Raw genomic sequence first — 57,671 nt, 5'->3', positions numbered from 1 at the left:
TTGGTTTCTCCAGTCGAGCGATGAGCGAGTGAAGATGATTAATGTTTTCACTCTGCAACTTTTTTTGCCAATGATCTTCAATGTCCAGAGTATGCTGTCGGGCAGAGGGATTCATTTGAAATACGAGTTTCCAGCCATTTTCGGGTTTATCTTCCACGTATAACTCGTCTTTTGTAAACGGTACAACCCAAGGTCTGCTGCTACAGGCCGGAAGCCTGCCAAGTGACGTTAGATCTATGGTTGTTCTTCCTAAGACATTATCCATATGATCCAGGAGGAGGAGTTTCGTTTCACCAAGATCAATCGCTTTGTTCATACTTTGCCTAAAGAATACCGTAGCATCAAGACCACCGCCTTCTTTCTCGTCAATTGTAATGCTAGCGATTGATAGTTGGTTAGGCTCTAAATTCTCGCACTCCAGTTGTAAAAATTGGAGTGAATATTGATCCTCTTTTGAGATCTCCCATTGAGGATGAATCGATAATGATGTTTCTACCATCGGACCCTCTTCAATATCCTGGAGTTTATCCGTAAACACTTCGGAGGTCATCGATGTTTCGGATCCCTCTAAACGAATGTTATTATCCTTTTTTGCGAAAAAGCTACGCATGATTCTTTACTCCTTTTGATTGACTGGTGAGAGGTTTCAATATTCTTGTCAGATAGATGGAAGCATCTCTTTCAATCTGTGCATATGTACTAGAGAATAGATTGAATCCTTCCTTATTGTACGCCCGTAAAGGATCCTCTTGTCCATAAGTGCGGAGGTTTATTCCCTCTTTTAATCTCGACATATCCTCAAGGTGTTTTAACCAATATGCATCAATCACATTTAAGAGTACTTTCCGTGCCTGGTTTTGCACGCCGCGCTTTTCTATAAGAGGTTGTAAATGATGAATATAATGGTCTAAGGACATTTGTACTTGATCTTTAATCTCATTAGCTTCCTCTATATTTGAAAAATCGAGTTGAACAGCTGGAGGAACCATTAATGTCAGGGTTTCCTTAAATTGGTTCAGGTGCCAGTCCTCAGGGACGTCTCGAACAGGGGTGTGCTCCTTAATCAGATCGGAAACGGTGTTTTGCAGGGAATCGACCCATAAGGTCAAGGGGTCTTTAGTGTTTAATGCCTTGTTTCTCCAATCATATATAACTTGACGCTGATCATAAATGACGTTATCCAGTTTTAAATTGTATTCCCGAATGGAAAAGTTGCTGTTCTCACTCATTTCCTGTGTTTTATCGAGTAAAATACGGGCTTCCTTGTTTTCTACAACTCCCTGTTGATCCTTTTTTAAAACAGGAGCTATTTCGTCAATGTCTTCGCGGCCAAAACGCTTTACGATATCGTCCTCTAGAGAGAGGTAGAGTTGGGTTTCACCAGGGTCGCCCTGTCTTCCGGATCTTCCTCTTAACTGATTATCAATACGACGACTTTCATGTCGCTCGGTTCCGAGTATAAAAAGTCCGCCGAGCTCTTTAACACCTTCATCTAGCATAATATCGGTACCACGACCTGCCATATTTGTGGCGATAGTCACTTGCCCTTTCTGGCCAGCAATGGAAATAAGTTGTACCTCGTGTTCGATACTTTTGGCATTGAGCAATTCATATTCAAGTTCCATTTCATCTAGATAGGAAGCGACGGTTTCGGATTGAGTGATTGAAGTAGTACCAACAATAACTGGTTGTCCTTTTTTGGATAAAATTTTTACTTTTTTGGCAACTGCTGAATATTTTTCATGAGTCGTTTCAAAAATTACGTCTTCGTAATCTTTTCGAATGTTCGTTTTATGGGGAGGGACTTGAATAACGTCCATTCCATATAGGGTTTGAAATTCTTCCTCTTCGGTTTTAGCCGTTCCTGTCATTCCTGATAAGGCAGGATACATACGAAAATAGTTTTGAATAGTGATTGTTGCCTGGGTTTTGTTTTCTTGAGTAATTTCTAAATCTTCTTTAGCTTCGATTGCTTGGTGTAAGCCATCGCCCAGCGTTCGCCCCTCCATTATACGTCCAGTAAACATATCGACGAGTTTAAGATCTCCATCATCGATGATGTAATCAACATCTCTATGATATATAACGTGTGCCCGTAAGGCCTGTAGGACAAAGTGATAAAGCATATGATGTTCAAGATCATAGAGGTTATGAATTCCAAATGCCCGTTCGACCTTAGAGATCCCCTGATCATTGAGGTTTACAGAACGAGCAATGCGATCATAAGTATAGTCTTCTTCCTCTTTGAACGAGCGTGCCATTTTTGCACAAATATAGTAAAGGTTTGGTTGTACGGGAGACTTCCCGGCAATGACAAGCGGCGTTTTCGCTTCATCGATTAAAACGCTGTCAATCTCATCGATGATTGCGTAATGGAAAGGGCGCTGAACCATGTTTTTTATATCGGTTGTCATATGGTCACGTAAGTAATCAAAACCAAATTCGCTGCCAACACCGTAAGTAATATCTGCCTGATAAGCTTCTTGTTTACCTTCCGTACTAAGTTTGGATTCATTTAAGCCTACCTTAAGCCCAAGGAACTCGTGTATCTGTCCAATCATTTCATAGTCACGCTTCGCTAGATATTCGTTAACGGTTACCACATGAACCCCTTTACCCTCTAGAGCATGCACGTAACTAGGTAGAGTAGCGACTAACGTTTTTCCTTCCCCAGTGCCCATTTCTGCAACATTTCCACGACTGATTGTCAGCCCCCCTATGAGCTGCACATCGAAGGCACGAAGGCCCAGAACCCGCTTTGTAGCTTCTCTCACAACGGCAAAGGCCTCTGGTGTAATGGTATTTAATGTCTCCCCTGCTTTAAGACGCTCCTTAAACTGTGCCGTCTTCGCTTTTAATCCTTCATCAGTGACCGTTATCATTTCATTTTCGTATTGATTAATCTCTTGGACGATTTTTTCATATTTACGTAAGTGCTTTTGTTGGTGACCTCTCACTATTTTTTTCATAGAACTGATCATAGGCGATGCCCCCTTCTAAAGGCTGTGTGCTCTGTCATTTTATCATGACGTATGCAAGTCCATGGTCCCATAGGGAGACTATGGAGACTATGGTTAATCGGTGCCCTCAATAACATTCAGGAAAAAGTCATAGGAAGAGTCCCCATAGGCTCCAATCAGTTCTTGAGAAGGTTCAAAGGCTTCTTCCAATGTGTGTTGGGCAGCTTCTGTTTGCCCGGCTTCTTGATACACTTGGCTTTGTAAGTAGTAAATCATGGGTTCATCAGGGTTGTTCGCAGCTAAATGATTGTAAACATTGATGCTTTCTTCATATTCTTCAAGATGATAGTGAGCTTGGGCAATGGCCAACAAGCCGGAGTTATCTACTTCCCCTTCCTCCAATTCATCTTTCCATTCAAGGATCAAATTTGCCCCTTCCTCAACATCGTGTCCGGACTCCATCAATACTTGTGCATAGCGGATAAGATGTTCATCATTCTCAGGGTTTGAATTGTACTGCTCTTCGAGTACATCTAACGCGTCTGCAACTAATGGTTCTGAATTCTCTTCAGGGCTTTTAACATGGGCTACTAAAGCATCATAGTATTTATTAAAAAATGGTGTGACGTTCTCTGGGTCATTATCGAGCTGATCATGAAAAAACACGATAAACTCATTGTAAAGGCCGTTGTTAATTTCATCATCGATAACGCTATTAATATTCGTTGTGCTCAGCTCCTCTAAGCGAATTTTATCCGCAAGTTGATCGAGTGCTTCAGCGTCAACGTGGAAGGAATCATCGTCATAGCCGTACGTTTCTATATTAATCGTTTCTTCTTCAGCAATGTGTTGCTCCATATTATAGGTCGAGCATGCGCTCAACAATAGTACTGACAACAGTACAAACGGTAAACGCTTCATGTTAGTCTCCTTTACCTTCCTTCGGGAGGTTTATTTCTTATATTCTATCCGAATATTTTTTTAAAAAAAAGAGGGTGTGGAAGTACTCTTTAAAAAATGTAAAACAATGTGTGAAAATTGTAATCAAAATGTTATATTACGACAGGATTTTCCATGATATCCTAAGTATTGGTTCAATAAGACTAGATCATAAGGAGGAATGTTTTTAGGAATGAATAAAGAGGTTTTTATTGGAGTTCGTCAAAAAATGCTTGCCTTATTCTTAATGATGGTTGTGGTTTTTGCGACATCGTGGGGTAATCTTAATGATGGGGTCGTTGGTGAAGCTTCTATCGTAGAGGCAGAAGAAGTGGGTGATGTACCATTCGCTGGTACTGTTACAGCGTCTATAGCACTAAATGTAAGGACAGGCCCGGCTAATACGTATGACCGAATTGGTCAATTACCACCAAAAGAGGTCGTAGAAGTTATCGAGGTTCATGGTAATTGGTACGAGATTGATTATGCTTCGGAAATCGGTTATGTACATCGCTCATATATCGAGGAACATCCAACCAATAATCCAGAGCAGCCGGAAAATGAGTTACCATCAGACAATCAGGAAGTAATAGCAACCGGGGTTGTCGAACACCCTCAGTTAATCGTTCGGAAAGAAGCCGGTGGATCAGCTCCGAGCCTGGGTTTTCTAGATAACGGGGATAGCATTGATATTTATAGCTATGTAGATGGAGGCCCTTGGGTACAGATTGAGTACGAAGGGAACGTAGCGTATACACATAGTGATTATCTAACGGTTACTGCGTTGGACGAAGAGGAGCCCGCAGACAATCAGGAAGTGATAGCAACAGGAGTTGTTGAACACCCCCAGTTAATTGTTCGTGAAGAAGCCGGTGGATCAGCTCCGAGCCTGGGTTTTCTAGATAACGGGGATAGCGTTGATATTTATAGCTATGTAGATGGAGGCCCTTGGGTACAGATTGAGTATGAAGGGAACGTAGCGTATACACATAGTGGTTATCTAACGGTTACTGCGTTGGACGAAGAGGAGCCCGCAGACAATCAGGAAGTGATAGCAACAGGAGTTGTTGAACACCCCCAGTTAATCGTTCGTGAAGAAGCCGGTGGATCAGCTCCGAGTCTGGGTTTTCTAGACAACGGGGATAGCATTGATATTTATAGTTATGTAGATGGAGGCCCTTGGGTACAGGTTGAGTATGAAGGGAACGTAGCGTATACACATAGTGATTATCTAACGGTAGTTACCGACGCTCTATTCGAAGGTACTGTAACAGCATCTATAGCACTAAATGTAAGGGCAGGTCCGGCTAACACTTATGATCGGATTGGTCAATTGCCATCCCAGGAGATCGTAGAAGTCATAGAGGTTCATGGTGATTGGTACGAGATTGATTACTCTTCAGAAATCGGTTATGTGCATAGCTCCTATATCGAAGAACATCATACCCATGACCCTAATCAGCCTGAAGACGAGGCTGAAGAAAATCAAGAAGTGATAGCCACCGGGGTTGTAGAGCACCCCCAGCTAATTGTTAGGGAAGGGCCAAGTAACACTGAAGAAGGTATAGGCTTTTTATCAAAAGGAGATCATATTGAGATTTATAATTATGCCGATGGTAGCTCATGGGTACAAATCATCTATAATGGTGACATCGCATATACGCATATGAATTACTTGGATATTACAGAAAAAGGCGATGTTATTGAAACTGCTAATGTTACTGCCAGCAGTCTGAACGTTCGAACCGGTCCGGGTGCATCGTATGATTCGATTGGTACGCTGCCATCAGGGACATTGGTAGAGATTATTGAATTTCAAAATGGAAGCCCTTGGGTTCAGATTGCATATGATGGTGGGTATGCTTATACTCATAGCGGTTACCTTCGCGTAACAGGTTCAGGTAAACTTGCCGGCCAAACCATCGTTGTAGACGCTGGTCATGGCGGTCATGACCCAGGAGCCCAAGGAAATGGGCTTATTGAGAAAAATTTGGTTCTAGACGTCTCAAGAGAATTTGCATCACGGTTGGAAGAAGCGGGCGCAAATGTGATTATGACGCGTGATGGAGATTATTTTGTAACATTAGGTGATCGATCAAGAATTGCGAACAATGCGAATGCTGATTTATTTATCAGTGTTCATGCGAATGCATTCAGTCCATCAGCACACGGGGCAGAGACATTCTATAATAACACTTATTCTGGAAGACAAAGCCAACAGATTGCAACGGATTTGCAAAACAGAATTGTACAAGATACAGGCATGAGAGACCGGCGTGTGGATCCAGCAAATTTTGCTGTCATTCGTAATGCTACGATGCCCTCAACATTGGTCGAATTAGGTTTTTTAACGAACGCTAGTGATGCAGCCATCATGAGACAATCCAATTACCCGGGTAGAGCAGGTGAAGCGCTCTATCAGGGAGTTCTTGATTATTATAATCGTTAATTGAATAAAGCCCCCGTATCATTGAGTTGATACAGGGGTTTTTTGATCAGGTAGGAAAGAAATAAGCTCGAGTAACTTCAAAAATTTGAATCTCACACAGCATCTCACGTTATATATTTCCCGGCTGCCAGGAGTCGTTTGACGCGGTGATCTGCACCGACCAAACACTCACGACTGCAGTTTGTGCGTTGCAGAAAAAAGGGTTTGGCTTAAAGAAGGGGTCTTTGCTTATTAGATTTAAACAAATTATTTTAAAAAGATACCCGTTTCATTTAAATTTTGGTAGTATAGTAGATAAAGAAATGCAAAAATTCAAGGATTTTTAAAGAGGGGGATTCATTTGAAGAGATACGGTATAGCTAGTATTGCTGTAGGTGCGTTAGTCCTATTCGTATGTCAAGAACAGGGAAACGCTGAAACTTTTCAGGATGTGAGTGCAGATCATTGGGCCAGTAGTGAGATTGAATACATACAGGAACAAGAAATTATCACGGGCTATTCGGATGGGACCTTCCGGCCGGAGGAGTTCATTTCTAGGGGGCAGGCCGCCACAATACTGGCTAGAAGCCTGGAGCTTGAGGTCGAGACAGCCTCAGGGATTAACTATGAAGATGTACCAGAAAAACACCCCTATTTTTCTGAGATCAACGCGGTGTCAGAAGCGGAAATTATGAATGGGAGTATGGAGGAGTTTAGGCCCGAAGCTCCTTTAACACGTGCTCAATTGAGTGCGATTTTACAAAGGGCTTTTGATTTAGAAGCATCTCAGGATATTGATTTTCATGATGTTAATACATCCCATTGGGCATACGAACATATTGCCGCCGTGGTTTCCGAACGTATAGCCACAGGTAGAGATGATGGATGGTATTATCCCAATGAAGAAGTATCCCGTGAGTATTTAGCGGTGTTTATGTCTCGGGCACTAAACGAAGATTTTCGACCTGATGATGCTTACGAAGGAGATGATGGTGATGAGCAGCCGTGGGCATTTCGGGGCTTTGAACTTGGGGATTCATTAAAGGATATCGAAGAGGACTTAGGTTCGCCGGAAGAAACCATGCCAAGCCGCTATGGGTTCCAGTGGCACATTTATCACGATAATTATGAACGTTACATTCAGTATGGCGTTTCCGATGACGGTACGATTGTGGGGGCGATAACACCGCAAGATGTTTGGCAGGGTAATGGTGGAATTGATAATCATGCCACTAGGTCCGATGTGCAGGAGGAATACGGGGAACCATTAAGCTCTATGAGTAAGGGGGATGTGAATTATAGTCTCGAAGGGAAACAAAAGGATGCATATCTCATCGATAACATGTATATAACATTCTATTATGATGGCCAGAACCATGACGAAGTATCGAATATAATGGTTATTGACGCCGATGTCGAAGATGCTTTTGACCAGTATTTCGCAGAACCTACAAGTGAGATGCGAGCATCTTATAAATCTCAAGTCCATCATATTAGTAATGCTGTTCGTACCGATCGGGGGAAAGGAAGTACAACGCCCGATGATGATGCGTTGGGGACAGCTCGAAAGCATAGTCAAGATATGGCACGGAGCCAGTATTTTGACCATGTGAACCTTGATGGTGACGGCCCATTTGATCGCATGGAAGCAGAGGGTATAGCCTTTCATTCTGCCGCTGAAAACCTAGCCCGCGGCTACCCCAGCCCTGTCGATGCTGTAGAAGGCTGGCTCAATTCTACGAATGGACATCGAGAAGCATTATTAGGGAATTATGATTATTCGGCAGTAGGGGTCGCTTTTGATGAAAGGAATCATCGTCCTTATTATACACAACTACTCTATACGAAACCGTAATTATGACAAAACCGCTGATGGCTGTCCATTCAGCGGTTTTGTCATATTATTCATCCTGTGTGTCTTCGCCGGCAGTTATCGTTTCCCCTGATTCTTCGGGATCTGCCCCCTCATCCAACTCAAGATGATTTTTCAATGTTGCCCGGGTATTCGCGAGGGAAGTATCAGTGACTTGGAAATAGTCAATGCCATTTTTGTTGATGGAGTCACCTTCAAGTTGATATAGTTCAATATCATTGACCGACCCTGCATATGAATGCAAGGAGGTAATTTCGTTGAATGAAATATTCATGTTCATGTTTTCCTGAAGTCGATTAAACACTTCATTGTAGCTTGTTATTGACGAGAGAGATGTGGCTTCGTCAATCAATGATTCGAATACTTCTTGCTGCCGTTCTCCGCGTCCAAGGTCACCCATAGGGTCCTGTTTTCGCATACGGACGTAAGCTAGGGCTTCTTCGCCGTTTAACGTTTGTTCTCCTTCGTTAATGAAAATCGAATCAGGGTTCCCCTCGGAGTCTTGTTCATAAAATGCAAAAGGGGAGTTTACATCTACGCCCCCAAATGCATCGGTAACCTCCATAAAGGCATCAAAATTCAAGGTGACATAATAATCTACTGGAATGTCAAGGAAGTCTTCAACGGTTTCTACTGCTAAATCAGCACCCCCAATGGCATGGGCATGGTTAATTTTATCTTCTGACTGCCGCCCGGGGATTTGTACATAAGAATCACGAGGGATGCTTACAACCTTTACTGAATCTTCCTGACGATTGAAGGTAGCTAAAAGGATCGCATCCGATAATCCGTTTAAATCTCCTTCCCGGTCATCTGTTCCAAGAAATAGAACAGAAATATTATCTTCAGAAGGGTCAACGGCGACATCACGCCTCTCTGAAAACTCACCGCGATCAAGCGGATCTTGGGTTTCTTCCACAAGATTGTTAGCTTGGGATATAAAAAAGAACAACAAAGCACCCGCTGCTGCAATTATAAAAACGCCGAGGGCGCCTAATGTATAAAAAATTCTTTTCCTTCGTCTTTTGTGTCGCTGAAGCCGTATTGACCTTGTAGGTTCTTTCCTTGACATTTCAGTAACTCCTTCCGGGAGTTGTTCAATGATACCTTGTATATAATTAAGTACATTTTACATGAAAATAGACGGAAAAGTAAATATGGATGTTGACATCGTTCGCGTGAAGTGGATATTTCTACATTTATTTCCCGGGAAATTTGTCGTTAGAAAGTTATTGCTAGACATCTTCTTCCATATAAGTCGTTCCTGTCTTAGAAATAATTACACGATTATTGGACAGGTCAATCAGCCATTGTTCAAATTCTTCTGTTTCTAAAAGATTGACGGTAACGGTAAAGGTTACGTCTTCACTGTAATCCATCGATGTTAATGTATATGTGGATTGCCTTAGCTCATTTTCTATTTTCCCTAAATGTTCGTAGGATGTTTTCACGGTGTACGTTTGCATGAGCTTACGTTTAATGATACCAGTGTGGTGGATTCCTTCTGTGACACTATTACTATAAGCACGAATAAGACCCCCTGCCCCAAGTTTAATCCCACCAAAATAGCGTGTGACGACAACGGCAATATCTTTCAATTCTTTTTTTAGTAAAACATTTAACATCGGAACACCTGCAGTACCTGAGGGCTCTCCATCATCATTTGCTTTTTGGATATGGTCTTGTTCTCCGATAACGTAGGCTGAGCAATTATGAGCGGCATTCCAATGCTCTTTTTTTATCTCGTCAATAAAATTCTTAGCATCATGTTCATCTGCTACTCGCCGTAGATTTGTGATGAACCTAGACTTTTGTATCGTGAGTTCGTGTATGCCATTACCTTTTATTGTATAGTGCGAATGGACCATATCAAAAATCTTCCTTCCTAATTATTGTAATTCCTTTATAATGTAATTGTAATAGATGATACGTGTTAAACATGGTAACGTCAGTGGTATAAGTTTCATACTACAACTTTGGAACAATGTGTGATTTCTTGAACTTTCTACAGATGAGCCGATTAGGCTCTTAAGAATGTGCTAAAATAATCATATCGAATTGACATGTAGTGTCAAACTTGTGATTTGACTAAGGCTGGTGGTTCAGCTTGAACGACAAACAAACACTTGAGCAAATCATTGAACAAATGAAAGAAACAGTGAGAGACAGCAAAGAACAAATCTTTGAAATCTCTGAAAAAACCCGTCAAGAGTACGAGGAGTTAGAAAATGAACTAAAAGAAGTACGAAGAAAAGTCAACGAAGTTATTCAAAAAACAGATGAAAAACAGCGTCAGGCACAAATGAGTCGTAACCATCTTGCGCAAGTAAGCCGGAAATTTCAACATTTAGATAGTGAAAAAGTCCAAAAAGCCTATGATTATGCAAACGAGAAAAGAGTTGAACTTGCGCTTTTGCAAAATGATGAAAAACAATTGAGAGAACGTCGAGACCATATTGAACGTCGCCTTATACAGTTGGAAGATACAATGAATCGTGCGGAAGTACTCGTTGGCCAAGTATCTGTTGTGCACAACTTTCTAGATGGCGACTTACGTGAAGTGGGTGAGATCGTTGAAGATGCGAAAGAGAAGCAAGCTTTCGGATTGAAGATCATTCAAGCTCAAGAGGAAGAGCGGAAACGTGTGGCCAGGGAGATTCACGATGGACCTGCCCAGCTATTGGCCAATGTTCTTTTGCGGTCAGAGCTGATTGAGCGCGTATATAACAATCAAGGAGTTGCAGCTGCTTTAAAAGAGGTCCAGGATGTACGTGGAGCGATCAAATCCAGTTTAGCAGAAGTAAGACGTATTATTTATGATCTTCGCCCGATGGCACTTGATGATCTAGGGCTGATCCCAACATTAAAAAAATATCTAGGTAATTTAGCTGATCAGACTCAAGATAAGACAGATATACGTTTTATTTTACTCGGGAATGACGCTAGAATGTCCCCTGGCCTTGAAGTAGCCACATTTAGGCTTGTTCAAGAAGCTGTACAGAATGCAGTTAACCATGCAAAAGCCAAACAAATTATTGTGAAGGCTGAAATGCGTCCTAGTCAGGTGACGTTAATGATTAATGACGATGGATGTGGATTTGATATCAATGAAGTTACAGAAAATAGCTTTGGTCTCATGGGGATGAGAGAACGTGTAAATATGCTCAAAGGAGATTTGCATATCGATTCAACGAAAGGGAGAGGAACGAAAATTACCATTGTCGTTCCTCTGCATGAGACAGAAATAAAAGACAAAAAATAAACGAAGTGAAAGGGTGAGCAGGATGTTGGAACAAGATAAAATTAAGCTTATACTCATCGATGATCATAAATTGTTTCGTGAAGGAGTAAAACGGATTCTCTCCATGGAAGATGAATTTGAAATTGTTGCAGAAGGGGATGATGGAGATGCAGCTACCCAACTTGTCTCCGATTATAAGCCTGATGTTGTGTTAATGGACATTAATATGCCAGGCGTGAACGGCGTCGAAGCCACCCGAAACCTTGCGGCACAATTCCCAGATATTAAAGTATTGATTCTTTCTATCCATGATGATGAATCGTACGTGACACATGTTCTCAAAACGGGAGCTGCCGGGTATCTCTTGAAAGAGATGGATGCCGACGCTTTGATCGAGGCGGTTAAAGTTGTGGGTTCTGGCGGTGCATATATTCACCCAAAAGTTACGCATAATTTAATCAAAGAATATCGGCGTCTCGCCACAGGAGAAAGAGGGGCGCCATCTACGAATGAACAGGAAATCGGTTATAAAGAAGTGGAATATCGTAAACCATTGCACATTCTCACCCGCCGCGAATGCGAAGTATTACAACTTATGACGGACGGATACAGCAACCGGATGGTAGGTGAAGATCTCTATATTAGTGAAAAAACGGTCAAAAACCATGTTAGTAATATTTTACAGAAGATGAATGTGAATGATCGCACGCAGGCAGTTGTCGAATCGATTAAAAAAGGTTGGGTAAAAGTGCGTTAAATGAAAGGTGGACGATTCTTGGTATTGAAAGCTTCCTTGCCTCTGTTGTGAAAACATTTTATGATAGAGACATATCGATTGATGAAGAGGGGAAAGTCATGTCGAACATTGCAATTGTAACGGACAGCACTGCATACCTGGAAAAGGAAACATTAGAAGAATATGGGATTACTGTTATTCCTCTTAGTGTCGTTTTCGGTCAGGAAACGATTCAGGAAACGGAACTTACACCGGAACAATTTTACGAAAAGATGCGTGAACATCAGGAATTACCCTCGACATCCCAGCCCTCTCCAGGTGAATTTATCGAATTGTATGAGGAACTAGAAAAGACGCATGAGTCAGTTATTTCTTTTCATCTTTCGAGTGGCATTAGCGGAACACATCAGACGGCGTTAAGTGCTTCGCGATCCGTTGAAAATACGTACGTCTATCCATTTGATAGCGAGATCAGCTGTGCAGCTCAAGGTTTTTATGCCGTAGAAGCGGCAAAGCTTGCCCGAAAAGGAAAATCTGTAGATGAGATCTTTGAACAGTTAACTGGGATCCGGGAAACGTTATCAGCGTATTTTATCGTTGACGATTTAAACCACCTTTACCGAGGAGGCAGGATGAGCGGTGCCCAAAAATTCCTTGGCAGTGCCTTGCAAATCAAACCGATTCTTTATTTTAAGGACAAGGTGATTGTACCTTTTGAAAAAGTACGCACCCATAAACGTGCCCTCCGACGCGTCGTTGAATTACTCGAACAAGATGCTTTAGATGGAAGCTCGATCCGTGCAACCGTCATTCACGCGAACATCCCCGACCAAGCTGAAGAAATTCGAGACACCCTCGCAGAAAAATTTAAAAACGTCGATATTGACATTGGTGTTTTCGGCCCTGTGATCGGCACACATCTTGGCGAAAAAGCTTTGGGAATTACCTGGTACAAACAATAAAATATACCGGGCTCTTCCCCAGGGCCTTCCCATCCCCTAAATAAAAGGAGCTGACTGATGAAAGTAGTCCTCGCAATCCCTCCCAACACCCATTCTCCTCTTATACTACCTGAAACCTGTTTAAATGATGACGACCACGTACTGGCGGGACCGGTACCGATCGCGGCTTTAAAAAATCTTCCATTACCACTTGAACCTCCTGATACTGCCCCCCCTTATCATTGGCAAGAAGTACAGGCTCTTCTCAACGGACGGGCATTGTTGCCGATTGAACTCCCTTTTGGTTTTCTGGAATTACGGTCTTTCATTCGCCAAGGGTATGTTCACATGTACCCAGGTATCACCATAAGGCGTAGAAAACATTATCACTGCAGGCGATGCGGCAATCAGCAAAAGCATTGGTTTTCCAGTTACAAGTGTTCCTGGTGTAACGACTTCTGTGTCTATTGTCGGTCGTGTATCATGATGGGGCGGGTAACAACATGTACACCGCTTTTTACATGGAATGGTCCAGTTCCATCTCTTTGTACTCAGCACGAAGTTTTAGCATGGCAAGGAACTTTATCCCCTTTACAGAAACATGCAGCTGATCGCATAACAGAAACAATCATAAGTTCGAAATCATCGGAATTATTAATTTGGGCGGTTTGTGGCGCTGGAAAAACAGAAATGTTGTTTCCCGGATTTGCACATGCACTTAAGGACGGAAAGCGGGTGTTACTAGCAACACCGCGGACTGATGTCGTCTTGGAACTTATGCCCCGCCTGAAACGGGCGTTCCCGACGATAGCGTTGGCGGGTTTATACGGTGGAAGCTCAGATCGTCTCTACAACGGACAACTGGTCGTAGCAACTACACATCAAACCCGGCGCTTTCAGGATGCCTTTGATGTTGTCATCATTGATGAAGTAGATGCCTTTCCCTATCGTTATGATAAAAGTTTAGCTTATGCAGTACAAAAAGCGGCCAAAACGGATGCGGTAACGATCTATTTAACCGCAACACCGGAAGAAAGGTTAAGAAAAAGGTGTGAAAAAAAGGAAGCGATCGTACAAGTGAACCGTCGCTTTCATGGCCACCCCTTACCTGTACCTTCATTTCAATGGGCAGGAGATTGGCGTAAAGCCCTCATGAGAGGAAGAATCATTCTTGCATTTTCCGCCTGGTTCGACCATCAGCTCGAAAGCGGGAGACGTGCAGTTATATTTGTCCCAAGTGTGCAAATCGCAAGTCTATTACGCGACTGCCTTCAGAAAAAAGAAAAAAGTATTGTCAGTGTTCATGCTAGTGACCCAGATCGCAAAGAAATTGTTCATGCATTTAGGAACGGGGAAATGCCAATGCTCGTGACGACAACCATCTTAGAAAGAGGGGTCACTTTTTACGGCATCGATGTAGCTGTGCTTGGTGCAGAGGACGATGTGTTTACGGAATCTGCACTTGTACAAATAGCGGGGCGTGCGGGGAGAAGCCCAGATGATCCCCATGGAAATGTTACTTTTTTTCATTATGGTAAAACAAAGGCTATGAATCGATGCAGGAAGCAAATCTTATCGATGAATAGGATGAAAACTTTATGAAGCAAAATTACTGCCTGCGGTGCTTAGAGCCTTTGGAGGGTGCCCAAGCAAGTTGGACAGCGCTGTTATCCTGTGAGAAGAAGAACTTATGTGAAAGTTGTAGCGATAAATTTCATCGATTAGCTCCGCCTTGGTGCCTGCATTGTGCTCGTCCGCTTTCATGTACCGAAAGTTGCGGTGATTGTGAACGATGGGCGAAAACTCGACATTGGTCAGGTTTGCTTACCCGTAACATCTCGCTCTTTTCCTATAATGATTTCCTTCAAGAACTGATAAGCACCTATAAATATCGCGGGGATATTGCACTTGCGGAAGTGTTCAAAGAGCCTTTGAGGAATTTTTATCAACAATATTTTACGGGAACGACCCCCGTCCCCGTTCCTCTGAGTAAGGAGCGTTTGCAAGAAAGGGGGTTTAATCAAGCTGAAGTAATTGCAGAGTTTCTACCTGTTTCTTATAAACCTTTGCTAGTTCGGGATATTCACGAAAAGAAACAAAGCAAAGGATCCCGCCAAGATCGTCTGAGGGGCCACGTTCGACCTTTTGTTTTTAACAATCATACCGGCCCATTAACTGGTCAACACATTCTCCTGATCGATGATATTTATACGACTGGCACCACGCTACGTAAAGCTGCCCTTCCCCTATTGGAAAACGGGGCAGGACGGGTATCTTCGCTAACGATCGCACGTAGTTAAGCTTTCTTCTGAGTGTTTAGTGATTGAACAATAGCAGCTCTGCTGTCACCAAGTATATTTGCGGAGGTCATATCAAGAATCCGATCCTCAAAAGGTGAAGAGCGCAATCCCCCGAGTGGCAAACCGACCCTAGTCAGGGTCATAGTGAGTATGATGAGTGACAGTGCCTGGGATGCCGGCGGTACCGATGGCAGCCTGATATCTATAAATGAAAGCTGGATGCCATAAAATTGATGCAGGGGCGAAGCGCTGCTGGCACTAGAAAAAGGCAAATAGAAACGCAATTGCCAAAACCTCTAGAAAATGCTTCCCCCTTTGGATTAAAAAAGCCGTTAAACATTCTTGTCAGGTAGTCGATATAAAAGGTATAACATTCACTTCGTCTGAAGGCGGAGTTACAAAATTTTTGGAATGCCTCGTTTTAATATGCAGGGATTGCAATGATGATTGCGAGAAGAGATTAAGAATGTTTACAATAACGGAGAAGATATACATAATACCTATCACAATGCGCAATTCAATTCGCGAAAACGAACGAATTAGGGGGTAGTATGAGCATGAAAATCCCATCCTTTGGTCAGGTTCATCATCCATATAAACTGGCCTCAGAACAAGCAAAACAAATACAACATTCGAAAGAAGTAAAAACAGATCAGGTGGAAATTTCACAGGATTCGAAGGATATGCAAATGACTGTGGATACATCCCGCCAAGCAAAAATTGAAGCGCTTCAAAAACAAATTGATGCCGGAGAATATCAGGTGGATGAACGAGCTGTTGCCCATCGTTTTTACCAATATTGGAACGAATAAATGGGGGGACAAGAAGTGAATGAAATCAAAGCTTTGAGGAATTTGATGAAACAGCTTCGTCAACATCATGAATACTTACTAACCCTCGCTGAGCAGAAAACAACTGCAATTCGAAATTCTCATCGTAAAGCGCTCAAAGATGTGATGCTTCTTGAACAGGAGGAAGTGCGGACGCTTCGACAAATGGAAAGGGAACGAGTGCGTGTGGTTGCTCGTGTAGTTGAACAATATTGTCCCCATCTTGAGTCAACTGAGACAATGATGGATTGGCTCCCATACTTGCCCGATGGAGAGCGGACAAAGGTAGAAGGTTTTCGAGAAGAGCTTCAAACGGTCATTCAACAATTAAAAGCCCAAAATGAACTGAATCAACAGCTGTTACAGGATGGTCTTGCCGTTGTACGTGCAACACTTAAAGCTTTTTATCCCAGCGAAGATTATATTGGATATACATCATCAGCTACCGTTAGGAAGCCGGCCGTTGACGAGCGTTTTTCGGCATTCGATTCAAGAGCGTAAGTTACGAAGGGGGAGCGGAAAATGACCTCGACATTTCATGGATTACAAACGGCTTATAGAGGGTTAATGGCCCAGCAATCAGCATTAAGAACAACCGGCCACAATATTGCCAATGCCAACACTGAAGGATATACTCGTCAACGTGTGAATTTTAACGCATCGCAGGCGTTTCCAGCTCAAGGGAGGAATGCTCCCTCCATATCAGGACAAGTGGGGACAGGAGTGGATGTGGACTCGGTCCAACGTGTTCGTGAGCATTTTATTGATGCCCAGTATCGTGGTGAAAGTACAAACGCGGGTTACTGGGAAAAAAAGCTCGAATCATTAGAGCGCATGGAAGATATTATGAACGAGCAATCAGCCTCAGGGTTGTTATCAGAAGCCATGGATGAATTTTGGGGGTCGCTACATGACTTGGCGGCAAATGCTAATGATGCTAGCACCAGAGAAGTCGTTGTCCAGCGAGCGAAAGCGTTAACTGATACATACAACCATATGATGGAATCTCTTGAAGAGGTGCAGCGCGGGATAAAGAATGAGATCGATATCTCGACGAATGTTATAAATGGGCTTATCGAGCAAGTTCATGTGTTAAATAAAGACATTATTCAAGTAGAAGCACAAGGTCAAGTCCCGAATGATCTTTATGATCAGCGTGATCGAGTGGTGGATGAACTGTCCGAGTACATAGGTATTGAAGTCGTCAATGAAGAACCTGTAGATCATGCACATCCTGCTGCTGAAGGTAACATATCGATCTATGCAATTGATAACGGCGGAAATCGATTCGGCTATGAAGCAGCGATTGTGGATGGTAAAGGAGAAAGCGACCCTTTTCTTTTACATGTAGAAACAAATGGTAATAATGGTTCGGTGTCAAGCATCAGTTTTGGTGAAGATTCCATAGATTTTTTAGGGAACCATAACGGTAAACTTGGAGCTCTTGTTGATGCTTATGGTTATAAAGAAGATGAGAAAGTTATGGGGGATTACCCAGAGATGCTCGGGAAGCTAGAGGATATGATGGGGAGGTTCATTGATGATTTTAATAAAGCTCATCACGAGGGAACTGATTTAAATGGAAATAAAGGGCTTGATTTCTTTATCTTCGCTGAGGAAGGTATACATATCAATGAGGACATTATGGATGATAGGAGCCTCATCGCCGCTTCCGAGAATAAAAACCCCGGTGATGGATCCAACGCATTGAACCTAGCCAACGTCAAAGGAAACTCCGGCATCGAATCCGAATACCAAAGCTTGATTGGTGAAGTGGCTGTCGGTGTAAATGAAGCACGCCGCATGTATGAGAATTCTGCAATCCGCCGAGATACGATGGAGGTGAATCGGCAATCGGTAAGTAGTGTTTCACTCGATGAAGAAATGATAAATATGATTCAATTTCAACATGCATATAACGCAGCATCCCGGAACATTACGGTGATTGATGAAATGCTCGATACGGTTATCAACAAAATGGGGATTGTCGGCCGCTAGATCTAGGTGAGAAAAGGGGAAACAACATGCGGATAACACAATCAATGATTTCAAATCAAACTCTAGGCAATATTCAAAATAACTATGGTGAGCTTTCCAAATTGCAAGAGCAAATTTCCACGGGAACGAAAATTAGCCGCCCCTCTGAAGATCCAGTTTTGGCCACAAATGCGATGCGTTATCGTACAGAATTACGGGAGATCGACCAATTCCAACGGAACACTTCTGTGGCGAATTTATGGATGCAAAGCTCAGATAACGCTCTTTATACAGTTAACCAAACCATACAACGAATCCGGGAAATTACAGTGCAAGCCTCGAACGATACGTATGACCAAGCTCAACGGCAAGATATGGCTGAAGAAGTAAAGCAGCTCATTTCACACATTGAAGACTTGGCTAACACAAAAGTGAACAATAACTACATATTCAATGGAACGGATGCGACAAACCCACCGGTAAATCTTGATACTCAGGAATTTCCTGATCACACAGACTTGTTGAACGTCGAACTGATGAACGGTGTGGAGGTACCGATCAATGTAAATGCTGATCAATTGTTTCGTGCAGAAATGTTTAGGGATTTACAAGAATTAGAAAGGAACCTCCGTGATCCGGAGACATCTGATAGAGAACTCGATGATTTTTTAAGAACAATTGATGGGCATTTGGATGAAGTATTGCGTACGGAAGCTCAACTCGGTGCTCGTATAAACCGGGTCGAAATGATTGAAGATCGTTTGTCTGAACAGAAAGAAATTGCTACGAAAGTAATGTCGGACAATGAAAATGTTGATATGGCGGCAGTTATTACCGATCTTATTACACAAGAAAGTGTACATCAAGCCGCACTTTCAGCGGGGGCACGCATCATACAGCCGAACCTGATTGACTTTTTACGTTAGTCTAGCATGGAGCAAACCATTCGGGTTTGCTTTATTTTTTAGGGAGGGAAAATATGATAAAGGTTTAGAGTTTTGAAACCAAAAAAGAAAAAATCCATTTGATGCTCATTTAGATGATGGCAAATGCAGGGTTACGAATGGAGTTTCCAAAGAAAAAGGGGTTAGGATTTACAATTCTCTCGGGGCATCACCCCTAACGGGGTTATTATGGAATTGGGATAATAATACTAATATTAGTTGCTTTATTTATTGGATTCTTTTTTGAACCTTTACCTTATTAATCGAATCGAAAGTCTTGTCTTTTCATGATTTTCTCATACGAAATGTTCTTCTTTTTCAAGGATCGTCTGCTGTGGAGGAGGATTAAAATCGTTAAAATCGTCACAATTCGTAGTCATTCTATATACATGTAATCATTTTTCTTTTTTGTAATGATTATTGTCCCTTGCCGGTCTATGCAATTATTGATAATCTTGTATATAATGGAAAAGGTTTCCGTATAAATATCAATGCTAAAGTCATGCTCATTTTTAATTCGTTTTATTAAATAAACGTTTGTTTAATCTGTACATTATGAAGGAGTGGACCAGTGATGACGAGCATGACACGAAATCGCACAGGGGGTAGTGCTTTGATCTTAAACCCGTTTCTATGGCTGCAATTAGGTGGAAAGAGAAATGATGAATTTCTACTAACTGCACTTAGTTCAAGTGGTTACAATACAGAATTTCATGAATATTTACCAGAAGAGAGACCTAAGAGTAGAAATGGGGTCGTTTTATTATCAAAGAATGAAAGTTTTCGTTTGTTGGAAAGCGACCTATTACATAATTTATCAACCTATTATCGTGTCTGTGCAGTAGTACCGGAACAGGCACCTGAACTACTTAAAAAAGTCGTTCAATCAGAAGTAACAACCTTATTCTCAATCAACCAATCATCCCGAAAGATTGCCCAACACCTTTCTGTTGCGAGCATGTATTCAACATATGTAGATCCCCTTTTACAGACGGAACTGGTAAAGGCGTTAAGAACCTATTATGATATGAAAACAGATAAGCCTTATTCCGTCGACGAAGAGAATGAAGATACGCTTTACTTGGATTATGCAAAAGCTTCAGTACGTTTAACGGCTTCAGAGTGCCGCGTTTTGGACGCGATTCTCAAAGGAAAAAGTAACCGCCAAATCGCAGAGGACGACTTTTTATCCGTCTCTACTGTCAATAATCACGTCAGCCAGTTAACGAGAAAAATCGAGGCGAATGACCGTACACATGCAGTAAAACGGGTCATTGAATTAGACTGGTTACACTATGGTTATTTAGCGACTGAGAAATAGCGAAATCACCCAGCCTGTACGTTGCAATTGTTTCTGCAATGAATACGGGCTTTTGTTTTACAATGATGCATTGCGGGTCGTGAGAGTAAAATTCGCTAAAACCCTTATTGAGCTTTGAAGCTTGGATTTTAGAGATACGATGATAAAAGACCCGGAAACACTCGAATGACGTAAACCAGATGTTGGGAGTGCGCATAAATTTGCAGACTATTGATGGGAAGTGGTACCTTTTTTGATATTTCCGTTTTGTAACGTACGGCTTGAACCCTTCCTTCAAAGGACCAACCCCCGTCTAAACAGGATCGGCGAATAATTTGTAATGTCTCTCATGATCGTTAAGTACCGCTTGTTTACGTTCATATATTAAAAGAACCTTCTCCTTTAGGTAAAATCGCCATCGTCTTTTCAGTCACTCGATCCCCCGTTATCCTCAATTTCATTTCAGCATGAGATATTTCTCCCTATTCCATTGTTTTTAATTCATTATAATAGATAAATAGTCTTATTAAAAGTGGTGCTATCAAAATAAAGGCCCAAATATTCCAGAGTAAACATACTAAAAGGTATTCATTCAGCAGCATAAAGAATTGATTAGTCATCGATGAAGGTTTTTTCTAATAGATTCGTTAAAGATTGGTATATAAAAACCGATATAATAAGAAAGAGACATACACGCTCAAGAGTTTATTCAGGATGATTTCGTCCGCCAACCTCCATTGGGGGAGTTAGCGGACGATGATTTCCCTAATACTATGTTTAAGAAGAACCATTTCTTCTCTTCATGTAAGGAATCGGGTAGCATCTAGCTTGTGTTCCGAGAGCTTAAGCCTTTTCAACCGACTCGGCTATTTTTTGATACGTACTTATTGACGAGGTGACAAAACATGAGAGTGATGGGTATGGTTTCAGGTATGGATATTGAGCAGATGGTTACTGATTTAATGCAAGCTGAGCGTGTCCCACGAGATAGGTATGAACAAGAGCAAACCTTTAAAGGTTGGCAGGTGGAAGCCTACCGGGAATTGAATACACAGGTAAGCTCGTTCGACGATAAAGTATTTGATAATCTTTTAACTCCGAGCAGTTTTCTTTCGCGTACAGGATCCTCGTCCAATAGTGATATGGTATCGGTGACTTCCTCTTCTGGCACCGGCCATTCGCAATATACAATTTCGGGGGTAGAGCAGTTGGCGCGTGCGGCCACGACTCACAGCACAGACGCTATTAGTGTTGAAAATAACGGTTTTGGTGCTTCGCAGTCATTAGGCGACATTGATAGCTTGGAGTGGAAAAAGGGGACCGTTCAGACGGATATCGTTCGTGGGGATGGCAAGACAACGTCTTTCTCATTCGGTGAAGGAGATGATATGAACCGTGAACACCCGATGATCGTACGTGTGGATGGAAAGACTTATGAAATCGTTATGGATGAAGATCCAAGCGAGGGGCAGGTTTACCTTGAACCTGATGAACAAGTGCTCACTTTCACTGAACCTGTTGCAAACGGTACTCGGGTTGAAGTTGAATATGTTGATAATGACACCGATGGGCGTTTCATGTTTGCTGGTATGAAAACCTATAGTAATGAGGGAGGGCCAGTTCGCCACGAAGACTTTATTACCGAAGAAGATAGCCTGCAAAATGCCCTCAATACCTTCAATAATAGTGAAATCGGTATTAATGCCTTTTATGATGAGTATACCGATCAAGTTTCTGTTTCCCGGACGGAAACGGGGATTTTTTATCAGGCCGGAGAGGGCAACAGTGAAATGACGTTCGAAGGCGATTTTTTTACCGACTTTCTCAAATTAGATAATAATCTAGATCAAGGGGCGCTAAATGCCGAGTTTACAGTGAACGGCATGAGAACAGAACGACAATCGAACACGTTTTCCATTGGAAATCTAACCGTGACGCTGGAAGATGAATTCGAACAGGAGGTTATGGTTTCCTCTTCGATTCATACAGATTTGATCGTAGAAAATATACAGGAATTTGTTGATACATATAACGAGTTGGTGGAGAAGGTTCATGGTCAACTGATGGAAACGAGAAACCGTGATTATCCACCGCTTACTGATCAACAACGCAATGAACTGTCTGAATATGAGGCAGAGCTTTGGGACGAACAGGCCCAGCGTGGACTGCTCAGTCAAGATCGTCAATTAGGGAATTTTATGAGTCAGATACGTTTGAACCTTTATGCAACAGTGGATGTGGAAGGTTCAGACATTAATCATTTAAGTGACTTGGGGATCACCACGTCCAATGATTTCCGGGAGAATGGCAAGTTGAACATTGATGAAGTAAAACTGCGTTCAGTTGTTGAAGGTGATCCTGAAGGAGCATTTAAACTTTTTTCCCAGGCAGAAGACGGTATTGCCCAGAATTTACGAGCAACCTTAAGTCATATGGGAGAAGCGATTTCCCAGCAAGCCGGAGGTTCCAATGGCCGCAGCCAGCCTCATCAATTTGTGATTGGACGTGAAATGAATCAACTAGAAGATCGTATGAAGGATTTTGATCGACGTCTAGATGAAAAAGAAAATCGTTATTATCGTCAATTTTCTCAAATGGAGCAGGCAATCGCCCGAGCAAATGAGCAAATGGGGATGCTGATGAACTTCATGAGCGGTGGAAATCATATGATGTGAAGGGGAGAAAATAGAGATGAAGTTTCCTAGTGTAGGGACAGCTCAACAGCAAAACGTGTATAAGCAAAATTCGTTTCAAACAGCATCACCTGGGGAATTGACTTTAATGCTGTATAATGGGTGTCTCAAATTCATTCGACTCGCCGAAGGGGCACTCGAAAGTCGTGATTATGAAGCTACAAACGTGAATATCACAAAAGCGCAAAAGATTATCCGAGAGCTCATGGTAACATTGCGAATAGAAGATGAGACAACACAGCAAATGCTTCAACTATATGATTTTGCATATGATGCGCTTGTACGTGCAAACGTACACAACGATGTTAAAGCCCTTAAAGAGGCAAAGAGTATCATCAATAGCTTTCGTGATACTTGGCTTGAGGTTATACAGATCGACCGTAAACATCGTTTTGCCTCGGGTGCGCACGTATAATGTCAACGCTTGATTCCATTTATAATGCAACACAGCAATTATCTGAACATCTAGAACATCCGCTCCCAAATAAGGATGATGCTAGGAGTGATTACCTTGATATCATTGATTTTTTATTAGAAAAACGCGCGTTGAAGCTCGCAACCCTAGTGATAAATGAAGGAGAGAAGAAACAGGCCCAGTTTTATGAAATTGCAGCAATGAATGAAGTAATCGAAAAAAAGATTAAGGGGGTAAAAGCGGAGATTGGTCGAGACTTGCAACAAACCCGCATGCAACAAAGCGCTGAAACGAAGTACATATATTCGTATAATGCACCCTCTGTGGAAGGTTTATATTTTGATAAGAAGAATTGAGAGTATCAAGAACATGGCGAAAACTTGTCATGTTCTTTTTGTGCAAAGGCTTGTAATAGAGGATGAAAAACATCGAATGTAACAATCGTTTTTCTTTCTTGACTCAACCCTCGATCCCTCTTGGTAATGCGTCTTGTATTTCTGGGGTTTTAATAAGATACGTGAGACCCCACGTCCGATAGGGGTTTAGATGTTCGTCTTAATGATCCTATCCATCTATTATCATGTCTGAGTACTTTGTTTCTGCTAAAATTATAGGGAAAGCAATTTTCGGCCTACTTCAGGGTTACTTTTTACGTTAAATAAACGTTTAATGAAACGAAGTGGGAGAATAAATCATAAAAGTGCGTGTTCAAAAAGGAGGATAACAAGAGCCGAGTAGCCGACAAGACGTAGCTTCGAGCATCCTGTTTGCACCACGAAAGCATTCACATCTCACCGAAGGACAAGTGGGTTTGTTTTTCGAGGATATGATCTTCATACGTGAGGAGCTTTAGAAGCAAGACGACGAAGAGATACGAAAGCTATTTTCCCGGACTTTTTGAACAACCTTTAAAAGGAGCAGCTGATATGGAATCATTAACAGCAAAACAATATCGCTTCATCCGCCGTTATTATGATTGGATGGAAACGGTTATTGAAGGTTTGCAGACGGTTATACAATTTTATCGGGATCAACATGAAGAGCAAGGAGACCGCTTATTAAGTGACATGCTCGCGGGTTTTGAAAGGTTTGGCGAAGATAATCTGACGATGCACGTTGTGTTTGGTCAGCAGGAAGATCGGGTGCGGGAATGGAATCAGTTTCAACAGGAAGTCTATGCTGCTCAGAACATTCCTGCTAATTCTGATCCTATGAATAAAATCGCTCAAATGACAAAAACGGTGTTGCCTGCTTTTCAACGTTGGCAAATGATCGTTCAATCCGCTCTTGACGACGTACAAAGCCAAAAGCCTGATGCTTAGGAGGCAGCAGGCTTTTTAGGAATGAGGCAATTCGACTTTTAGAGACCCTCAATCTGCGGGAAGTAGCTGTCAGCCAGCGGAAATCATATCAGCTAACAGGGCAACTTACTCTTCTTCTGCTCCCGCCCCGGGTTCTGGATCTAATTCTTGCTCGACATTAATTTCTTCAGCATCTTCTATAACTTCTTCAGGGACGGTGATCTCATTAATTTCATTGAATGACTCGTAAGTAGTGGAAATGATTTGCTGGGAGGTAACGCTTTCCCCTTCTTCTACCTCAATGTTCATGTCAACATTTGCATTGAACTCTTGATAATAGTGCGTCTCTTTATCGATAACAATTTCATAAATGACTTCATTCACATCAACAACCGACATAATGTCGTCGATAATCATCCCCATGCCGTTATCATGATTTTCCATTATTGACATGGCAACTTCCAACATTCCTTCATCATGGCCTCTTACTGTAATCGTATAGTGATCTTCATTTTCCTCAATCTCCAAGCTATCGGTATCTAACTGAGTTGTAAGCATTTCTAAATATTGTTCGGGGTTTTGTTGATACTCAGATAATCCCCTGATATCTGATTCTACATCTGCTGGGAATTTAACCCATTCATCAACGTGAGTGAAAAAACCTTCCTCAGTAAAATATGTTTCCATGTGTATCTCTTCATCATTGTCTTCATCAACCATTGTCGTATCTTCGTAATATGCGAATGGTTCCGTAGTTACTTCATTCTCTGACTCGGTTTTTGTTCTGAATCCTCCACCATTGAAATGAACTTCCTGTATGGTTTCCATACGGAGGGCGAAGCTATATACTTCGCTCATCGCTTCAACGGATCTTTCTAGAATTTCTTCTGCTCCTGGATCCCCTTCTGTTTCTGAATCGCCTATTTCCTCGTGTTGCTCGCCGTTATCGTTGTCAGCTGGAATATTACCCGCTTCTTCTTCGGGCTGCTGTTGACCATTACAGGCGCATAATAATAGCGTTACATATAGTAGTGGAAAGCAGTACTTAAACTTCATTCCATTCACTCCCAAAATATATCTATCTATATTTTATCATAGGATGTTTTATTCTGCCTTATGAAGTCTATGGAGGATCACGACCCGAAGAAAAAGGTAAAGAGGCTCAGGGAAATGTTAGAAGAAAATCCGGGAGAAGGTTTTGTTACGGGGGGTTGAGGGGGCGTGATCCTATCGTATGATTTAGTGAACCATACCCTCATCGTTTTGCCAAACGACTGTTTTTTAATAATCAACATCCATTCGACAAATATTGCTATTAAGGTATTGTAAATACGTGATCTAACATAAAAAACGGGTTTTCCATTATTTGATTTTTGCAAAATTTAGTGCAAGAAAAGTGCTTTATAAAGTCGGGAAAATAACTATGTGTACTGGGGGTCTCCGGCTACCGTGTCGTTGAATAACGAGGGGTTACTTATGTAGCGGTCAGCTTGTGTCAGAGGCTGAAACCTGCGTAGCGAGAATGAACTTGGGTATGTTTATGAATGTTAAAGGTGATTTTTGAGCAGGGTAAGAAAAGATGTGGTTCATTGTGAAAATTAGCAGCAAAGAAGGAGGGGTTTATAGAATCGCACTTCTAATTAAGAAACCGTTTCATAAAAATAATGATGCACCTTATATACAACTGCAATTGTAAACATAAAATTCAGTTTGTCAAAATTTTGTCGTTTTAGCAGGGATATAAAAGAGGAATATAGAAGGTATAGACACCTGAAAGGAGGAGTTTGGATGATGAATTACAATATCCGTGGCGAAAACATGGAGGTAACACCATCATTACGAGACTATGTGGAGAAAAAGATTGGCAAGGTAGAGAGGTATTTTGATACCCCGCCGGTTGCTGAAGTTCACGTCAAAATGCATTCTCAAAATACGCAAAATAGCATTGAGGTGACGATTCCCATGTCTCGACTTCTTCTACGTGCCGAAGAGGATCACCAGGATATGTATGCGGCCATTGATCTCGTCGTAGAGAAGCTAGAAAGACAAATCCGTAAGCATAAAACGAAAGTGAACCGTAAGTTCAGGCAAAGTGGTACGAAAGACGTTTTCAAAAACGAAATGGGTGTCACACAATTAGAAAACGGCTGGACAACGGATGAGAATGAATCAGAAGTGGATCTTGTACGAACGAAGCGTTTTAATCTCAAACCAATGGACGCAGAAGAAGCAGTTTTGCAAATGGATATGCTTGGCCACTCCTTTTTTGTTTTCTCAAACGCAGTTAATGGTGATACCAATGTGGTCTATCGAAGAAAAGATGGACGCTATGGTTTAATTGAACCCGAAGCATAAAAATGTACACACTATAAGGCCCCCATCAGCTCAGATGGGGAGCTTTTTTCATGAGCGGATTTTTCTTTTATTTATTACGTTTGGGCAGTTTCGTCGTTTGTAACAATGGGGACAAATTGATAAAATAGATTATACTGTAAAGAAATCACATGGAATGAAGAATCTCAAAAGCGTTAAGGTTTACCAACCATCAATGAAGCGTGAGAGGACGATGATTGTAGAATGATCGGTTTAATAAAAAAGGTCATTGGTGATACTGACCAACGCAAGACGAAAAAAATGCAAAAAACCGTAAATGAAATTGAAGGTTATGCTGATGAAATGAAGTTACTTTCAGATTCAGATTTGGCCGCGAAAACAAATCAATTCAAGTCCCGGTATGAGGACGACGAGGATTTGGAAAGCATCTTGCCTGAGGCTTATGCCGTGGTACGTGAGGCATCTACCCGCGTTTTGGGAATGACCCCTTATCCTGTACAGCTTATGGGGGCGATTGTGCTTCATCATGGTGACACAGCTGAAATGAAAACCGGGGAAGGGAAGACGCTTGTTGCCACAATGCCCATTTATCTAAATGCCTTGACTGGAAAAGGCGTTCACGTCGTCACGGTAAACGATTATCTGGCACGTCGTGACAGTGAGGATATGGGCCGACTTTACGAATTTCTCGGCTTAACCGTGGGCATCAACGAAAAAGGTATGTCAAAAGAGGAGAAGCGAGAAGCTTATGCCTGTGATGTCATATATGGAACGAATAATGAGTTCGGCTTTGATTATCTACGTGATAACATGGTGCTCTATAAGGAGCAAATGGTACAACGTGAGCTTCATTTCGCAGTCGTTGATGAAGTCGATTCGATTCTCGTTGACGAGGCGCGGACACCACTCATCATTTCTGGCTCCGTTGAACAATCGACAGATATGTACTTAAAAGCCGATAGTTTCGTGCGGCTGTTAGATGAAGATGAGGATTACACGTATGAAGAAAAATCCAAAAATGCGCGCCTAACCGAAAAAGGTGTGAACAAAGCTGAAAACTACTTTAAGATTAACAATCTGTTCGATCAAGGAAATGTGCAGCTCACTCATCTGATTAACCAATCGCTTAAAGCGCACCGTGCCATGAACCGTGATGACGATTACGTTGTCGAAGATGGTAATGTTGTTATTGTTGATCAGTTTACCGGTCGTCTTATGAAAGGCCGTCGCTACGGAGATGGCCTTCATCAAGCCATTGAAGCGAAAGAGGAGCTCCCGATTCAAAAAGAGAGTATGACCCTTGCTTCGATCACATTTCAAAACCTCTTTAGAATGTACCAAAAACTTTCTGGTATGACGGGGACGGCAAAAACAGAAGAAGAGGAATTCCGTAATATTTACAATATGAACGTGATTTCCATTCCAACGAATGAACCGATTATGAGAGAAGACAAAGCTGATCTTATATATAAAACCCAGGATGCTAAGTTCAAAGCAGTTGCCGATGATATTAAAGAACTTTATAAATCTGGACAGCCAGTTCTCGTCGGTACAGCCAGTGTTGACACGTCGGAACATGTTTCTGGATTGTTAAAGAAAAGGCGAGTCCCTCACCACGTCTTAAATGCGAAAAATCATGCGAATGAAGCAGAAATCATTAAAAATGCAGGGCAAAAGAATGCCGTGACGATTGCAACGAACATGGCCGGCCGCGGTACAGATATTAAATTAGGTGAGGGAGTTCCAGAGTTAGGCGGTCTCTTTGTCATAGGTACAGAGCGGCATGAAAGCCGACGGGTCGACAATCAGTTGCGCGGTCGTTCTGGCCGTCAAGGAGATCCGGGTGCGTCTCAATTTTATTTATCGATGGAAGACGTATTGATGCGCCGATTTGGCTCTGAAAACATGCAGGGAATGCTTGATAAATTAGGCATGGAAGAGGACAGTCCGTTGGAGAGCCGTCTCGTTAGCCGGGCTGTTGAACAAGCGCAAAAACGAGTAGAAGGTCATAACTTCGATTCACGGAAACAGATTCTTCAATATGATGATGTCATGCGGGAACAGCGGGATATTATCTATAAACAGCGCATGGACGTTTTGGAATCCGAGAATTTACAAGAGATTGTACTAGGAATGATGAAGAGCGTCGTAGAGCGGACGATCGCGCGCTTCACACCCGAAGAAGAGGTTCCTGAGGACTGGGACATTGGGGGTCTTATTGCTGAACTGAACTCAACCGTGCTTTTTAACGGTGACGTCACCCAGAATGATTTGTATGGGTTAGAGCCTGAGGAAATTCAGGAGTTAGTTTACGGACAAGTAGAGGCGAATTACAAAGCGAAGGAAGCAGAGATCGGCGAAGAGAAAATGCGCGAGTTTGAGAAAGTCATTATGCTGCGTGCGGTTGATCGCAAATGGATGAACCACATTGATCAGATGGATCAGCTTCGACAAGGTATTCACTTAAGGGCGTATGCGCAGAACGATCCTCTGCGTGAGTATCGCTTTGAAGGCTATAACATGTTCGAAGACATGGTTGCAAGCATCGAAGAAGAAGTGTCACGTTACGTTATGAAATCTCGTATTCGCAATAACATCCAACGTGAAGCGGTTGCCGATGAAAGTCAATCACAAGCAGTTCATGGCAATAACAACAAAGAAGAAGACAAGAAAAAAGAGCCTGTCCGGAAAGTGAAAGAAGCAGGCAGAAATGACGCATGCCCGTGTGGCAGCGGTAAGAAATACAAACATTGCCATGGAGCCTAAAGTTGACTTCTTGACAGTCTGTTTGGAAATATTAAGAGGTGAGTTCGTATGGATAGTGCAGAAATTAAAAATGAATTAGCGACAATGACGAGCCGTTTAGCGGATTTCAGGGGGTCTCTTTGACCTCGAAACAAAAGAAGACAGGATTAAAACCCTTGAAGAGGAAATGACCATTCCTGGATTTTGGGATAACCCGGAGGCCTCCAAAAAAGTCATTGATGAGATAAATGCCCTAAAGGATACCGTGCATACATTCCGTGAACTAGAAGAAGGGCTCGATAATTTAAAGGTTACCGAAGAACTATTACAAGAAGAAGCAGATGAGGAATTACGGGTGGATCTGGAAAATGGTATTCGCGAGCTGTCTGAGCGAATTAACCAGTACGAACTCCGAATGTTGCTATCCGATCCTCATGATCAGAAAAACGCGATTCTTGAACTCCACCCAGGTGCAGGTGGTACGGAGTCGCAAGACTGGGCAGAAATGCTTCTGCGTATGTATACGCGTTGGGCGGATAAACGGGGATTCAAGGTGGAGACACTCGATTATTTACCCGGAGACGAAGCGGGTGTTAAAAGTGTCACTCTTATGATCTCTGGACAGGATGCTTACGGGTACTTGAAGGCGGAGAAGGGAATCCATCGTCTCGTACGTATTTCTCCTTTCGACTCATCCGGGCGCCGACATACTTCGTTTGCTTCTTGTGAAGTCATGCCAGAAATGGATGACGATGTTGAAATTGATATCTCAAACGAGGATTTGAAAGTAGATACGTACAGGGCGAGTGGTGCAGGCGGTCAACATGTCAATACCACAGACTCTGCTGTGCGCATTACCCACGTTCCAACGAACACGGTAGTTCAGTGCCAAAATGAACGTTCGCAAATAAAGAATCGTGAACAAGCGATGAAGATGTTAAGAGCAAGGCTATATCAGCAAGAGCTTGAGCGCCAACAAAAGGAAATCGATGAATTGCGTGGCGATCAGGGTGAAATTGGCTGGGGGAATCAAATTCGTTCCTATGTGTTTCATCCATATAACATGGTGAAAGATCACCGCACCAATTATGAAGTTGGCAATACAGGTGCTGTTATGGATGGGCACATTGACACGTTTATTGATGCCTATTTACGAGCGACGATGAAAAGATAAAGGTAGAGCTGCCCATTATGAGTGGGCAGCTCGATTTGTACGGGGGTCAACCGGAATTTACCCAACGTATTTTAGATATGATTCATATTTCCGATAGAACAGGGGAAAATATAGTTAGCCATTTTAAATCGAATCGACCGAGGTGACCGGAAGGTGCTCGGCGGGCACTTTCATTCCAATAAGTACCTAACCATGGTTTAAAATGGATGAATTCGTGTATAATAAACGGGACCGTGTTGATTGTATGCGGAAACCCGAAAGGGAGGAGGGTGTTCATGTATGAAAAAATCTTTGCTAATCCTCGGTAGTATCGCCTTTATTTTAGGTGGATGCAATGGGCAGGCAGGTGAAGAACAAGAGCCTGTTGGTGATAACAATGGAGGCGGAAATGGTGCCGAAGAAGATAATGGCGGTGAAACCACAGAGGCTGGAGACGGCATGGAACTCTATGAGGACAACTGCTTGAGCTGCCACGGCGGTGATTTCGAAGGTGGTGCTGGTCCAGCACTAGATGGCTATGATTCGGACGAAGTAATGGCAGCCATTGAAGAAGGACCAGGATCGATGCCTGCGGATATTGTTACCGGCGATGATGCGGAAGCCGTTGCCGATTACGTAGAAGAAGAAGCAGGTTAAAAAGGAAAGAGCGCGTCTTGTCCCACACTTGTGAGACAGGGCGTTTTTTTTGGTTCCTTATCTTCATGTTTCATACGCTCGAGATTACTAGGGGCGGACGCTTCGTCTTGGCTCACCGCTGGAAACGTGGGGACAAACGGTGAAGAGAATATCTTAACGTTCATTTGGGGGGTTGGACGTTTTTGCATGCGATGAAATCAAATTGTAACTTTAATGAATGAATAGAAATGATATAATACGGAAGTGAATTTATGAGGATTTTGTCATTATCCCTCATAATTTGGATTTTTTCTATGGATGTGAGATTTTTGATTGATATGAAAAGGGTGAGAAAATCATACCCGAACAGGGTTCAAGCCTTGAACAACATCAATGTACATATAGGAAAAGAAGAGTTTGTTTATGTTGTCGGTCCTAGTGGAGCGGGTAAAACAACGTTCATCAAGCTTATTATTCGCGAGTTGAAGCCATCGGAAGGCAGCATTCATGTGAATGGTACAAACCTGGGTGACTTAACCGAAAAAGAAATTCCCTATTTACGTCGAAAAATAGGAGTTGTTTTTCAAGATTTTAAACTATTCCCGAAAATGTCCGTGTATGAAAATATCGCATTTGCGCTCGAAGTTATCGAAGCACCGGCGAATCGCATAAAAGAGCGGGTAATGGAAGTGCTCGATATCGTTCATTTAAAAGATAAAGCGCGCTTTTACCCAAGTGAGTTATCCGGGGGAGAGATGCAGCGGATTGCGATTGCCAGGGCGATCGTGAATCATCCGGCTATTCTTATTGCAGATGAACCAACAGGGAATCTGGACCCGGAAACGGCCTGGAGTATCATGGGTATTCTTGAGGAAATTAACAACCGTGGAACAACGGTTGTTATGGCTACCCATAATAGTCATATCGTCAATAATTTGAGAAAGCGTGTAATAGCGATCGACGACGGGAGAGTCGTGCGAGACGAATGGCGAGGGGCATATGGCTATGAAGCGTAGAACATTTGCCAGGCATATGAGAGAAGGCTTGAAAAATATCGGAAGAAACGGATGGATGAGTTTTGCGACCATCAGCGCCGTAACGATGCTGCTCTTTGTTATCGGCTCCTTTAGCGTGTTGATGCTAAACGCGAACAGCTTCATATCAGCAATTGAAAACGAAGTCGAGATTCGTGCCTTTCTGGAATTGGATACGGACAGTGACGAACAGCAAAATGTGATGCAAGAAATCGCAAATGCCTCAGAAGTTGAAGAAGTTCGTTACCTTGATCGTGAAGAAGGTTTGGATCAATTTATTGATAGCCTTGGTTCAGAGGGAGAGGTATACGAAAGCATCCGTGATGAGAATCCGTTTAACGATGCACTGGTCATTCAAGCGAGCGACCCCGAACTGACAGAAAATGTTGCAGCCGAAGTGAATCGCTTAGAAGAAATTGAGACGGTTGAATATGGGGCTTCCATCCTTACACAACTGTTTACTGTTACGAATTATGTGCGCATTATTGGCGGCGTGTTTATTTTAGGAATGTTGTTCACTACTATTTTCCTGATTTCCAACACGATTAAACTTACAATTATATCTCGACGTGACGAAATTCAAATTATGAAACTCGTTGGAGCAACGAATCGTTTCGTTCGCTTTCCATTTTTTATTGAAGGTTTGCTGATAGGTATCATTGGAGCCATTACTCCTATAGCTATCCTTGTTACTGGTTATGTTTATTTGTATGAATTCCTATCAACGCAGATGCCATTTATTACAATGCTTGAACCATTTCCGCTCGTTTGGCAAGTGTCTGCTTTACTAATTGGACTTAGCATTATCGTGGGGATCTGGGGAAGCCAAATGTCTGTCCGTAAGTTTTTACAAGTGTAGGTTACAGAAGCTAATGGGGGAACGTGAGGATGCAGGTCAAAAAACAGCTGCTGCTCGGGGCAGCGTTCATGTTGGGGCTATCGAGTTGGGCGGTCATGATTGGACAAGCCGAAGCGAATGGCGACTTGGAAGAGGAATTAGAAGAAATCCGAAAGTCCCAAGAAAATATTGAAGATGATATAGAAACGAAAGAGGAAGATTTAAAAGCTGTTGAAGAAGCGCAGGCGGAGATTAAGGAAGAGATTGAGGCATTGGATAAAGAAATGACTGAGACCGTTACAGCTATCGAAGAAAAGGAAGCGGAGGTCGATGCAGTCGAAGAAGAGCTGGAGCAATTAGATGAAGAAATTTCTCAGATTGAAGAGAGGATTGAGAAGCGGGATAAATTGTTAAAGGAACGAGCGACAACAATGTATAAAAGCGGCGGTGGGACTGTTGAATACATTGAGGTATTACTGGGAGCACAAAGTTTCGGTGACTTTATTGATCGAGTTCGTGCCCTCTCAACTATTGCCGAACAAGATCAGGAAATTCTCGATGAACATATTGCCGATCATGAATTATTAGAAGAGAAGAAAACAGCGGTTGAAGATAATCTAGTAACCTTGGAATCTCATGTTGATGAACTCGAAACATTGAGTTCGAACTTGGAAGCGCAAATGAAAGAAAAAGAAACTGTAATGGCCGGTCTCGATGAAGATGAGCACCAGCTGCTTGATGAGCTTGAAGAGATAGAAGATGAAGAAGAGATTTTACGCCAGCAAGAGCTTGCCAAAAAGAATGAAATTGAACGTGCTGAAAAAGCCGAGCAAGCGAATTCGAAAGCGGAAGACGAGACGAGTAGTAATCGTGAAGAATCCAGTTCTTCTTCACCCGTGGAAACGGCGAGTGCAAGTGAAGCTGAAAGCAGTGATGGGGATGAAAGCGGGTCATTGGCAAGGCCGGCAACAGGTGAATTCACCTCTCAGTATGGCATGAGAAATGGGAGCATGCACCATGGGGTCGATATTGGTCAAGGGGGTCGCTCGAACGTACCCATTGTTGCGGCTGAATCTGGCGAAGTTAGCTATGCAGGGTATATGGGAGGTTATGGTAAAACGGTCATAATCACACACCAGGTTGACGGTCAGACATTAACAACGTTATATGCCCACCTTGCCACGTCCAGTGTCTCTGTCGGGGATCAGGTCAGCCGTTCAGAACAAATCGGTATTATGGGGAACACCGGACGTTCAACCGGCCCTCATTTGCATTTTGAAGTACATGAAGGGGATTGGAACAGTTCTAAGAGTCATTCCGTTGATCCGATGAACTATATCCATTAGAAAGGGTCGAGTGAGAGGGGCTTCTCGCTTGATTTTTAATACGCTGACAAAATTTATAGAACCTGGTTGTACGTGTCTCTTTTGTTCTGCTCAGGAAAATGTGTTTAAATGGGAGAAAGAATAAAGGCATAATCAAACGAGTGCTTCATATGCTCGTATAGAATTAGTGGGGCGTTCGCAAGACGGCGCTTTTAAGTTTATAAGCATAGATCGAGGTGGGACGGGTATGAATGCAAGCGGAAAATGGCTAGTGATTGTAGTAGCAGCCGTCATGATTGCCGGCGCCGGTGGCGTAATTGCAGGAATTTCCATTGGTGAAGAGGAGCCAGGTCCAAATGCTGCCCCGCAATCGAATGATAACAGTACTGAGCCGACGACTGAAGAAGGCTGGGACAAAGTACATGAGGCGTATGATCTGATATCCGAACAATATGTGGAAGACGTTGACAATGAAGCCTTATTTGAAGGTGCCATCGAAGGTATGATCGAAGAGTTGGATGATCCCTATTCCGTGTATATGGATCCGGAAACCGCTAGTGAATTTGAGCAGTCTTTAAGTAGCGAATTTGAGGGCATCGGTGCCGAAGTTAACATGGTGAATGACACTGTAACCATCGTTTCTCCCGTTCAGGGTTCCCCCGCTGAGGAAGCTGGCTTGATGCCGGATGATCAAATCCTTGCAATTGACGGTAACTCCACCGAAGATCAAACGTTAAATGAAGCTGTGATGGATATTCGCGGAGAGGAGGGGACGTCCGTTGTCCTCACGATCGGGCGGCCATCAGCTTCTGAACCATTTGAAGTGGAAGTCGAGCGGGAGCCAATTCCAATGGAAACAGTAGAAAGCGAAACGATCACACAGAATGGCCAAACGATTGGTCTGATTGAGATTATTTCCTTCTCAGAAGATACAGCCACAGAATTTGAAGAACAATTAGATGCTTTGGAATCGGAGGGTATTGACGGATTACTTGTCGATGTTCGCGGTAATCCGGGGGGGTACCTGAATAGTGTGCAGGATATTGGAAGCCTATTAGTTCCAGAAGGTGAACCGATTGTTCAGATTGAAGAGCCGAATGGGGATGTGAACATTACACCTTCCGTACTTTCAGAGGAGAAAGATTACCCGATAGCTGGTCTGATTAATCAGGGAAGTGCATCAGCGTCAGAGATTTTAGCAGCGGCGCTTCATGAAGCGGGTGATTATGAGCTGATTGGCGAAACCACCTTTGGCAAAGGAACTGTTCAGCAAGCGTATCCATTTGCTGATGGAAGTGAAATGAATTTATCGATGTTTCGATGGTTAACGTCAGATGGGAATAATATTCACGAAGAAGGTGTGGAACCGACCATTGAAGTCACTCAACCTGACTACTTCTACACAACTGCACTGGCGGTGGATGAAACGTTAACGATTGATGATAACAATGAACAGGTGAGCAGCGCGCAAAACTTACTGCAAGGGCTTGGATTTGAACCAGGAAGAACAGACGGGTACTATGACGAGCAAACCGAAAATGCAGTAACTGCATTTCAGCAATCGTATGATTTAGAAGAAAGCGGAGAAATTGATGAAGAAACCGCCCAAAGCTTGCATAGTGCGATCGTTGATGAAATCCAAGATCCGGAAAATGACCGACAGTTAAATGCAGCCATTGATCATTTAGTCAATGAAGCGTCATAATTCCTCATTTCAGCACTGGAAATTCGCAGGAAAAACAAAATATTTGTCGAAATACATCCGCAAAAGTGGGTGTATTTTCTTTTTGATCTAGCAAAATGCTTAATCATGTACTATCGTTAGAGTAGTGGATTCCAAAAGGAGAACAAGTATGCAAAATTGGCTTATCGATATAGTAGTTGGAATTGGTATTTTCTTTATTCACCCGTTAACTTATGTGGGTCTATTGGCAATGCTATGGATCGGCTATCGCCGGGTAAAAAGAGAAAGAAAAATGTTTCATACTTCGCTTGGCAGTATGGGGGATGACCTCTTTCACCGGTTATTGCCAGGGTTGTTAGCGGGTTTTATAATCTCAATCATAACCGTCGTTACAGGGGTCATGCTCACGCCTGGGTATATCATCATAGCGGGGGTCATCTATCTTTTACTCATCTTAGTCGGTGGCGCCCGATTTGCTTCTCCGGCTTACGCGCTTGGGGTCGCATATCTGCTTACTTATTTGCTTACGGAGTATGTTTCAGCAGCTGGGAATACGGTCGCTGATGGATGGCTGTTGGAGCAGCTGTCAATAGCGCCCCTACCTGTGCTTATATTGATCGCCGTTTTCTTGGTGGTGGAAGGAGTGCTCGTCCGGAGCCAGGGCAAGCGACAACAATTTTCACCGATTCGCTTACGCAGTTCACGAGGGAAGTGGCTCGGAGGCCAACGTCTGGACAGACTTTGGCTTGTGCCCGTATGCTTATTTGTTCCTGGCGAAACGTTTGCTACTGAAGGCTGGTGGCCGCTTCTCTCGGTAACAGATGAGGTCTCTATGTTAGTTTTACCGTTTCTGATAGGTGTTCAGCAAACAGTCATTGGTCAATTGATGGTTACAAAAGTGAAAGAGGCTGGAACGAGGTTGATGAGGCTAGGCATTCTCGTGTCAGTTGGAGTACTGGTATATGTTTACCAGCCATGGCTTGCTTTCCCGCTTTTACTAGCTGTGATTCTAGGTAGATTGTGCTTGCAGTTCTATGAATATCGAAGCGATCGAAAAAAACCGGTGTATTTTGTCCCAAGAACAGAAGGTGTTGTCATCCTTGGGGTGATGCCCGGATCACCTGCTGAAAAAATGGGGTTATTACCCGGAGAAGTCATCACAAAAGTGCATCAGGAAAGTGTGAATGATGAATGGAGTTTTTATCACAACTTACAAATTAATTCAGCATATGCCCATGTCGAAGTCATTGATAACGAAGGTGAGCCCCGTGTTGAAAGAGCGGCGATTTATGACAATCAGCACCATGAACTAGGTTTATTGTTTTTGCATCCTAATAAAGAAGAGAATGTCTTCGCCCGACGAACAGGGTAAATATATTGTTCATAGGACCTTCCGAAAAGTGGCACCCTAAAACGAAGCCACCCTCGGGAGGCTTTTTGTCTATGAATGGCTACGAGGGGTTGAGCGAAAGAATGTTCGTTCATTACTTGTTTATGATATAATAGAAATATACGAATGGAACGTTACATGAAGGAGGATTTGCTGATGGAGCAAGTATTTAAACTTGAATCAGCCTATCAGCCTGAGGGCGATCAACCAAAAGCAATAGAGAAGATCGTCGAAGGGATCAAAGCCGGACGGCAACATCAAGTATTGTTAGGGGCGACAGGAACTGGGAAAACGTTCACAGTTTCGAATGTCATTCAAGAAGTAAAAAAGCCCACGCTAATCATTGCCCATAATAAAACGCTTGCTGGCCAGCTATACAGCGAGTTTAAGTCATTTTTTCCAAATAACGCTGTCGAGTACTTTGTCAGCTACTATGATTATTATCAGCCTGAAGCCTATGTCCCTCAGTCTGATACATTTATTGAAAAAGATGCGAGTATTAACGATGAAATTGATAAATTACGCCACTCTGCGACGAGCGCACTTTTTGAACGTGATGACGTCATCATTATTGCAAGTGTCTCCTGTATTTACGGCCTGGGTTCGCCGGAGGAATACCGGGAGCTTGTCGTTTCACTTCGAACCGGTATGGAAAAAGGCAGAGACCAGTTACTCAATGAGCTTGTCGATATTCAATATGATCGTAACGATATCAACTTCACGAGAGGGACCTTCCGTGTCCGGGGGGATGTCGTCGAGGTTTTCCCAGCTTCTCGTGATGAACACTGTATACGAGTCGAGTTTTTTGGCGATGAAATTGATCGTATTACCGAGGTCGATGCCTTGACCGGTGAAGTGCTTGGCGAACGGAATCACGTGGCCATCTTCCCAGCCTCTCACTTTGTTACCCGCGAGCAAAAAATGAAAAAAGCGATTGTGAATATCGAGAAGGAATTGGAAACACGTCTTGCGGAATTGAAACAAGAGGACAAATTGTTAGAAGCACAGCGTCTTGAACAACGTACACGTTATGATATTGAAATGATGCAGGAAATGGGCTTTTGTTCAGGTATCGAAAATTATTCACGCCACTTAACGTTTCGCGAACCTGGTGAATCACCTTATACACTCCTGGATTTCTTTCCGGATGATTTTCTCATGATCGTGGACGAGTCTCATGTGACGCTTCCTCAGGTCCGGGGTATGTACAACGGAGATCAGGCTCGGAAGCAGGTGTTGGTTGATCATGGATTTCGTCTTCCATCGGCCATGGATAACCGTCCTCTGAAGTTTAAGGAGTTTGAAAAAAGGTTATCACAAGCTGTATATGTATCGGCAACACCCGGCCCTTATGAAGAAGAAAAAGCGCCCGAAGTTGTTGAGCAAATCATCCGGCCGACGGGTCTGCTTGATCCAAAGGTTGACGTGAGACCGATTGAAGGTCAAATTGATGATTTGATTGGTGAAATTAACGAACGTCAATCAAGGGGTGAGCGCGTGCTCGTCACTACTTTGACGAAGAAAATGTCCGAAGACTTGACTGACTACTTGAAAGAAGTCGGGATTAAGGTTAAATATTTACACTCGGACATTAAGACGTTGGAGCGGCTGGAAATCGTTCGACAGCTTCGCCTCGGGGAATTTGATTGCCTTGTGGGCATTAATCTCCTCCGGGAAGGGCTGGACATTCCAGAAGTCTCCCTTGTGGCGATTTTAGATGCGGATAAAGAAGGATTCTTGCGCGCAGAACGATCGCTGATCCAAACCATGGGTCGTGCCGCCCGTAATGCCAACGGTGAAGTTATTATGTATGCGGATAAAGAAACGCGCTCAATGGAAGTTGCGATCAGCGAAACGAACCGGCGCCGCAGTATTCAAGAGGCATACAACGAAGAACATGGAATTACACCGAAAACGATTGAAAAAGCAGTGCCGCAAACCATACAGGCAACCGTCGCTGCTGAGGATCAAGAAAGCTATGTAGCACCGAAAGATAAAAACTTAACGAAGGACGAGAAAGAAAAATTAATTACCCAAGTAGAAGACGAGATGAAGGAAGCGGCAAAATTGCTTGACTTTGAACGTGCTGCCGAACTTCGTGATACCCTTATTGAATTAAAAGGTAAAAAAACATCGTGAAGCGGGTAATAAAATGAAGGGATGACCGTACCTATGGCCTTGGAAAATATAAGCATTAAAGGTGCACGTTCGAATAACCTTAAAGATGTCGATATTACCATTCCTCGCGACAAGATGATTGTTTTCACAGGATTATCAGGTTCAGGGAAATCGTCACTTGCTTTCGATACCATTTATGCAGAGGGGCAAAGGCGTTACGTGGAGTCCCTTTCATCCTATGCCCGTCAATTTCTTGGGCAAATGGATAAACCAGATGTTGATTCGATTGAAGGGTTATCTCCGGCGATCTCGATTGATCAAAAAACAACTAGCCAAAACCCTCGTTCGACGGTGGGCACGGTTACGGAAATTTACGATTATTTACGGTTATTATTTGCACGTGTCGGAGTTCCGTTTTGCCCGAACCATGGGGTTCGCATCACTTCCCAAAGTGTACAGCAAATGATCGACCAATTGATGGATTATCCTGAGCGTACGCGCATGCAAATTCTTGCCCCGGTTGTAAACGGCCGCAAAGGAACCCATGCAAAAATCTTTGAAGAATTAAAGAAAAAAGGGTTTGTCCGTGTTCGTGTTGATGGGGATATCCGTGATTTGTCTGAAGACATTGAGCTGGAAAAAAATAAAAAGCACAATATTGAAGTGGTAATCGATCGAGTAATTATAAAAGAAGGTGTCGAATCTCGTATTTCAGGATCCTTAGAGACAGGTTTGGAACAATCTGGAGGGCGGTTGTTAATCGACGTTATAGATGGAGATGAAGTGTTGTTTAGTCAACATCATTCGTGTCCGTATTGCGGCTTTTCGATTGGTGAGTTAGAACCACAGCTGTTTTCATTTAATAGCCCTTCCGGTGCCTGTCCGACCTGTGATGGGATTGGTTCAAAATTTGAAACCGACGAAGAACTTGTCGTCCCGGACCCAACATTAACGCTGCGTCAACATGCCATTCAGCCATGGAAGCCAACGAGTTCAAATTACTATCCGCAACTTCTTGAGGCTGTATGTGAGCACTTCGGGATTGATATGGATGTGCCCTTTGAACAGTTAAACAAGCAGGATATACAGCTTTTGTTCCATGGAAGTAAAAAAGAGCGTATCCGCTTTCGCCATGAAAATGAATTCGGGGCGGTAAAAGAGCGAACCATCTATTTTGAAGGTGTGTTGAATAACATCTCAAGGCGTTATCATGGGACTTCGTCGGACTATATTCGCGAACAGATGGAGCAATATATGATTCGTAAAGCCTGTACGTCCTGTAAGGGTTATCGTCTTCGGGATGAGGCTCTCGCTGTGTTCGTAAATGGCAAGCACATTGGTGAGGTGACTGGCTTAGCAGTCAGTGAATCGAAGGCGTATATAGAATCCTTGGAGCTAACAGATAAGGAAATGCAAATTGCCCGCCTCGTGATTCAGGAAATCTCGAATCGCCTCGGTTTCCTTGAGAATGTAGGCATCGAATATTTGACCCTTAGCCGCACTGCCGGCACGCTTTCAGGCGGGGAAGCCCAGCGCATTCGCTTAGCTACACAGATCGGCTCTGCTCTTATGGGAGTCCTTTATGTTCTCGATGAACCCTCGATCGGTTTACATCAGCGTGATAATATGCGCTTGATCCGTACACTTGAACGTATGCGTGATCTTGGCAATACCCTGATTGTCGTTGAGCATGATGAAGATACGATGTTAGCAGCGGATGAGATTGTTGATATTGGGCCCGGGGCCGGTGTTCAGGGAGGATATATAACTGCCCAGGGAACGCCGGAAGAAATTACGGAAAATGATCATTCACTTACCGGGCAATACCTATCCGGACGCAAGTTCATCCCTCTGCCAAAAGAACGTCGGAAGCCTGATGGACGGACATTAACGATAAAAGGCGCAAAGGAGAACAATTTAAAAAATGTTGACGTTGATATTCCTCTCGGTCTGTTAAATGTGGTAACAGGTGTTTCAGGGTCCGGAAAAAGTACACTCATCAATGATATTTTACGTAAATCACTTTCCCGAAACTTGCATAAGGCTAAAGAAAAACCGGCACGCCATAAGGAAATTAAAGGGATTGGAGAGCTTGATTACGTTGTCAACATTGATCAGTCCCCAATAGGACGCACTCCACGTTCGAACCCTGCGACGTACACTGGTGTGTTCGATTACATCCGTGAGGTATTCGCGATGACAAATGAAGCAAAAGTGCGAGGATATAAAAAAGGACGCTTTAGTTTCAATGTTAAGGGAGGCCGCTGTGAGAATTGCCGCGGGGACGGTATCATAAAAATTGAAATGCACTTTCTCCCCGATGTATACGTACTGTGCGAAGAATGCGGCGGTAAACGCTATAATCGTGAAACGTTAGACATACGTTACAAAGGGAAGAATATTGCGGATGTATTAGAAATGACGGTTGATGAAGCTGTAGACTTTTTCGAAAACATTCCGAGGATCAATCGGAAAATCCAAACGTTAAAAGATGTAGGGCTTGGTTATATTAAACTTGGACAATCGGCAACGACATTATCTGGTGGCGAGGCACAACGCGTAAAACTTGCGTCACAACTACATCGGCGCACAAGTGGAAGGTCCCTTTATATCTTAGATGAACCAACGACCGGACTTCATGTTGATGATATTCGCCGCTTAATGCAAGTGTTACAGCGTCTCGTTGAGAATGGTGATACAGTCATCATCATTGAGCATAATCTTGATGTTATTAAAACGGTGGATCATATTATTGATCTTGGCCCAGAAGGCGGCGATGGAGGTGGTGAAATCGTTGCGACAGGAACACCGGAAGAAGTAGCTGATATAGAGGAGTCTCACACCGCCCGTTATTTAAAACCGATCCTCGAACGTGAACGCGAGAGAATGGAAGCTGTAGAGAAAGGCGAGCTCGCGGTTAAGTAATTTGAAACCCGGCCTACTTATGCTTCGTAATTAGGGCAGATGAAATTAAAAAGCGGGGGATAAATCATGGAAGAACGTAAAATGATTCTAAAGATGGTAGAAGAAGGTAAGATCAGCGCAGAGGACGGAAGTAAACTGATCAAAGCGTTAACCCCGGAAAACGAGAAGAAAACGACATCAAGTGAAGCCACATCACGAAAAAGCAAAGAAGAGCCGCGATATACATCAAGTACTGATTTAACGACGAAGATTAATTGGGACGAAAGTAACCGCCATTTTGATGAATCGGCGAAGCAGCGTCAAGAAGAATGGGAGGGCAAAGGTTCTCCTTGGTCCGAAGGGGCACGTTGGTTCACAGATTTTGTAGATACCGCTGTTCATAAAATCAAAGAGATGGATCTTGACTTTAACTTTGGTTCTGCACAGGATATCAACCATATTTTTCAGCACACAAACATGAAAGAGCGGAATTTTGACTTGTCTGTTGAAAATGGCTCGATTGATATACAGCCGTGGGATGAGGCTGATGGTAAGGTTGAGTGCAGTGCAAAAGTTTATAAAGCGGAAAGCGAAGAGGACGCCCGTCGAATTTTCCTTGAAGACACTGTTTTTGAATCTGTGGATGGTGAACTTCGATTCTATACAAAATCGAGGAAAATCAAATTGCAGGCTACAGTATATGTTCCTAAAGAGCGCTATGAGAAACTTAGTGTTTACACCTTTAACGGCCATTTGCACGTGAATGGTATCAACGCCATATCGTTGTCCGCAAAAGCGGTAAACGGAGGTTTAGAGATAGAAGATATTCATACTACTAAGCTTGAAGCAGAAACAGTCAACGGCCCGATTGATATTAGAGGGGGTTCAGTAGAACGAGCCGACCTTCGAACCGTACACGGTACAATCGATATCGATGGAGACGTTCAAGACATTGATGCCGAATCCGTTAACGGCTCTGTAAATTGCCGCGTTCTGGAAAGTAAAAGCGGGCATGCTTCTTTAAGGGCAACGACAGGTTCCGTATTTATCGCTGTACCAGAAGGGGTACGTACAGAAGGTAAGTTAAGAACAAATGTCGGAAATTACCATTGGAAGCTTCCCAATGTGGAGGTCGTCGATGAAAAACGCGATTTTATTCAAAAATCGTTAACGCTCGTTTCCAATCCGGATCAATCAACTGTGTTCCGTGTGGATGCCAGTACGAAAACGGGCTCTGTTTCTTTGAAGACGCATGATCGTTAAAATTGGAAGTTTAAGGGGAATCAGCGAAATGAAACATCTCGTTCGTTCCGAGAACAACCGGATGATCACTGGTGTTTGTGGAGGAATTGGCAAACATCTGAATATCAATCCGATCATCATTAGAGTAATTGCTGTGATCGGTCTCTTTGTTGGTCTACCGGTCACGGTTCTTATCTATCTCGCACTTACGGTGTTAGTGCCAAGTGAAGGAGCTTCATAATGGGCTGCTTATTCAATATTTTAGTGAATGTGGTAGTTTTAATACTCACAGGTTTTTTCTTTACTGGCTTTGAATTGGAAAATATCTGGGCAGCACTGATTGCTGCTGTGCTTCTTGGAATATTGAATGCGGTTGTGAGGCCGGTTCTCGTCGCTCTTACTCTCCCCATTACTGTGTTGACGCTAGGGATTTTTCTATTTGTGATCAATGCGGTGCTGCTAATGTTGATTTCGTGGGTCATGGGTGATGCATTTGTAATCGACGGCTTTGGGACGGCAATCCTGGCGGCAGTCGTCATGGCGATTATCAATGCTCTGATTAACCTAGTGCTAAAGCCATTTAAATAGAAGGTAAAAAGTACCTGCTTTGCATGAAGGCGGGTACTTTTTAGTAATTTTAGGATGAAATCACTCCACAAACATTTAAGAAGTAAAATATGCATCATGCCCGTGAAAGGTGCAGAAAAGGTTTGGCCATACCATTCGAACGTAAAAACGTGCTACAATGAAATGGATTTCTTAGCGATGGAGCGTTCTATCAAGCTTTTCGAATCATGGAGGGAACAAGATGACAAAGGTCACAGCGCGGGAGTTAATCGACCGTTTCTCCTTGGAACTATTAAGTGGAGACGAAGGGATTTATCGCCCGATTACGATGAGCGACATTTCTCGTCCGGGGATGGAAATGACAGGTTATTTTACATATTACCCACGTAGACGCTTGCAAGTGCTCGGTCGAACGGAGCTCACATTTCTTGAGCGTTTAGATACGGATGTAAAAGTAGAGAGACTTGATAAACTTTGTACGCAAAATACACCAGGTATTATCATATCGCGAAATTTAGAAGCACCACCGGAACTCATTAATGCCTCAGAGCATGCAGGGGTCCCTCTTATGCGCGCGGATGTGACGACAACGCGTCTGATTAGTCAAATAACAAATTTTCTTGAAGCTCAGCTTGCAGAAACAACAGCTGTTCATGGTGTGCTTGTGGATATTTATGGAATTGGAGTACTGATCACTGGTGCCAGTGGTGTTGGAAAAAGCGAAACTGCCCTTGACCTCGTACGACGCGGTCATCGTTTAGTGGCTGATGATTCGGTAGAAATTAGCCAACAGCATGCCGATACGTTAATGGGACGTCCGCCGAACCTCATTAAACATCTTCTTGAGATACGTGGGCTTGGCATTATCGACGTGATGACGTTATTCGGCGCCCGTGCAGTGCGCCCTTTTAAGAAAATTGTTATGAATGTCCATCTTGAACTTTGGGATGAGGAAAAAGCTTATGACCGCCTTGGCATTGATGAGGACAAGATGAGTATCATCGAGACAGACATTCCGAAATACACCATTCCTGTTCGGCCCGGGCGTAACCTGGCGGTAATTGTGGAAGTGGCTGCTATGAATTTCCGGCTCAAACGAATGGGGATCAATGCTGCGCAGGAATTCTCTGATAAATTAATGGATGTGATTGAAGATTATGATCGCGATGAACTTTAAACCAAAAGTAAGGGGATGGGATCAATGATTTATCAAGTCCAACCCATCGATCCGATTGCATTCGAGCTTGGGCCGTTATCTGTGTATTGGTACGGCGTCATTATTGGGTTAGGGGCACTCATAGGTTACATAATAGCGACAAGAGAGGCTAAAAAACGAGGGCTTCCCAATGATTTATTCGCTGATTTACTCATTTGGGCCATTCCCATTTCTATTATTAGCGCTCGTCTTTACTATGTATTGTTTAATTTGGAATACTATGTACATGATCCGTTGCAGATGTTTGCCATTTGGGAAGGTGGCCTCGCCATTCATGGCGGCCTGATTGGAGCGGTAATCACAGGGGCGGTATTTGCCCGTCTTCGCGGAATTTCGTTTTGGAAGCTGGCGGATATAGCAGCGCCCAGTATTATTCTCGGCCAAGCGATTGGACGCTGGGGGAACTTTATTAACCAAGAAGCCCACGGAGGCGAGGTTTCTCGTATATTCTTGGAAAATATCATGTTGCCCGAATGGATCATCGACCAGATGTTCATTGAAGGTGCATATTACCATCCTACTTTCCTCTACGAGTCAATCTGGAACTTCTTAGGGTTCGCGTTGCTCCTCTATCTACGTCGTGTGAACTTACGTCGGGGTGAACTCTTTTTAACGTATGTTATCTGGTACTCCTTTGGACGTTTTTTCATCGAGGGCCTCCGTACCGACAGTTTAATGATCGCCGATTTTCTTCGTACCGCACAAGTCATCTCGATCATTCTTATTGTCGGATCCATCATCGTCATGATTTATCGCCGGAGAAAGGGATTAGCGAAAAAGCGATATTATGATACGGATAAGGAACAAAAGAAGAATAAAAAGAAGAAAAAGTGACAATGGGGTAGGATAAGACATGCAAACATTCAAGAAAGGTTTAAAATCTGGGTTCTCAACGACCTGGATGTTGGCCAAAATCATATTCCCGATCACTTTTGCTGTGACGCTCCTCTCTTTTACACCGGTGCTTGATTGGGTTTCTTCCCAACTGGCGCCGTTCATGTCTTGGATCGGGTTACCTGGTGAAGCGGCTATCCCGCTTGTGCTTGGGAATTTTTTGAATTTATACGCGGCTATCGGGTCAATATTAACGTTTGAATTTACTGTAAAAGAAGTGTTTATTCTAGCCGTTATGCTTTCATTTTCACATAATTTACTTGTTGAATCAGCGGTGGCTGCTAAGCTCGGGATTCGTATTTCGGTCGTATTGGCGGTGAGGATCGGGTTAGCCGTGGTTTCTGCATTTCTTATTCACTGGATTTGGCAGGGAGGGGATGAACCTGCCCAGTATGGCTTTGTGAGCGGCACTGAAACCACCGAAGCCAGCGGTAGTTTCGAAATCTTTTGGGAAGCGGTTATGAGTGCCTCGATGGGCGTATTGCAACTGGCAATATTCGTTTTTCCAATTATGATGTTAATTCAAGTGATGAAAGATTTTAATATCCTTGATTGGTTTTCGAATAAAATGCTTCCTTTTACCCGAATGCTTGGAATTCAACCCAATACCTCTACCACGCTAGCATCTGGGATTATATTTGGTCTTGCTTTTGGAGCAGGGGTTATGATTCAAGAAGCGCGTGAGAACGGGGTGAAAAAAAAGGATTTATATCTCGTTTTTATTTTTCTTGTCGCCTGTCATGGCGTTATTGAAGATACGCTTATTTTTATTCCGCTCGGTATCCCGGTTTTGCCATTGCTTATTATACGGGTGGTTACTGCCATACTATTAACGATGGCGATTGCGTATTTCTGGAATCGAGCAGAAAGACAGCAGAAAGGGGACTATGTCGATGCAGAACGTGAATACAGTACTTTTTGATCTTGATGGAACACTCATTGATACGAACGATTTGATTATTGCTTCTTTCACTTATACATTGGATCATTACTTTCCCGGAAGATTTCAACGTGAGGATATTCTTCCATTTATTGGCCCGCCTCTCCATGATACTTTTCATTCGCTGGACCCGGAGAAAGCTGGGGAAATGATGGCCATGTACCGGGAACATAATCATACTCACCACGATGAGCTCCTCAAAGAATACAGCGGTGTCCGAGAAGCGGTTGAAGGACTCTCCAAAGCGGGATTTCAATTAGGGATTGTCACAACAAAACGAAGTCCGACGACATGGAAAGGACTGGAATTAACCGGATTAAAACCTTACTTCAAAACCGTTATCACTCTGGATGATGTCGAACATGCTAAACCCCATCCTGAGCCGCTTGAGAAGGCAATGGATGCATTAGGTGCTGTGCCAGAACATACCTTAATGGTCGGGGATAATGTTCACGATATTGAAGGGGGGAAACAAGCGGGAACGAAAACCGCCGCTGTTGCCTGGTCGATTAAAGGAGCCGAGGCGTTAATAAAAGAGAAACCAGACATCATGCTCGAAGACATGCGCGAACTTCTCACGATTTTGGAGGCGCCGGTCAAATGAGAAAGACCGAACGTTACCCTGTTCCTAAAGACAACTCCCTCTGGCGGCTTTATAAAACGGTTTCGTTTTTTAAAGTCGTGAAAAATTTTGTCGTCATTGAGATCGCTCGTGTGACCCCTTTTCTGAGCGTTAAAAACTGGCTATATCGGAGTTTCTTAAGGATGAATGTTGGTGAAAAATCAGCTTTTGCCTTGAAGGTGACACCGGATGTAATGTTTCCGGAAAAAATTTCGGTGGGGAACAACTGTGTCATCGGCTTTGAAACAACTATTCTCGCGCATGAATATTTGATCGATGAATTTCGTATCGGAGAAGTTCATATTGGGGATAATGTCATGATCGGTGCACATTCGTTAATTCTTCCTGGTGTTTCCATAGGAGACGGAGCCGTTGTTTCAGCGATGACGCTTGTACATAAAGATGTACCTGCTGGAACTTTTGTTGGGGGAAATCCAATGCAGGTGATTCGAAGTTCGAGGGCATAAAAAGGTGGAGGGATAGTGGAAGCGTTCATCGTTTTAGGTTTATTGTTTTTCATTCTGTTCATAGTTTTAATCGGAGTGGGGATGTATCTATTATTTGCATTTGGCCTTTTTCGCCTGGCACAAAATGAGGGGCATTTATCCCTTACGCGCAATATTATACGCTTTGTATGGTTATACGGGATCGTTTGCCTGCCAACTTTCGTGACGTACTGCCGTGGTTGATCATAGGATTGGCTGCTTTGCAATTTCTGTTTAGCGTGTTTACATCGATCGTTCCCTTCGGGTTTGTTCTTACCATTCCTGGTGAAATCGCTTTTTTAGGATTTTTATTGTATGCCTTTATTGAATTATTTAGGAAGTATAGTGACATTTACATCGTCTTTTTTATCTTTTCAGTGTTAACGTTAAGCGTACTTGCTTATGTCTTCACTTTTGTGATTAGAAAAAATGGGTCAAACCCTGTGAACAATGAGGCCGTTGTCTAAAAGGATCCGTATTGCTAGTGATGTAATACGGATTTTTACAGCTATTAAAGGATGTTCAAAAAGTCTGGGAAAATGGCCGTCGTATCTCTTCGTCGTCTTGCGTCTGTGCTCCTTACGTATGAAACCATATCCTCGAAAAAGAACCACTTTTTCTTCGTGCGAAGTGAATACTTTCGTCGTGCAGGCAGGATGCTAGAATCTGCGTCTTCTCGACCTGCTAGCTCTTTTTCTCCTCCTTTTTGAACACGCTCTTTTAGGTCGAATCGTTGACGATGTGGAACCTTCCCTGTAAACTATAAAATAACAAAACATTTTATTACATTATCGAACTAAAGGATTTAGATGGAGGCTGTCGCATGTCATTGCCGTTGATGTTTGAAAAGCCATTAGGAATGATTGATACGTTGCCTGCGCTCTATGAACGTACGGGCGAGGTGCGTCGTGATATTGAATGTGAGGTGAAGAGCTGGGGTTATCGCCCCATACAAACGCCTTCGCTGGAATATTATGATACGGTTGGAGAAGCTTCAGCCATTCTTGATCAACAGTTGTTTAAACTGATGGATCGGGAAGGACAAACGCTTGTACTGCGCCCGGATATGACAGCACCAATCGCTCGTGTTGTTAGTTCCAGCATGCAAGACGAACCCCTCCCCATTCGGTTGTCGTATTGCAGTTCTCTATTTCGTGCTCAACAAAGAGAGGGGGGGAGACGATCGGAATTTGAGCAATTTGGTGTTGAACTCGTGGGGGATTCTACCATTAACGGAGACGCTGAAGTGATTGCGTTACTACAGTCTTCCCTTCGTGCTTCCGGGTTATCAAACTTTCGGTTAGCCGTTGGGCATATTGGTTTTATGAACGCTTTATTTGCAGAAATTGTCGCTGACGAGGCGATTGCTAATGAACTTAAACGTTATCTGTATGAAAAAAATTATGTTGGATATCGGCAATATGTCGAGCGTCTCGACCTTACTACATCAGATAAAACACGCCTCAATCGAGTGCATCAATTGCGCGGCAGCATTGAGGTGCTTAATCGTGCGAAGGAGATCGCCCACACTCGAGAAGCCCATGAAGCGATCGCTGAGATTGAGGCATTATGGAAAGTACTTGAAACGATTGGTGTAAGTGAATATATGCAAGTCGATCTTAATCTAGTCATGCATATCGATTATTACACAGGAGTGGTGTTTGAAGGATATGGAGGGTCACTGGGCTTCCCTCTCGCGAGCGGTGGGCGGTACGATGAATTGCTCGGAAAATTTGGGCGGCCGGCTAGTGCGACAGGCTTTGGCATTCGCCTGGATCGGCTGATCGAAGCAGTGAACCATTTAGAGGGGGAGAGAAAGGCAAACCCAGTGCTTGTTCTCTTTTGTAAAGAACAGCAACAGGAAGCAATGCGTGAAGCGCATAGGCGCCGGAAACAAGGAGAGGCAGTTGTATTGCAGAATATCGCAGGTATTCCTGATGTTGATGCTTATATCAAAAGATACTCGGAGGTCGTTTCCTTCCTGGATACTGGCTCGAGGAGGGAGAAAGAAGATGAGTAACGATTGGATTACATTTGCAATGCCGAAAGGCAGGATTTTCGAAGAGGCGGCAGAACTACTGCGGCGGGCGGGGTACCCATTGCAGGATGATTTCTCTGCTGGCAGGAAGCTCATCGTTGAGGCCCCCGATGCAGGGATGAAATTCTTTTTATCCAAGCCGATGGATGTACCGACATATGTGGAGCATGGCGTCGCGGACATTGGTGTGGCAGGCAAAGATGTTCTGCTGGAGGAACAAAGAGACGTGTATGAAGTGCTCGATCTCCACATTAGTGCCTGTTATTTGGCAGTTGCGGGGTTACCGAATCGAATGCCTAAGCGGGTCACGCCAAAAATAGCTACAAAGTACCCAAATATCGCGACGCAATATTTCAAAGAACAAGGAGAACAAGTAGAAGTCATTCGGCTCAGCGGTTCCATTGAACTTGCGCCGTTAGTCGGGCTGGCTGATCGAATTGTTGACATCGTTTCTAGTGGACGGACACTTAAAGAAAACGGGCTATTGGAACTAGAAACAATTGAGTCTGTGACGTCGCGTTTAATCGTAAATCCAGTGAGCTATCGCATGAAAGATCAACAGATTGACGAAATTGTTGCTCGCTTATCCATGGTTGTTGAGGAAGGGGGAACTCTCCTTGGAAATCATACAAGTTGATGAACGTATAAGTTTACGAAGAGATCCGGAAACGGGAAATGAAGACACCCAGGCCATTGTAGATGAAATCATCGCGGCCATTCGAAAAGATGGCGATGAAGCGTTGCGGGCGTATACAAAAAAACTGGATGGCGCTGAGTTGGATGCGCTTTTTGTGACTGAAACAGAACGGTTAAAAGCGTATGAAGCGCTTGATGATACTGTGATCTCAGCTCTGCAGCAAGCTATCATAAATATCCGTGATTTCCATGAACGTCAACGGTCCCAGTCGTGGATGACGACGAAAGAAGACGGAACGATGCTTGGGCAGCAAGTTACCCCCCTAGACGCGGTTGGCGTTTATGTGCCTGGCGGAAAAGCCGCCTATCCCTCGACGATCCTGATGGATGTGATTCCCGCGCAAGTGGCAAACGTCGGTCAAATTATCATGACGTCACCGCCCGACACTTCTGGGCTTCTGCATCCTGCAGTTGTCGTTGCAGCATCTGAACTAGGTGTAGAGCAGATCGTCAAAGCTGGGGGTGCGCAAGCAATTGCCGCTTTAGCTTACGGCACCGAGTCTGTCCCCGCCGTTGATAAAATCGTTGGACCTGGAAATTCCTTTGTCGCATTAGCCAAACGTGCGGTTTATGGACACGTCGATATTGACATGATCGCGGGTCCTAGTGAAATCGTGGTTATCGCAGATGACACTGCACGTGCGGATTATGTTGCAGCTGATCTATTATCACAAGCTGAACATGAGGAACGAGCGACAGCAATTGTGGTTACGCCATCAAAACCACTCGCGGACAAGGTAGTAGAAGAGGTGGATCGTCAGTTAGAAGACCTTCCACGGGCAGCCATTGCACGGAAAGCGCTTGATGATTATGGGGCCATTTATCTCACTGCCAACATGAACCAGGCGGTAGATGTGGTGAACCAATTAGCGCCCGAACATGTGGAGGTTTTAGTGGCTGAACCGTTTCATTATCTAGGGAAAATCAGACACGCTGGGGCCATTTTTCTAGGTGAAAACAGTGCTGAAACGGTGGGTGATTACTTTGCCGGGACCAACCATGTTTTGCCGACGAATGGAACCGCGCGTTTTTCAAGTCCGCTTACCGTCGATGATTTTATTAAAAAATCAAGTATTATTCATTATAGCCGAGAAGCGCTTGAAACGAATGCAAAGATGATTGCTTCTCTTGCACGTGTCGAAGGCTTTGAAGCACACGCACGGGCTGTGGAAATTCGTAAGAAAGGAGCCTCTGAGCATGAGTAAGGAAAGAAATGCAAACGTTCGGCGTCAAACCGGGGAAACGGACATTGAATTAGAGGTTGTGTTAGATGGTGAAGGGCAAGCAAGTATTGATACCCCGGTTCCGTTTTTGAGTCATATGCTTGATCTTTTTACGAAACATAGCCATTTTGATATACGTGTGCAGGCTGCTGGTGATGTGGATGTTGATGATCACCATACAACAGAAGATGTAGGGATTTGTCTTGGACAAGTCATCCATGAAGCACTCGGGGATAAAAAAGGCATTCGTCGATATGGACATGCCTATGTCCCTATGGATGACGCCCTTGTTCAGGTTGTGGTTGACCTTAGTAATCGCCCCCATCTTGAATTTCGGGGCGAGCTTGGGGCCCCTAAGGTTGGTACATTTGATACGGAGCTTGTACGGGAGTTTCTCTGGAAATTCGCCGTTGAATCACGTATGAATCTTCATGTAATTGTCCATTACGGGTGGAATACTCATCATATCATCGAAGCGATTTTCAAGGCATTGGCAAGGGCATTAGCAGACGCGGTGGAAAGAGATCCACGCGTCAAAGGGATCCCATCGACGAAAGGGATGTTATAGATGATCGGAATCGTAGATTATGGAATGGGCAACTTACATAGCGTGAGCAAAGCACTCGAGCGTCTGGATACTCCGTACGTCTTGAGTGAAGATCTTGATACGCTCTCTGCATGTGAGGGGTTGATTCTACCTGGCGTCGGATCATTTAAAGACGCAATGGCGATTCTCCGTAAAAAAAAGATGGACGTCATGATCCAGCAGTGGGTTAAGGAGGGCCATCCCCTTCTCGGAATATGTCTTGGTATGCAGCTTCTATTTGCTGAAAGTGAGGAAAATGGATATACCGAAGGGCTTGATATTTTACCGGGAAGAGTGCGGCGTTTTGCAGGAAAAACACGGGCAGGGGTCCGTTATAAAGTGCCCCATATGGGCTGGAATATCCTTCGGTATCAGCAGCCGAACCAGCCGCTTGTGAAAGGTGCTGAAGAAGGACATGTATATTTTGTTCACTCGTATGTGGTACATGCTGACACCCCGGATGTCGTCATTGCGACAGCGAATTACGATGGAGAGGTGCCAGCGATAGTCGGACGTCATCACGTGTTTGGCACTCAATTTCATCCGGAAAAAAGCAGTATCCTTGGTATGCAGCTTTTAAATAACTATGTACAATACGTTCAAGAAAGGCAGGGAGAACGAAGTGACAGCTTTTAATTTATTTCCTGCCATCGATATCCGAAATGGAAAATGCGTGCGGTTGCGGCAAGGGGATTATAATCAGGAAACCGTTTATGGGGACTCGCCTGCTGAAATGGCCGTGACATTTGCGGAAGCTGGCGCGGAGTGGGTACACGTTGTCGATTTGGATGGTGCCCGTGAAAAAAAGCCCATCAATGATGAAGCGATTTTTCAAATTGCAAAGGAAACAGATGTAATGATTCAGATAGGTGGCGGCATTCGCACGGAAAGAGATGTCAAACATTATCTAGAAGGTGGGGTAGAGCGCGTTATTTTAGGATCGGTCGCCGTACAAAATCCTGCTTTTACAGAAAAGATGTTACAAACATATCCCGGGCGGATCGTGATTGGACTTGATGCGCGCAATGGTCAAGTAGCGGTGAATGGCTGGCTAGAATCTTCGGGTGTTCAAGTGGAAGAGCTCGCGATTAAGATGAAGGCCGCAGGTGCGGATACTTTTATCTTTACTGATATTGAAAAAGATGGAATGTTGCAAGGACCGAATGTGGAGGCTAATGCTGCTCTTGCAAAAGCAAGCGGTGCCAACGTCATTGCCTCTGGCGGTGTAACCCATCTAGATGATCTCCGTACGCTTTTGCACAATCGGGAAGACGGACTCGTGGGCGCGATCGTAGGGAAAGCCCTATACACTGGTGCGGTTGACTTAGAAGAAGCACTTAAAGAGGTGAGAGAGTCATGTTAACGAAGCGGCTGGTCCCTTGTTTGGATGTGAAGGAAGGACGGGTTGTCAAAGGTGTCCAGTTCGTAGGGCTACGAGATGCAGGGGACCCGGTAGATCTCGCGGCTTATTACGATCGCGAAGGAGCGGACGAGCTTGTTTTCCTCGATATCTCGGCATCTCATGAAGGAAGGAAAACAATGGTGGATGTTGTCCGAGAAGTGGCGGGAAAACTTGCAATCCCGTTCACCGTTGGCGGCGGTATCAACAGTGTGGATGATATGCGCCAGATTCTACGTGCAGGTGCAGATAAAGTATCATTGAATACGGCAGCGGTAAAAAACCCGACACTCATCTCCGAAGGCGCTGATTTCTTTGGAGCCCAATGCATTGTTGTTGCTATTGATGCAAAATGGGACGATCGTTTGCAATCGTGGCGTGTATATACGCATGGCGGGCGTCAGGAGGCCGACTTGGAGGTGACAGCTTGGGCGCAAGAAGCTGTACGAAGAGGTGCAGGTGAAATACTGTTAACGAGTATGGACCAGGACGGTGCGAAAACGGGATTTGATCTAGCGTTAACGCGTGCGGTGAACGCAGTGGTAAGCGTTCCTGTGATAGCTTCCGGGGGAGCCGGAGATCGTCAGGATTTTACGGACGTATTTGTGCAGGCGGGCGCTGATGCAGCCTTGGCAGCTTCCATTTTTCATTACAAAGAAACGGCTGTCTCGGAAGTGAAAGATGCGTTAAGAAAACAAGGGGTGAACGTGCGATGAATGCAGATAAACTCGTTTATAATGCTGATGGATTAATTCCTGCGGTCGTGCAGGATGTGATGAGTAAAGAGGTGCTCACCGTCGCCTATATGAATGAAGAATCGCTAAAAAAAACAATGGAGACGAAAGAAACCTGGTTTTACAGCCGTTCCCGCCAAGAACTTTGGCATAAAGGGGAGACGTCGGGCCATGTGCAAAACGTCATTGATATTCGTTATGATTGCGATCAGGATTCGCTTTTAGTTCTCGTTCAGCCGGAGGGCCCGGCTTGCCATCGTGGTACATATACCTGTTTTACCGAAAGTCTGCTCTCGAAAGAAACTACTTCTGAAAAAAGTGATTTTGAGATTTTAAGAGAGCTAACCGCCACCATAGCATCGAGGAAGCATGAACGTCCTGCTGGCTCTTATACGACGTATTTATTTGATGAGGGCATAGACAAGATTTTGAAAAAAGTCGGCGAAGAAGCTTCAGAAATTATTATTGCGGCTAAAAATCGCGATAAACGCGAACTTTCTTGGGAGAGCGCTGATTTTATTTTTCACCTGCTCGTATTGTTAGAAGAACAGCAATTACCGATTGATCGTATGATGGAAACATTAAGGGAACGACACGCGAAATAAGGTGAATGAGATGATGACGCACACGGGTTTTTGGGGTGCGTCATATTTTATGTTATAATAGAAATAATGCATAATTTACCCGGAGGGCGGGTGTTTTCATGGGGCAAGTGATCCCTTTTATACAAAATCCTGAGTATTTTTTTAAACGTGGAGTTATATCTTATCAAAATAAAGATTGGAATCGTTCGATCCGCTATTTACAACGTGCGATTGAATTACGCCCCCTCGAAGGGGTTTTTCATTGTCAACTGGCTGCTGTCCTATCTGATATGGGTCGGTATGAACGGTCAAATGAAATTTTGCTTCATGTATTAGATCATATTGATGAGGGTCTGTATGATTGTTACTATTTTCTTGCAAATAATTATGCTTATCTAGGCTTATTTGATAAATCACGGGAGGCAGCTTTAAATTATTTAGCACTCGATCCTGAGGGAGAGTTTAGCGCTGATATAAAGGATCTGCTCGAATTGTTAGATGTGGAGGTGGATGAGGGTTTTCCGTCTGATCGCGAGAGTGGAGATTCCCCCTTACCTGATGAATTGATACTCCAATACGAACGTGCAGGCCGCCTTATTAATGAAGGGCATTATCAAAAGGCAGAGCAACTATTACAGGGGATGGTCGTCGATTATCCTTCTTATTATGCTGCCTATAATCAGCTCGCGCGGACGTTACACTTGCAGGGGCGAACCGACGAAGCCATCGATTTCCTCTCGACATTGCTAGCGGAAACGACTTATGTGCCTGCGGCTTGCCAACTGACGTTGCTGCTCGAGGATCAACAACTTGATCAGGAGGCTGATCAATGGAAGCAGAAGCTTAGGCAGCTGGCACCCATTGATAAAAGTCATATGTACAAATTGGCGGCTACGCATTGTCGGCTTGGTGAATATGAGCAAGCACTCTTGTCTTTTCATTTTTTACAAAAACAAAGCCTTCCTGAAAAAAACGGCTCTTATTTCTATCGGTATGGAGTCGCTGCCTTCCATTGTGGGTACAATAATAGAAGCTGGAAAGCGTGGAAGACCGCCTGTGAATATGGGCATGAAAAGGCCGCAAGCCTTTTGCAGAAATGGAAAGAGCAATCGCTAAAAAACGAAGAAGTTCAATGTGATCACGTCCATGATTTATCATTTGGGTTAGACTAAGCAGATGAATGGACGATGAATTGGAAGTCGGGATATGATATAGGTAAGAGAAAGGAGCATGTTCCCATGTCAGGAGAAACAGATACCATTTATGATGTGATAATTGCTGGCGCTGGTCCTGCTGGAATGACAGCAGCGGTGTATACCTCACGCGCGGAAATGAAGACCTTAATGCTCGAAAGAGGCATCCCTGGCGGCCAAGTGGCTAATACGGAGGACGTTGAGAACTATCCG

The 57,671-nt window shown here is 43.5% G+C and carries 53 protein-coding genes (2 of these 53 running past the window's edge); 46 read left to right on the top strand and 7 right to left on the bottom strand.

What is annotated here, in order from left to right:
• From HNR44_RS11575 to HNR44_RS11565, 3 genes are all read right to left on the bottom strand, one after another.
• A protein-coding gene (locus HNR44_RS11575; RefSeq protein ID WP_184404437.1) for an accessory Sec system S-layer assembly protein crosses the window boundary here: on the bottom strand, positions 1-610 show its 5' portion. 296 nt of this gene lie to the left of the window's left edge; only the first 610 of its 906 coding nucleotides appear in the window; its start codon is at positions 608-610; its stop codon lies off the left edge, out of view.
• Positions 603-2,981 carry an accessory Sec system translocase SecA2 gene (gene secA2 / locus HNR44_RS11570; protein ID WP_184404436.1) on the bottom strand — a complete coding sequence of 793 codons (2,379 nt, stop codon included), beginning with the start codon at positions 2,979-2,981 and terminating at the stop codon, positions 603-605. Before secA2 ends, HNR44_RS11575 begins: the two co-directional genes overlap by 8 nt.
• A 93-nt stretch (positions 2,982-3,074) precedes the next feature.
• The gene (locus tag HNR44_RS11565; protein ID WP_184404434.1) at positions 3,075-3,881 is read right to left on the bottom strand and encodes a tetratricopeptide repeat protein; all 807 of its coding nucleotides are present in this window, start codon (positions 3,879-3,881) and stop codon (positions 3,075-3,077) included.
• A 211-nt stretch (positions 3,882-4,092) separates the two neighbouring features.
• On the opposite strand from HNR44_RS11565, the gene HNR44_RS11560 reads away from it, so the two are divergent.
• Positions 4,093-6,348, top strand: coding sequence for an SH3 domain-containing protein (locus HNR44_RS11560; RefSeq protein WP_184404433.1), 2,256 nt, complete (start codon positions 4,093-4,095; stop codon positions 6,346-6,348).
• Between the two features lie 340 nt (positions 6,349-6,688).
• Positions 6,689-8,182, top strand: a complete 1,494-nt coding sequence (locus tag HNR44_RS11555) for an S-layer homology domain-containing protein (protein ID WP_184404432.1) — start codon at positions 6,689-6,691, stop codon at positions 8,180-8,182.
• 46 nt (positions 8,183-8,228) lie between these two features.
• Here the strand turns inward: HNR44_RS11555 and HNR44_RS11550 are convergent, their stop codons facing one another.
• On the bottom strand, positions 8,229-9,272 hold the full coding sequence (locus HNR44_RS11550; protein ID WP_184404431.1) for an LCP family glycopolymer transferase: 1,044 nt from the start codon (positions 9,270-9,272) through the stop codon (positions 8,229-8,231).
• A 163-nt stretch (positions 9,273-9,435) separates the two neighbouring features.
• Entirely contained in the window at positions 9,436-10,068 is a 633-nt protein-coding gene (locus HNR44_RS11545; protein WP_184404430.1) for a YigZ family protein, read from the bottom strand.
• Between the two features lie 239 nt (positions 10,069-10,307).
• On the opposite strand from HNR44_RS11545, the gene HNR44_RS11540 reads away from it, so the two are divergent.
• The 10 genes from HNR44_RS11540 to HNR44_RS11495 all read left to right on the top strand — a co-directional run bounded on the left by HNR44_RS11540 (position 10,308) and on the right by HNR44_RS11495 (position 20,490).
• A complete protein-coding gene (locus tag HNR44_RS11540; RefSeq protein ID WP_184404429.1) occupies positions 10,308-11,462 on the top strand; it encodes a sensor histidine kinase in 1,155 nt (384 codons plus the stop codon).
• Positions 11,463-11,484: 22 nt separating this feature from the next.
• Complete coding sequence (locus HNR44_RS11535) at positions 11,485-12,198, top strand: response regulator (RefSeq protein WP_184404428.1); 714 nt, start codon at positions 11,485-11,487, stop codon at positions 12,196-12,198.
• A gap of 98 nt (positions 12,199-12,296) precedes the next feature.
• Positions 12,297-13,139 (top strand): DegV family protein, encoded by an 843-nt coding sequence (locus tag HNR44_RS11530; RefSeq protein WP_184404427.1) that lies wholly within the window; start codon positions 12,297-12,299, stop codon positions 13,137-13,139.
• 57 nt (positions 13,140-13,196) lie between these two features.
• A complete protein-coding gene (locus tag HNR44_RS11525) occupies positions 13,197-14,720 on the top strand; it encodes an ATP-dependent helicase ComFA (protein WP_184404426.1) in 1,524 nt (507 codons plus the stop codon).
• On the top strand, positions 14,717-15,418 hold the full coding sequence (locus HNR44_RS11520) for a ComF family protein (RefSeq protein ID WP_184404425.1): 702 nt from the start codon (positions 14,717-14,719) through the stop codon (positions 15,416-15,418). Before HNR44_RS11525 ends, HNR44_RS11520 begins: the two co-directional genes overlap by 4 nt.
• Before the next feature lie 557 nt (positions 15,419-15,975).
• The gene (gene flgM / locus HNR44_RS11515) at positions 15,976-16,230 is read left to right on the top strand and encodes a flagellar biosynthesis anti-sigma factor FlgM (RefSeq protein WP_221434288.1); all 255 of its coding nucleotides are present in this window, start codon (positions 15,976-15,978) and stop codon (positions 16,228-16,230) included.
• 15 nt (positions 16,231-16,245) lie between these two features.
• Positions 16,246-16,749, top strand: a complete 504-nt coding sequence (locus tag HNR44_RS11510; protein ID WP_184404422.1) for a flagellar export chaperone FlgN — start codon at positions 16,246-16,248, stop codon at positions 16,747-16,749.
• A 21-nt stretch (positions 16,750-16,770) separates the two neighbouring features.
• Positions 16,771-18,246 (top strand): flagellar hook-associated protein FlgK, encoded by a 1,476-nt coding sequence (gene flgK, locus HNR44_RS11505; protein WP_184404421.1) that lies wholly within the window; start codon positions 16,771-16,773, stop codon positions 18,244-18,246.
• Positions 18,247-18,272: 26 nt separating this feature from the next.
• The gene (flgL, locus tag HNR44_RS11500) at positions 18,273-19,151 is read left to right on the top strand and encodes a flagellar hook-associated protein FlgL (protein WP_184404420.1); all 879 of its coding nucleotides are present in this window, start codon (positions 18,273-18,275) and stop codon (positions 19,149-19,151) included.
• 592 nt (positions 19,152-19,743) lie between these two features.
• Entirely contained in the window at positions 19,744-20,490 is a 747-nt protein-coding gene (locus HNR44_RS11495) for a response regulator transcription factor (RefSeq protein ID WP_184404419.1), read from the top strand.
• A 128-nt stretch (positions 20,491-20,618) separates the two neighbouring features.
• Here the strand turns inward: HNR44_RS11495 and HNR44_RS18110 are convergent, their stop codons facing one another.
• The gene (locus HNR44_RS18110; protein ID WP_425489456.1) at positions 20,619-20,801 is read right to left on the bottom strand and encodes a hypothetical protein; all 183 of its coding nucleotides are present in this window, start codon (positions 20,799-20,801) and stop codon (positions 20,619-20,621) included.
• A gap of 573 nt (positions 20,802-21,374) precedes the next feature.
• Here HNR44_RS18110 and fliD point away from each other — a divergent pair.
• From fliD to HNR44_RS11470, 4 genes are all read left to right on the top strand, one after another.
• Complete coding sequence (fliD, locus tag HNR44_RS11485; RefSeq protein ID WP_184404418.1) at positions 21,375-23,144, top strand: flagellar filament capping protein FliD; 1,770 nt, start codon at positions 21,375-21,377, stop codon at positions 23,142-23,144.
• Between the two features lie 16 nt (positions 23,145-23,160).
• Positions 23,161-23,577: a flagellar export chaperone FliS gene (gene fliS, locus HNR44_RS11480; protein ID WP_184404417.1), complete on the top strand. Its 417-nt coding sequence runs from the start codon at positions 23,161-23,163 to the stop codon at positions 23,575-23,577.
• Complete coding sequence (locus HNR44_RS11475; protein ID WP_184404416.1) at positions 23,577-23,933, top strand: hypothetical protein; 357 nt, start codon at positions 23,577-23,579, stop codon at positions 23,931-23,933. Before fliS ends, HNR44_RS11475 begins: the two co-directional genes overlap by 1 nt.
• 570 nt (positions 23,934-24,503) lie before the next feature.
• Positions 24,504-24,899, top strand: coding sequence for a DUF8042 domain-containing protein (locus HNR44_RS11470; RefSeq protein ID WP_184404415.1), 396 nt, complete (start codon positions 24,504-24,506; stop codon positions 24,897-24,899).
• Between the two features lie 105 nt (positions 24,900-25,004).
• Here the strand turns inward: HNR44_RS11470 and HNR44_RS11465 are convergent, their stop codons facing one another.
• Entirely contained in the window at positions 25,005-25,934 is a 930-nt protein-coding gene (locus HNR44_RS11465; RefSeq protein ID WP_184404414.1) for a DUF6612 family protein, read from the bottom strand.
• Between the two features lie 735 nt (positions 25,935-26,669).
• Here HNR44_RS11465 and hpf point away from each other — a divergent pair.
• The 30 genes from hpf to trxB all read left to right on the top strand — a co-directional run.
• On the top strand, positions 26,670-27,233 hold the full coding sequence (gene hpf, locus HNR44_RS11460) for a ribosome hibernation-promoting factor, HPF/YfiA family (RefSeq protein ID WP_184404686.1): 564 nt from the start codon (positions 26,670-26,672) through the stop codon (positions 27,231-27,233).
• Between the two features lie 222 nt (positions 27,234-27,455).
• Positions 27,456-29,978, top strand: a complete 2,523-nt coding sequence (gene secA / locus HNR44_RS11455) for a preprotein translocase subunit SecA (RefSeq protein WP_184404413.1) — start codon at positions 27,456-27,458, stop codon at positions 29,976-29,978.
• A 48-nt stretch (positions 29,979-30,026) separates the two neighbouring features.
• A protein-coding gene (gene prfB, locus HNR44_RS11450) for a peptide chain release factor 2 (protein WP_184404412.1) occupies positions 30,027-31,131 on the top strand; the annotation gives its coding sequence in 2 pieces (ribosomal slippage) (positions 30,027-30,098 and positions 30,100-31,131; 1,104 coding nt in all).
• A 279-nt stretch (positions 31,132-31,410) separates the two neighbouring features.
• Complete coding sequence (locus HNR44_RS11445) at positions 31,411-31,767, top strand: c-type cytochrome (protein ID WP_184404411.1); 357 nt, start codon at positions 31,411-31,413, stop codon at positions 31,765-31,767.
• Between the two features lie 308 nt (positions 31,768-32,075).
• The gene (gene ftsE, locus HNR44_RS11440) at positions 32,076-32,762 is read left to right on the top strand and encodes a cell division ATP-binding protein FtsE (protein ID WP_184404685.1); all 687 of its coding nucleotides are present in this window, start codon (positions 32,076-32,078) and stop codon (positions 32,760-32,762) included.
• Positions 32,752-33,639: a permease-like cell division protein FtsX gene (gene ftsX, locus HNR44_RS11435; RefSeq protein ID WP_184404410.1), complete on the top strand. Its 888-nt coding sequence runs from the start codon at positions 32,752-32,754 to the stop codon at positions 33,637-33,639. Before ftsE ends, ftsX begins: the two co-directional genes overlap by 11 nt.
• A 29-nt stretch (positions 33,640-33,668) precedes the next feature.
• Positions 33,669-34,964: a murein hydrolase activator EnvC family protein gene (locus HNR44_RS11430; protein WP_184404409.1), complete on the top strand. Its 1,296-nt coding sequence runs from the start codon at positions 33,669-33,671 to the stop codon at positions 34,962-34,964.
• Positions 34,965-35,190: 226 nt separating this feature from the next.
• Positions 35,191-36,648 (top strand): S41 family peptidase, encoded by a 1,458-nt coding sequence (locus HNR44_RS11425; RefSeq protein WP_184404408.1) that lies wholly within the window; start codon positions 35,191-35,193, stop codon positions 36,646-36,648.
• A gap of 148 nt (positions 36,649-36,796) precedes the next feature.
• A complete protein-coding gene (locus HNR44_RS11420; RefSeq protein WP_184404407.1) occupies positions 36,797-37,999 on the top strand; it encodes a PDZ domain-containing protein in 1,203 nt (400 codons plus the stop codon).
• Between the two features lie 174 nt (positions 38,000-38,173).
• Positions 38,174-40,156, top strand: coding sequence for an excinuclease ABC subunit UvrB (gene uvrB, locus HNR44_RS11415; RefSeq protein WP_184404406.1), 1,983 nt, complete (start codon positions 38,174-38,176; stop codon positions 40,154-40,156).
• Between the two features lie 33 nt (positions 40,157-40,189).
• Positions 40,190-43,060, top strand: coding sequence for an excinuclease ABC subunit UvrA (uvrA, locus tag HNR44_RS11410; protein ID WP_184404404.1), 2,871 nt, complete (start codon positions 40,190-40,192; stop codon positions 43,058-43,060).
• A 66-nt stretch (positions 43,061-43,126) separates the two neighbouring features.
• The gene (locus HNR44_RS11405) at positions 43,127-44,302 is read left to right on the top strand and encodes a DUF4097 family beta strand repeat-containing protein (protein WP_184404403.1); all 1,176 of its coding nucleotides are present in this window, start codon (positions 43,127-43,129) and stop codon (positions 44,300-44,302) included.
• 28 nt (positions 44,303-44,330) lie between these two features.
• Positions 44,331-44,522 carry a PspC domain-containing protein gene (locus HNR44_RS11400; protein WP_184404402.1) on the top strand — a complete coding sequence of 64 codons (192 nt, stop codon included), beginning with the start codon at positions 44,331-44,333 and terminating at the stop codon, positions 44,520-44,522.
• Positions 44,522-44,869 (top strand): phage holin family protein, encoded by a 348-nt coding sequence (locus HNR44_RS11395; protein WP_184404401.1) that lies wholly within the window; start codon positions 44,522-44,524, stop codon positions 44,867-44,869. The genes HNR44_RS11400 and HNR44_RS11395 overlap by 1 nt, the downstream gene beginning before the upstream one ends.
• Before the next feature lie 220 nt (positions 44,870-45,089).
• Positions 45,090-46,025: an HPr(Ser) kinase/phosphatase gene (gene hprK / locus HNR44_RS11390; RefSeq protein ID WP_184404400.1), complete on the top strand. Its 936-nt coding sequence runs from the start codon at positions 45,090-45,092 to the stop codon at positions 46,023-46,025.
• Positions 46,026-46,049: 24 nt separating this feature from the next.
• A complete protein-coding gene (lgt, locus tag HNR44_RS11385) occupies positions 46,050-46,898 on the top strand; it encodes a prolipoprotein diacylglyceryl transferase (protein ID WP_184404399.1) in 849 nt (282 codons plus the stop codon).
• A 19-nt stretch (positions 46,899-46,917) separates the two neighbouring features.
• Complete coding sequence (locus tag HNR44_RS11380) at positions 46,918-47,880, top strand: nucleoside recognition domain-containing protein (protein ID WP_184404398.1); 963 nt, start codon at positions 46,918-46,920, stop codon at positions 47,878-47,880.
• A complete protein-coding gene (gene ppaX / locus HNR44_RS11375; RefSeq protein WP_184404397.1) occupies positions 47,846-48,502 on the top strand; it encodes a pyrophosphatase PpaX in 657 nt (218 codons plus the stop codon). Before HNR44_RS11380 ends, ppaX begins: the two co-directional genes overlap by 35 nt.
• Entirely contained in the window at positions 48,499-48,987 is a 489-nt protein-coding gene (locus tag HNR44_RS11370) for an acyltransferase (RefSeq protein WP_184404396.1), read from the top strand. Before ppaX ends, HNR44_RS11370 begins: the two co-directional genes overlap by 4 nt.
• 239 nt (positions 48,988-49,226) lie before the next feature.
• Positions 49,227-49,472 carry a hypothetical protein gene (locus HNR44_RS11365; RefSeq protein ID WP_184404395.1) on the top strand — a complete coding sequence of 82 codons (246 nt, stop codon included), beginning with the start codon at positions 49,227-49,229 and terminating at the stop codon, positions 49,470-49,472.
• A 356-nt stretch (positions 49,473-49,828) separates the two neighbouring features.
• A complete protein-coding gene (locus tag HNR44_RS11360) occupies positions 49,829-51,025 on the top strand; it encodes an ATP phosphoribosyltransferase regulatory subunit (protein WP_184404394.1) in 1,197 nt (398 codons plus the stop codon).
• On the top strand, positions 51,018-51,680 hold the full coding sequence (hisG, locus tag HNR44_RS11355; protein ID WP_184404393.1) for an ATP phosphoribosyltransferase: 663 nt from the start codon (positions 51,018-51,020) through the stop codon (positions 51,678-51,680). Before HNR44_RS11360 ends, hisG begins: the two co-directional genes overlap by 8 nt.
• Positions 51,661-52,944, top strand: a complete 1,284-nt coding sequence (gene hisD, locus HNR44_RS11350) for a histidinol dehydrogenase (RefSeq protein WP_184404392.1) — start codon at positions 51,661-51,663, stop codon at positions 52,942-52,944. The genes hisG and hisD overlap by 20 nt, the downstream gene beginning before the upstream one ends.
• Positions 52,937-53,530 (top strand): imidazoleglycerol-phosphate dehydratase HisB, encoded by a 594-nt coding sequence (hisB, locus tag HNR44_RS11345; protein ID WP_184404391.1) that lies wholly within the window; start codon positions 52,937-52,939, stop codon positions 53,528-53,530. The genes hisD and hisB overlap by 8 nt, the downstream gene beginning before the upstream one ends.
• Positions 53,531-54,184: an imidazole glycerol phosphate synthase subunit HisH gene (gene hisH, locus HNR44_RS11340; RefSeq protein WP_184404390.1), complete on the top strand. Its 654-nt coding sequence runs from the start codon at positions 53,531-53,533 to the stop codon at positions 54,182-54,184.
• Positions 54,171-54,911 (top strand): 1-(5-phosphoribosyl)-5-[(5-phosphoribosylamino)methylideneamino]imidazole-4-carboxamide isomerase, encoded by a 741-nt coding sequence (gene hisA, locus HNR44_RS11335; RefSeq protein ID WP_184404389.1) that lies wholly within the window; start codon positions 54,171-54,173, stop codon positions 54,909-54,911. Before hisH ends, hisA begins: the two co-directional genes overlap by 14 nt.
• Complete coding sequence (gene hisF, locus HNR44_RS11330; RefSeq protein ID WP_184404388.1) at positions 54,905-55,663, top strand: imidazole glycerol phosphate synthase subunit HisF; 759 nt, start codon at positions 54,905-54,907, stop codon at positions 55,661-55,663. Before hisA ends, hisF begins: the two co-directional genes overlap by 7 nt.
• Positions 55,660-56,286, top strand: a complete 627-nt coding sequence (hisIE, locus tag HNR44_RS11325) for a bifunctional phosphoribosyl-AMP cyclohydrolase/phosphoribosyl-ATP diphosphatase HisIE (RefSeq protein ID WP_184404387.1) — start codon at positions 55,660-55,662, stop codon at positions 56,284-56,286. Before hisF ends, hisIE begins: the two co-directional genes overlap by 4 nt.
• A gap of 98 nt (positions 56,287-56,384) precedes the next feature.
• Positions 56,385-57,437 (top strand): tetratricopeptide repeat protein, encoded by a 1,053-nt coding sequence (locus HNR44_RS11320; RefSeq protein WP_184404386.1) that lies wholly within the window; start codon positions 56,385-56,387, stop codon positions 57,435-57,437.
• Positions 57,438-57,503: 66 nt separating this feature from the next.
• Positions 57,504-57,671, top strand: the 5' end (the start) of a protein-coding gene (trxB, locus tag HNR44_RS11315; RefSeq protein ID WP_184404385.1) for a thioredoxin-disulfide reductase. Its footprint extends 783 nt past the window's final position; 168 of the gene's 951 nt are visible here — the first part of the coding sequence; it begins with the start codon at positions 57,504-57,506; its stop codon lies off the right edge, out of view.

The sequence above is a fragment of the Geomicrobium halophilum genome (assembly GCF_014207655.1).
Lineage (GTDB): Bacteria > Bacillota > Bacilli > Bacillales > Marinococcaceae > Geomicrobium > Geomicrobium halophilum.
The sequence above is the reverse complement of the archived record's forward strand: the minus strand, read 5'-3'. Positions and strand labels throughout refer to the sequence as shown.

Bases quoted from the DNA above. Each gene is read 5' to 3' on its own strand.
- HNR44_RS11380 (WP_184404398.1), top strand. From the start codon at position 46,918: ATGCAAACATTCAAGAAAGGTTTAAAATCTGGGTTCTCAACGACCTGG.
- hpf (WP_184404686.1), top strand. From the start codon at position 26,670: ATGAATTACAATATCCGTGGCGAAAACATGGAGGTAACACCATCATTA.
- uvrB (WP_184404406.1), top strand. From the start codon at position 38,174: ATGGAGCAAGTATTTAAACTTGAATCAGCCTATCAGCCTGAGGGCGAT.
- HNR44_RS11400 (WP_184404402.1), top strand. From the start codon at position 44,331: ATGAAACATCTCGTTCGTTCCGAGAACAACCGGATGATCACTGGTGTT.
- secA (WP_184404413.1), top strand. From the start codon at position 27,456: ATGATCGGTTTAATAAAAAAGGTCATTGGTGATACTGACCAACGCAAG.
- HNR44_RS11420 (WP_184404407.1), top strand. From the start codon at position 36,797: ATGCAAAATTGGCTTATCGATATAGTAGTTGGAATTGGTATTTTCTTT.
- HNR44_RS11560 (WP_184404433.1), top strand. From the start codon at position 4,093: ATGAATAAAGAGGTTTTTATTGGAGTTCGTCAAAAAATGCTTGCCTTA.
- HNR44_RS11525 (WP_184404426.1), top strand. From the start codon at position 13,197: ATGAAAGTAGTCCTCGCAATCCCTCCCAACACCCATTCTCCTCTTATA.
- ftsX (WP_184404410.1), top strand. From the start codon at position 32,752: ATGAAGCGTAGAACATTTGCCAGGCATATGAGAGAAGGCTTGAAAAAT.
- HNR44_RS11495 (WP_184404419.1), top strand. From the start codon at position 19,744: ATGACGAGCATGACACGAAATCGCACAGGGGGTAGTGCTTTGATCTTA.
- fliS (WP_184404417.1), top strand. From the start codon at position 23,161: ATGAAGTTTCCTAGTGTAGGGACAGCTCAACAGCAAAACGTGTATAAG.
- HNR44_RS11550 (WP_184404431.1), bottom strand. From the start codon at position 9,272: ATGTCAAGGAAAGAACCTACAAGGTCAATACGGCTTCAGCGACACAAA.
- uvrA (WP_184404404.1), top strand. From the start codon at position 40,190: ATGGCCTTGGAAAATATAAGCATTAAAGGTGCACGTTCGAATAACCTT.
- HNR44_RS11425 (WP_184404408.1), top strand. From the start codon at position 35,191: ATGAATGCAAGCGGAAAATGGCTAGTGATTGTAGTAGCAGCCGTCATG.
- hisB (WP_184404391.1), top strand. From the start codon at position 52,937: ATGAGTAAGGAAAGAAATGCAAACGTTCGGCGTCAAACCGGGGAAACG.
- HNR44_RS11545 (WP_184404430.1), bottom strand. From the start codon at position 10,068: ATGGTCCATTCGCACTATACAATAAAAGGTAATGGCATACACGAACTC.
- hisG (WP_184404393.1), top strand. From the start codon at position 51,018: ATGAGTAACGATTGGATTACATTTGCAATGCCGAAAGGCAGGATTTTC.
- flgK (WP_184404421.1), top strand. From the start codon at position 16,771: ATGACCTCGACATTTCATGGATTACAAACGGCTTATAGAGGGTTAATG.
- fliD (WP_184404418.1), top strand. From the start codon at position 21,375: ATGAGAGTGATGGGTATGGTTTCAGGTATGGATATTGAGCAGATGGTT.
- HNR44_RS11530 (WP_184404427.1), top strand. From the start codon at position 12,297: ATGTCGAACATTGCAATTGTAACGGACAGCACTGCATACCTGGAAAAG.
- HNR44_RS11535 (WP_184404428.1), top strand. From the start codon at position 11,485: ATGTTGGAACAAGATAAAATTAAGCTTATACTCATCGATGATCATAAA.
- hisH (WP_184404390.1), top strand. From the start codon at position 53,531: ATGATCGGAATCGTAGATTATGGAATGGGCAACTTACATAGCGTGAGC.
- HNR44_RS11445 (WP_184404411.1), top strand. From the start codon at position 31,411: ATGAAAAAATCTTTGCTAATCCTCGGTAGTATCGCCTTTATTTTAGGT.
- HNR44_RS11405 (WP_184404403.1), top strand. From the start codon at position 43,127: ATGGAAGAACGTAAAATGATTCTAAAGATGGTAGAAGAAGGTAAGATC.
- secA2 (WP_184404436.1), bottom strand. From the start codon at position 2,981: ATGATCAGTTCTATGAAAAAAATAGTGAGAGGTCACCAACAAAAGCAC.
- HNR44_RS11470 (WP_184404415.1), top strand. From the start codon at position 24,504: ATGGAATCATTAACAGCAAAACAATATCGCTTCATCCGCCGTTATTAT.
- HNR44_RS11395 (WP_184404401.1), top strand. From the start codon at position 44,522: ATGGGCTGCTTATTCAATATTTTAGTGAATGTGGTAGTTTTAATACTC.
- lgt (WP_184404399.1), top strand. From the start codon at position 46,050: ATGATTTATCAAGTCCAACCCATCGATCCGATTGCATTCGAGCTTGGG.
- hprK (WP_184404400.1), top strand. From the start codon at position 45,090: ATGACAAAGGTCACAGCGCGGGAGTTAATCGACCGTTTCTCCTTGGAA.
- HNR44_RS11465 (WP_184404414.1), bottom strand. From the start codon at position 25,934: ATGAAGTTTAAGTACTGCTTTCCACTACTATATGTAACGCTATTATTA.
- hisIE (WP_184404387.1), top strand. From the start codon at position 55,660: ATGAATGCAGATAAACTCGTTTATAATGCTGATGGATTAATTCCTGCG.
- HNR44_RS11370 (WP_184404396.1), top strand. From the start codon at position 48,499: ATGAGAAAGACCGAACGTTACCCTGTTCCTAAAGACAACTCCCTCTGG.
- ppaX (WP_184404397.1), top strand. From the start codon at position 47,846: ATGTCGATGCAGAACGTGAATACAGTACTTTTTGATCTTGATGGAACA.
- flgL (WP_184404420.1), top strand. From the start codon at position 18,273: ATGCGGATAACACAATCAATGATTTCAAATCAAACTCTAGGCAATATT.
- HNR44_RS11320 (WP_184404386.1), top strand. From the start codon at position 56,385: ATGGGGCAAGTGATCCCTTTTATACAAAATCCTGAGTATTTTTTTAAA.
- HNR44_RS11360 (WP_184404394.1), top strand. From the start codon at position 49,829: ATGTCATTGCCGTTGATGTTTGAAAAGCCATTAGGAATGATTGATACG.
- flgM (WP_221434288.1), top strand. From the start codon at position 15,976: ATGAAAATCCCATCCTTTGGTCAGGTTCATCATCCATATAAACTGGCC.
- hisF (WP_184404388.1), top strand. From the start codon at position 54,905: ATGTTAACGAAGCGGCTGGTCCCTTGTTTGGATGTGAAGGAAGGACGG.
- HNR44_RS11430 (WP_184404409.1), top strand. From the start codon at position 33,669: ATGCAGGTCAAAAAACAGCTGCTGCTCGGGGCAGCGTTCATGTTGGGG.
- HNR44_RS11565 (WP_184404434.1), bottom strand. From the start codon at position 3,881: ATGAAGCGTTTACCGTTTGTACTGTTGTCAGTACTATTGTTGAGCGCA.
- HNR44_RS11520 (WP_184404425.1), top strand. From the start codon at position 14,717: ATGAAGCAAAATTACTGCCTGCGGTGCTTAGAGCCTTTGGAGGGTGCC.
- HNR44_RS11475 (WP_184404416.1), top strand. From the start codon at position 23,577: ATGTCAACGCTTGATTCCATTTATAATGCAACACAGCAATTATCTGAA.